The sequence below is a fragment of the Bacillus sp. V5-8f genome (assembly GCF_002863565.1).
In the GTDB taxonomy this organism is placed as follows: Bacteria; Bacillota; Bacilli; order Bacillales; family DSM-1321; genus Peribacillus.
Window position 1 is genome coordinate 115344 of sequence record NZ_PGUW01000001.1, and the last position, 57671, is coordinate 173014.

47 protein-coding genes, 4 pseudogenes and 3 riboswitches (1 of these 54 only partly in view) are annotated in these 57671 nt (G+C 41.2%); of the genes and pseudogenes, 20 read left to right on the top strand and 31 right to left on the bottom strand.

The features are described from left to right. Positions 1-2376: the 3' portion of a YhgE/Pip domain-containing protein gene (locus CUU64_RS00445; RefSeq protein WP_180954410.1), read on the top strand. Its footprint begins 96 nt before the window's first position; the window shows 2376 of its 2472 coding nt (coding positions 97-2472); its start codon lies off the left edge, out of view; its stop codon occupies positions 2374-2376. 93 nt (positions 2377-2469) lie between these two features. Here the strand turns inward: CUU64_RS00445 and CUU64_RS00450 are convergent, their stop codons facing one another. Beyond that, on the bottom strand, positions 2470-3591 hold the full coding sequence (locus CUU64_RS00450) for a S1C family serine protease (protein WP_101631309.1): 1122 nt from the start codon (positions 3589-3591) through the stop codon (positions 2470-2472). A gap of 168 nt (positions 3592-3759) precedes the next feature. Continuing rightward, positions 3760-5499, bottom strand: coding sequence for a phospho-sugar mutase (locus CUU64_RS00455; RefSeq protein ID WP_101631310.1), 1740 nt, complete (start codon positions 5497-5499; stop codon positions 3760-3762). A gap of 545 nt (positions 5500-6044) precedes the next feature. On the opposite strand from CUU64_RS00455, the gene CUU64_RS00460 reads away from it, so the two are divergent. Continuing rightward, a complete protein-coding gene (locus tag CUU64_RS00460; RefSeq protein WP_101631311.1) occupies positions 6045-6785 on the top strand; it encodes a polysaccharide deacetylase family protein in 741 nt (246 codons plus the stop codon). Between the two features lie 96 nt (positions 6786-6881). Here CUU64_RS00460 and CUU64_RS00465 read toward each other — a convergent pair whose 3' ends face one another. Continuing rightward, positions 6882-7430, bottom strand: a complete 549-nt coding sequence (locus CUU64_RS00465) for a transposase (protein ID WP_101631312.1) — start codon at positions 7428-7430, stop codon at positions 6882-6884. A gap of 532 nt (positions 7431-7962) precedes the next feature. Between CUU64_RS00465 and CUU64_RS00470 the strand changes: the two genes are divergently transcribed. Further along, entirely contained in the window at positions 7963-9204 is a 1242-nt protein-coding gene (locus CUU64_RS00470) for a sensor histidine kinase (RefSeq protein WP_101631313.1), read from the top strand. A 123-nt stretch (positions 9205-9327) separates the two neighbouring features. On the opposite strand, the gene CUU64_RS00475 is transcribed toward CUU64_RS00470, so the two are convergent. After that, positions 9328-9657, bottom strand: a complete 330-nt coding sequence (locus CUU64_RS00475) for a DnaD domain protein (protein WP_101631314.1) — start codon at positions 9655-9657, stop codon at positions 9328-9330. Positions 9658-10111: 454 nt separating this feature from the next. Then, positions 10112-10196: riboswitch (cyclic di-GMP riboswitch) on the bottom strand. Positions 10197-10326: 130 nt separating this feature from the next. On the opposite strand from CUU64_RS00475, the gene CUU64_RS22995 reads away from it, so the two are divergent. Further along, a complete protein-coding gene (locus CUU64_RS22995) occupies positions 10327-11070 on the top strand; it encodes an acyltransferase family protein (protein ID WP_257985362.1) in 744 nt (247 codons plus the stop codon). A gap of 152 nt (positions 11071-11222) precedes the next feature. Further along, positions 11223-11933 carry an N-acetylmuramoyl-L-alanine amidase family protein gene (locus CUU64_RS00485; protein WP_257985338.1) on the top strand — a complete coding sequence of 237 codons (711 nt, stop codon included), beginning with the start codon at positions 11223-11225 and terminating at the stop codon, positions 11931-11933. 87 nt (positions 11934-12020) lie between these two features. Here the strand turns inward: CUU64_RS00485 and CUU64_RS00490 are convergent, their stop codons facing one another. The 9 genes and pseudogenes from CUU64_RS00490 to CUU64_RS00525 all read right to left on the bottom strand — a co-directional run bounded on the left by CUU64_RS00490 (position 12021) and on the right by CUU64_RS00525 (position 23531). Then, the gene (locus CUU64_RS00490; RefSeq protein ID WP_101631316.1) at positions 12021-12437 is read right to left on the bottom strand and encodes a YkvA family protein; all 417 of its coding nucleotides are present in this window, start codon (positions 12435-12437) and stop codon (positions 12021-12023) included. A 182-nt stretch (positions 12438-12619) separates the two neighbouring features. Further along, positions 12620-16105, bottom strand: a complete 3486-nt coding sequence (locus tag CUU64_RS00495; RefSeq protein ID WP_180954411.1) for a S8 family serine peptidase — start codon at positions 16103-16105, stop codon at positions 12620-12622. 270 nt (positions 16106-16375) lie between these two features. Continuing rightward, positions 16376-16699, bottom strand: coding sequence for a hypothetical protein (locus tag CUU64_RS00500; RefSeq protein WP_101631318.1), 324 nt, complete (start codon positions 16697-16699; stop codon positions 16376-16378). A 51-nt stretch (positions 16700-16750) separates the two neighbouring features. Then, the gene (locus tag CUU64_RS00505; protein WP_101631319.1) at positions 16751-16984 is read right to left on the bottom strand and encodes a hypothetical protein; all 234 of its coding nucleotides are present in this window, start codon (positions 16982-16984) and stop codon (positions 16751-16753) included. 152 nt (positions 16985-17136) lie between these two features. Continuing rightward, positions 17137-17220, bottom strand: a riboswitch (cyclic di-GMP riboswitch). Positions 17221-17561: 341 nt separating this feature from the next. Continuing rightward, positions 17562-18866 (bottom strand): acetamidase/formamidase family protein, encoded by a 1305-nt coding sequence (locus tag CUU64_RS00510; protein WP_101631320.1) that lies wholly within the window; start codon positions 18864-18866, stop codon positions 17562-17564. Between the two features lie 253 nt (positions 18867-19119). Continuing rightward, positions 19120-19959, bottom strand: coding sequence for a hypothetical protein (locus CUU64_RS21635; protein WP_142383581.1), 840 nt, complete (start codon positions 19957-19959; stop codon positions 19120-19122). Positions 19960-19985: 26 nt separating this feature from the next. Next, positions 19986-20072: riboswitch (cyclic di-GMP riboswitch) on the bottom strand. A 242-nt stretch (positions 20073-20314) separates the two neighbouring features. After that, on the bottom strand, positions 20315-21262 hold the full coding sequence (locus CUU64_RS23000) for a methyl-accepting chemotaxis protein (RefSeq protein ID WP_374702690.1): 948 nt from the start codon (positions 21260-21262) through the stop codon (positions 20315-20317). After that, a pseudogene (locus CUU64_RS23005) lies at positions 21254-22285 on the bottom strand (HAMP domain-containing protein); the annotation flags it as partial. The gene CUU64_RS23000 and the pseudogene CUU64_RS23005, both read right to left, overlap by 9 nt. Before the next feature lie 973 nt (positions 22286-23258). Then, on the bottom strand, positions 23259-23531 hold the full coding sequence (locus tag CUU64_RS00525) for a hypothetical protein (RefSeq protein ID WP_101631323.1): 273 nt from the start codon (positions 23529-23531) through the stop codon (positions 23259-23261). Positions 23532-23829: 298 nt separating this feature from the next. Between CUU64_RS00525 and CUU64_RS00530 the strand changes: the two genes are divergently transcribed. Then, on the top strand, positions 23830-25611 hold the full coding sequence (locus tag CUU64_RS00530; RefSeq protein WP_180954412.1) for a M14 family zinc carboxypeptidase: 1782 nt from the start codon (positions 23830-23832) through the stop codon (positions 25609-25611). Between the two features lie 51 nt (positions 25612-25662). Here CUU64_RS00530 and CUU64_RS00535 read toward each other — a convergent pair whose 3' ends face one another. After that, entirely contained in the window at positions 25663-27765 is a 2103-nt protein-coding gene (locus CUU64_RS00535) for an Ig-like domain-containing protein (RefSeq protein ID WP_101631324.1), read from the bottom strand. 209 nt (positions 27766-27974) lie between these two features. On the opposite strand from CUU64_RS00535, the gene CUU64_RS00540 reads away from it, so the two are divergent. Next, entirely contained in the window at positions 27975-28652 is a 678-nt protein-coding gene (locus CUU64_RS00540) for a lysozyme family protein (RefSeq protein WP_101631325.1), read from the top strand. Positions 28653-29236: 584 nt separating this feature from the next. Here CUU64_RS00540 and CUU64_RS00545 read toward each other — a convergent pair. From CUU64_RS00545 to CUU64_RS00570, 5 genes are all read right to left on the bottom strand, one after another. Continuing rightward, positions 29237-29551, bottom strand: coding sequence for a helix-turn-helix domain-containing protein (locus CUU64_RS00545; RefSeq protein WP_101631326.1), 315 nt, complete (start codon positions 29549-29551; stop codon positions 29237-29239). 417 nt (positions 29552-29968) lie between these two features. Further along, complete coding sequence (locus CUU64_RS00555; RefSeq protein WP_101631328.1) at positions 29969-30919, bottom strand: LCP family protein; 951 nt, start codon at positions 30917-30919, stop codon at positions 29969-29971. A gap of 105 nt (positions 30920-31024) precedes the next feature. Then, positions 31025-32155 (bottom strand): GerAB/ArcD/ProY family transporter, encoded by a 1131-nt coding sequence (locus tag CUU64_RS00560; protein ID WP_101631329.1) that lies wholly within the window; start codon positions 32153-32155, stop codon positions 31025-31027. Between the two features lie 236 nt (positions 32156-32391). Then, positions 32392-33609: a Ger(x)C family spore germination protein gene (locus CUU64_RS00565; protein WP_101631330.1), complete on the bottom strand. Its 1218-nt coding sequence runs from the start codon at positions 33607-33609 to the stop codon at positions 32392-32394. Then, positions 33599-35236 carry a spore germination protein gene (locus tag CUU64_RS00570; RefSeq protein WP_101631331.1) on the bottom strand — a complete coding sequence of 546 codons (1638 nt, stop codon included), beginning with the start codon at positions 35234-35236 and terminating at the stop codon, positions 33599-33601. Before CUU64_RS00570 ends, CUU64_RS00565 begins: the two co-directional genes overlap by 11 nt. Positions 35237-35363: 127 nt before the next feature. Here CUU64_RS00570 and CUU64_RS00575 point away from each other — a divergent pair, with 127 nt between their 5' ends. Both CUU64_RS00575 and CUU64_RS00580 read left to right on the top strand, forming a co-directional pair. After that, positions 35364-35585 (top strand): YczF family membrane protein, encoded by a 222-nt coding sequence (locus CUU64_RS00575; RefSeq protein WP_101631332.1) that lies wholly within the window; start codon positions 35364-35366, stop codon positions 35583-35585. A gap of 415 nt (positions 35586-36000) precedes the next feature. Further along, positions 36001-36936, top strand: a complete 936-nt coding sequence (locus CUU64_RS00580; protein ID WP_101631333.1) for a VanW family protein — start codon at positions 36001-36003, stop codon at positions 36934-36936. Positions 36937-36998: 62 nt separating this feature from the next. On the opposite strand, the gene CUU64_RS00585 is transcribed toward CUU64_RS00580, so the two are convergent. Beyond that, the gene (locus CUU64_RS00585) at positions 36999-37211 is read right to left on the bottom strand and encodes a hypothetical protein (RefSeq protein ID WP_101631334.1); all 213 of its coding nucleotides are present in this window, start codon (positions 37209-37211) and stop codon (positions 36999-37001) included. 239 nt (positions 37212-37450) lie between these two features. Between CUU64_RS00585 and CUU64_RS00590 the strand changes: the two genes are divergently transcribed. The 6 genes and pseudogenes from CUU64_RS00590 (at position 37451) to CUU64_RS23025 (ending at position 40660) form a co-directional block, all read left to right on the top strand. Next, positions 37451-38137, top strand: a complete 687-nt coding sequence (locus CUU64_RS00590; protein WP_101631335.1) for a LysM peptidoglycan-binding and 3D domain-containing protein — start codon at positions 37451-37453, stop codon at positions 38135-38137. Positions 38138-38191: 54 nt separating this feature from the next. Next, positions 38192-38404, top strand: coding sequence for a hypothetical protein (locus CUU64_RS00595; protein ID WP_101631336.1), 213 nt, complete (start codon positions 38192-38194; stop codon positions 38402-38404). Positions 38405-38767: 363 nt separating this feature from the next. Next, positions 38768-39127 (top strand): annotated as a pseudogene (locus CUU64_RS23010) (peptidoglycan-binding domain-containing protein); the annotation flags it as partial. Positions 39128-39259: 132 nt separating this feature from the next. Continuing rightward, positions 39260-39347, top strand: a pseudogene (locus CUU64_RS23015) (NlpC/P60 family protein); the annotation flags it as partial. Then, positions 39341-39598, top strand: a pseudogene (locus CUU64_RS23020) (C40 family peptidase); the annotation flags it as partial. The pseudogenes CUU64_RS23015 and CUU64_RS23020, both read left to right, overlap by 7 nt. A 639-nt stretch (positions 39599-40237) precedes the next feature. After that, on the top strand, positions 40238-40660 hold the full coding sequence (locus CUU64_RS23025) for a methyl-accepting chemotaxis protein (protein WP_374702691.1): 423 nt from the start codon (positions 40238-40240) through the stop codon (positions 40658-40660). Positions 40661-40795: 135 nt separating this feature from the next. Here CUU64_RS23025 and CUU64_RS00610 read toward each other — a convergent pair whose 3' ends face one another. The 5 genes from CUU64_RS00610 to CUU64_RS21785 form a co-directional block, all read right to left on the bottom strand. Further along, positions 40796-41290 carry a sigma-70 family RNA polymerase sigma factor gene (locus CUU64_RS00610; protein WP_101631338.1) on the bottom strand — a complete coding sequence of 165 codons (495 nt, stop codon included), beginning with the start codon at positions 41288-41290 and terminating at the stop codon, positions 40796-40798. Positions 41291-41534: 244 nt separating this feature from the next. Continuing rightward, on the bottom strand, positions 41535-43544 hold the full coding sequence (locus CUU64_RS00615; protein ID WP_101631339.1) for a penicillin-binding transpeptidase domain-containing protein: 2010 nt from the start codon (positions 43542-43544) through the stop codon (positions 41535-41537). A gap of 381 nt (positions 43545-43925) precedes the next feature. Continuing rightward, the gene (locus CUU64_RS00620) at positions 43926-44825 is read right to left on the bottom strand and encodes an NAD-dependent epimerase/dehydratase family protein (protein ID WP_257985363.1); all 900 of its coding nucleotides are present in this window, start codon (positions 44823-44825) and stop codon (positions 43926-43928) included. A 135-nt stretch (positions 44826-44960) separates the two neighbouring features. Continuing rightward, positions 44961-45137: a hypothetical protein gene (locus CUU64_RS21780; RefSeq protein WP_180954413.1), complete on the bottom strand. Its 177-nt coding sequence runs from the start codon at positions 45135-45137 to the stop codon at positions 44961-44963. A gap of 146 nt (positions 45138-45283) precedes the next feature. Continuing rightward, entirely contained in the window at positions 45284-45451 is a 168-nt protein-coding gene (locus tag CUU64_RS21785) for a hypothetical protein (RefSeq protein ID WP_180954414.1), read from the bottom strand. 989 nt (positions 45452-46440) lie between these two features. Between CUU64_RS21785 and CUU64_RS00630 the strand changes: the two genes are divergently transcribed. From CUU64_RS00630 to CUU64_RS00645, 4 genes are all read left to right on the top strand, one after another. Then, on the top strand, positions 46441-47754 hold the full coding sequence (locus tag CUU64_RS00630) for an MFS transporter (protein ID WP_101631342.1): 1314 nt from the start codon (positions 46441-46443) through the stop codon (positions 47752-47754). Positions 47755-48008: 254 nt separating this feature from the next. Next, a complete protein-coding gene (locus CUU64_RS00635) occupies positions 48009-48446 on the top strand; it encodes a YndM family protein (protein WP_101631343.1) in 438 nt (145 codons plus the stop codon). A 280-nt stretch (positions 48447-48726) separates the two neighbouring features. Beyond that, positions 48727-49887: an MFS transporter gene (locus CUU64_RS00640; protein ID WP_101631344.1), complete on the top strand. Its 1161-nt coding sequence runs from the start codon at positions 48727-48729 to the stop codon at positions 49885-49887. A gap of 522 nt (positions 49888-50409) precedes the next feature. Further along, a complete protein-coding gene (locus CUU64_RS00645) occupies positions 50410-50721 on the top strand; it encodes a phospholipase (RefSeq protein WP_101631345.1) in 312 nt (103 codons plus the stop codon). Positions 50722-50841: 120 nt separating this feature from the next. On the opposite strand, the gene CUU64_RS00650 is transcribed toward CUU64_RS00645, so the two are convergent. Further along, entirely contained in the window at positions 50842-51279 is a 438-nt protein-coding gene (locus CUU64_RS00650) for a DUF421 domain-containing protein (protein ID WP_101631346.1), read from the bottom strand. 161 nt (positions 51280-51440) lie between these two features. Then, positions 51441-51995, bottom strand: a complete 555-nt coding sequence (gene lepB / locus CUU64_RS00655; RefSeq protein WP_101631347.1) for a signal peptidase I — start codon at positions 51993-51995, stop codon at positions 51441-51443. Between the two features lie 158 nt (positions 51996-52153). Here lepB and CUU64_RS00660 point away from each other — a divergent pair, with 158 nt between their 5' ends. After that, positions 52154-53029 carry a metal-dependent hydrolase gene (locus CUU64_RS00660; RefSeq protein WP_101631348.1) on the top strand — a complete coding sequence of 292 codons (876 nt, stop codon included), beginning with the start codon at positions 52154-52156 and terminating at the stop codon, positions 53027-53029. Between the two features lie 221 nt (positions 53030-53250). Here CUU64_RS00660 and CUU64_RS00665 read toward each other — a convergent pair whose 3' ends face one another. From CUU64_RS00665 to CUU64_RS00680, 4 genes are all read right to left on the bottom strand, one after another. Then, positions 53251-53775 (bottom strand): GDYXXLXY domain-containing protein, encoded by a 525-nt coding sequence (locus CUU64_RS00665; protein ID WP_101631349.1) that lies wholly within the window; start codon positions 53773-53775, stop codon positions 53251-53253. Then, positions 53756-54811: a DUF2157 domain-containing protein gene (locus CUU64_RS00670; RefSeq protein ID WP_101631350.1), complete on the bottom strand. Its 1056-nt coding sequence runs from the start codon at positions 54809-54811 to the stop codon at positions 53756-53758. Before CUU64_RS00670 ends, CUU64_RS00665 begins: the two co-directional genes overlap by 20 nt. 334 nt (positions 54812-55145) lie before the next feature. Continuing rightward, positions 55146-55700 carry a manganese catalase family protein gene (locus tag CUU64_RS00675; protein ID WP_101631351.1) on the bottom strand — a complete coding sequence of 185 codons (555 nt, stop codon included), beginning with the start codon at positions 55698-55700 and terminating at the stop codon, positions 55146-55148. A 141-nt stretch (positions 55701-55841) separates the two neighbouring features. Beyond that, positions 55842-57299 carry a hypothetical protein gene (locus tag CUU64_RS00680; protein WP_101631352.1) on the bottom strand — a complete coding sequence of 486 codons (1458 nt, stop codon included), beginning with the start codon at positions 57297-57299 and terminating at the stop codon, positions 55842-55844. Positions 57300-57671: the final 372 nt, after the last annotated feature.

Sequence of the window (57671 nt, forward strand, 5' to 3'; positions counted from 1 at the left end):
GGAATCATCCTTACAGCCAACTGGGGTCCGTACGACAACCTTAAGAGTCTGCCTGTAGCCGTGCTTAATAAGGATACCGGTGCGATGTCGGGCGATAAGGTAATCAACGTCGGGGAAGATTTAGTGGCCGATTTGAAAAAAAGCAATACCTTGGGATGGGAGTTTGTTGATTCTAAACAGGCCGAAAGAGGATTAAAAGATCTCGATTATTACATGGTAATCGAAATTCCTGAAGATTTCTCGAAAAAAGTGACAACCGTGTTGGATGAAAATCCTCAAAAGCCCCAATTGAAATTCATCCAAAATGAAGGCTTGCATTTTATGGCGGCCCAGGTCACAAATAATGCCACTGAGAGAATTAAAAATCAGTTGGCGGACAAGATTACCGAAACCTATACAAAGACTTTGTTTGATAGCATGGGTGAGATTTCAACCGGGTTCAAGGAAGGTGCAGACGGAGCAACCCAAATCAATGAAGGATCCGCGAAGCTTCATGATGGTACAGGCAAGATTGTATCGTCATTGAACGAAAAAGCTCCTGATATCAACAGGCTTGCTGATGGAGCGAAAGAATTAAAAGCGGGTACAAACACGATGCACACTTCCCTTGCCAGCAAGCAAGGCGACATTGCAAAGCTCGCTGATGGAGCCAGCCAGGTACATTCCGGAACCAATACGCTACTGCAAAACCTGCAGCAAAAACAAGGCGACATTACAAAGCTTGCGAATGGCACAGGATTACTTTTGAAGTCGTTGCAAGGAAGTTCCGGAAATATCAGCAAATTGGCTGATGGTGCCAAGCAAATCGATGACGGTGCTAACCAACTGGCTGTTGGCAGTGCGAGCCTCGAAGCAGGAGCTGCTAAAATCCTCGCTGGGTTGAAAACTGCTGAAGCAGGAAGCAACCAACTGGATGGAGGTATGGCGAAACTAGAACCTGGCACGAAAGCGGTAGCTGATGGTACCTCAGCTGTTGACGCAGGGTCACAGCGCTTAGCGGTCGGTACGCAACAGGTAGCTGATGGAATTGAACAGCTGAGCAAGCATCCTGTCCTGGGACCTATTCTAATGGCAGATCCTAACTTCCAAAAACTTCGTGAAGGAAGTAAAGCGGTTGCAGCCGGGGCAGGCGACATGGCCCAGAAAACTCCTGCATTAAGCGCTGGAGCCAAGAGTGTGGCCGATGGAATCTCTGGACAAGTAGCGCCTGGAGTGAAAGCGCTTGCAGGTGGACTTGACCAATTAGTTGCCGGCCAGACCGAACTTACGGCTGGTGCCCAAAAATTAAATGCCGGTGCACAGCAACTAGCTTCCGGTACGGGAGCTCTCGCTGCCGGCAATGCCACAGTGAATTCTTCCTGGGGTACATTGACTAATTCTGTTGCGCAAATTAGCAGCGGAAACCAAGCGGTAGATGCCGGCTGGAAAACAATGACGGCAGGTGTCTCAAAACTGGAAGACGGTGCAGGACAGGTTGCAGCCGGTAACCAAACGGTTAAAACCGGATGGGGTGAGCTAACCACAGGCGCAGGCAAAATTAATAACGGCATGACACAGGTTAGCGACGGTACTCAAAGCGTAAAAACCGGATGGGGTACTTTAACGAACGGTGTAACACAGGTAGATAATGGCATAGCCAAAGTAGAAGATGGTAGTAAGGAACTGGCAACAGGCCTTGCAGGCGGAGCTGAAAAAACCGGTGCAATCAAAACTGGCGACAACAACATTTCTCAGTTTGCAGCCCCTGTTGAATTAGCCGGTGAAACGATCAACAAGTTCCCGAAATACCGTTATGCTAACGCTCCATACATCTTGTCATTAGCCTTGTTTGTCGGCGTTCTGCTGATGTCCTTGTTATTTGACTTGAAGAAGCCGGCAATAACAGCGGTTTCACCTTTTAGATGGTACCTTGGCAAATTTGGCAACATGGCTGGTTTAGCAGTAGCCCAGGCTCTGATTGTCTCTGTGTTTGCCTCCTTTTTCCTAAAATCGAATGCGGCAAACGGTTTCAGCTTAATATGGTTCTCTGTTCTTGTAAGCTTAACATTCTTAACGATTGTATTCTTCCTAGTATTATTGGCAGGCAATATCGGCCGCTTTATAGCGTTCACATTCCTTGTACTTCAGCTATCAACAACAGGCTCTGCCCTGCCGATACACATGCTGCCGGATAACTTACAAGCGCTAAGCAAGATTTTGCCAATGACCTACTCAATCGGCGGCTACAAATCGATTATTACGTTAAACCACTACGGAGCATTCTGGGCAAATATCAGCGCACTTTTTGTGTTCCTTGCTGTGTTTGCGGTATTATCCTTAGTGATCATTTTCTTCCGTTCAAATAAGCGGATCGAACAAAATGAAGCAGTGGCTTAGCCAATAAAGCAAGGAAACGGCATCAGTTTGTAAACTGGTGCCGTCTTTTTGTTGCTTCATAATTAAATCGGATAATTAGATTTATAAAACCAATCAATACTCTGAAGGTTCAGATTCAACTTCTCCTTCATATGGCACTTCAGTTTCTTCCTCTTCTACCATTTCGCCTTCCTGATAATCATCCTCAGGAACCTCATCAGTATTTTCTTCTACCGCAGGTTCTTCGGGATAAGTCTCTTCGGTTTCTTGCTCATAATATTCTTCATCAGGATAAGTACTGCTGTCTTCTTCAGGAGTATATTCTTCGTAGCTGGATTCAGATTCGTCATAAGCCTCTTCTTCTGTATAGCCCTGATCGGACTCCCAGCTGTCTTCGTATTCAGAGTAAGCTTCGTCCGGAATCTCCCATAAATCATAGTCATTATAGAAATCCTCGTATTCCTGAACTTCCTCCCATTGCATTGGATTAGCAATCCATGTATCAATAAACTGTTTCACCTGCTGAATCGGAATCGAAAACCCGAGTGCCTCCTGATTAATATAGGAAGCGCTGTTTATCGCGAGCACTTCTCCTGTTTCTTTGTGGATTAATGGCCCGCCGCTGCTCCCCGGCCAAATAGGAGCCGTCGTTTGATAGACATCTTCATATGTAAAAGGAGGAATCTGTAAGTCCCGGTTAAGGCCGCTGATAATTCCTGTTGAAACAGAATCCTTCAACCCATTCGGGCTTCCAAAGGTAATCACTTCCTCGCCTTTCACTGCCTGGCTTGTAGCCATTGACAGCGGTTCGTGTCCCTCTAAATCCGGTACGTGAATAACGGCTACATCTGTATCATCCCCAATGCCGATTACGGTACCATAAAGTACTTCATCATTAACGGTTCGAACCTCGACATCCTTGTAACCGGTAACAACATGCGCATTCGTTACGATATGACCCTTATTGTCATAAAGAAATGCCGACCCTAACGCAGAATCGGTAGCTACCTGAAATACTTTACTCTCGGAAAACTGGATGATTTCTTTTAAGGTTTTTTCCTTCTTGACCGGTGCTGCTTGTTTCTCTTTTTCTACTACCTGTACAGTTTTTACTTCTTTTACAACGGTTTGAGGTCCGGCCGCTGGTGCCGCTTCCTCCCTGGTGCCGCAACCCGATAATAAAAACATAATTCCTGTTGCAACGAACAAAGATTTGGTTCTCCATACCGCTTTCATAGTATATTATCCCCCTGCTATATTCCTATATTTTCCTCTCCAGTAATATCGGCAGGATTTTTCTTGTTTCAAGCATGTTAAAGCTTCAGTTGGAATCCCTACAAATTTTCGCACTAAAAAACCGCTGGAAATCCAGCGGCTAAATATCGAGGGAACCTTGCCCCACAGTTATTTCACTTGCATAACTTCATCAATCTTCTCCATAAATTCATCGGTAACGGTTGCCAGTTTTTCACGGGCTTCTTCCATTGTGCTACCTTGGACACCGAAATAAAATTTGATTTTTGGTTCTGTACCTGATGGGCGAAGGCACACCCATGTGCCGTCGTCCAGGAAGTATTTCAACACATTTGATTTTGGCAGTTCAATCGTTTCTTCTTCTTTCCATGCGACCGTATATTTCGTGCTGTTCTGATAGTCCTCCCGTATAACTACCTTTTGCGATGCAAGCTCTGAAGGCGGATTTTCCCTAAATTCGTTCAGGATCCCTTGGATTTGCTTGCTTCCTTCTATTCCTTTTAGTGTAAGCGACCGCAAGCCTTCTAAGTAAAAACCATACTTTTCAAACACGCTAAGGAGTCCTTGGTGTAATGTCTTGCCTTGTTTTTTATAGTAGGCGCAAACTTCCACTGCAAGCAGGGCGGCCTGGATGGCATCCTTATCCCTGGCAAAATCCTTGATCAAATAGCCATAACTCTCCTCGTATCCAAAAACGAACGAATGGCTTCCTGTACGTTCATATTCATTTATTTTTTCCGCTATGAATTTAAAGCCTGTTAATACATCAATTGTTTCCAGGCCATACTGGCTGGCAATCGTACGTCCGATCTCTGATGTCACGATCGTTTTTAGGACTGCACCTTTTGAGGGAATTGTCCCCTTTTCCTTTTTTTGCGTTAAAAGGTAGTCGAGAAACAATGCTCCCGTTTGGTTTCCAGTTAAAACCACATACTCGCCAGCTTCATCCTTTACTGCGATTCCTAGACGGTCTGCATCGGGGTCGGTGGCAATGAGAATATCTGCTGAAACTTCTTTACCTAACTTTATTGCCAATTCAAATGCCGCATGCTCTTCCGGATTAGGAGATGTTACGGTAGAAAAATTTGCATCAGGCAATTCTTGTTCTTTTACAATATGTACGTTGTTATAACCGAGATCCCGAAGGCCTCTACGGACTGATTTATTGGATGTACCATGAAGCGGTGAGAATACGATTGTTACATCGACTTCCTGGGAGAGGCCTGGATTCTCTGATACAGTCAGTAAGTTTCGGTTATATTCTTCGTCGATTTCCGGGCCAATCACTTCGATTAATCCTTTATTCTTTAAAACTGCCTCTTCTTCCACTTCCAGAAGCAGTTCATTTTCAATGGAATTTACATATTCAATTACTTTATCAGCAGCATCGAGTGGCAGTTGCCCACCGTCATGACCATACACTTTATAGCCATTATACTCAGGCGGATTATGGCTGGCAGTTATCACGATTCCGGAAAAAGCGTTTAGGTACCTTACCGCAAACGATAACTCAGGTGTCGGCCGAAGCTCGTCGAACACGTATACCTTAATGCCTTTGGTCGCGAGCGTTTTTGCCGCTTCCATTGCGAACTCCGGAGATTTATGGCGAGAATCATACGCAATCACGACACCGCACTTTTTTGCCTCTTCTCCGGATGCATTAATATAGTCTGCAAGCCCTGCTGATGCTTTTCGGACTGTGTAGATATTCATCCGGTTGGTGCCGACGCCGATTTCCCCACGCATGCCCCCCGTCCCGAATTCTAAATTTCTATAAAAAGCATCCTCAAGCTTACTTTCCTCTCCACCTAGTTCGTCGAGAAGCAAACGCAGCTCCCTGTCTAAATTTTGATAATTATTCCATGTTGAATATGTATCTGTCCAGCTCAACTAATTCGCCCCTTTCCCTCATTATGCAAAAACAAATCTTAAGAAATATATTAGGTTTAACTCCTTATATAACTTCTTTTTCCAGTAGCTCTTTTCCTTCTGCCACTTTTTCCATTTTTTGATTTTTGTTTATAAGCACTTTTCTGCGCTTCCCTACAGTTGAGTTTCGTCAACTAATGGTCTTCTTTTTAATGATGAGGCCGCTTAAGATTGACATCATGAATATTCCCAGCAGTCCTAACCTACTACCTTGATCCATAAATAGTTCTATAGAGCTCGTGTTTTCATAAAATTTGGTTACATCTTACCTTATTATACAAGTATTGTTATGAATTGGAGATATCATTAGGAAAAATAAAATAGTAAAATAGTAATAATAAATGGTAAAATTTTCTTGAAATCATGAAACTTTTTGGTTATTTGAGCGTCACATAGATATAAAAGGAAATTTGTTTCTTCGCTAGCCGTTCGTGTTATCAGGAGGGGTTTTTAGACATATAGTCAGGTAGATTAAAAAAATTATAGGGAAAAAGGGGAAATCCATTATGTTGGCGAGAATTTCAAGCATGAGAAGATTATTGTTTATGCTGATTGCCTTCTTTGTTTTGAGTTTAAGTTTTTTAGGCACAAACCGTTCCATTGCGCAGGCGGCATCCCAACCAGTCGCACCTCCCAAACCGCCTAAGGTAGTATATCTCACTTTTGACGACGGGCCTTCGGTATTTACTCATCAATTACTCGATATTTTGGCAAAGAAAAAGGTGAAGGCAACCTTTTTTATGATAGATGGCAACATGAAGAACTATCCAGGGGTGACCAGGCGAATGGTGAAAGAAGGTAATTATCCAGGGCTCCATAGTGTGAGTCATGACTCACGGAGATTATATAAAACAAATTCTACAAACTTTGCCAATGAAATGGTGACAACCCAGACAACGCTGAAGAGAATTACTGGTTTTTCTAGCCTCATAACCCGCGCTCCATATGGAAGCGGATACATGACCAAGGCGATGAGGGATTATACGGTTAAGAAAGGGTTTAAGATGTGGGATTGGACGATTGACTCCAGGGATTGGGCTCTCGCCAAGAATCCACAGCAAATTTTAGTCAATGTGAAGAAGAAATCGGGTAAACCGCAAGAAGTCATTCTATTGCATGAAAGAAGGCAAACGGTTCAGATGCTGCCCGCCATTATTGATCAGTACAAAAAAGAAGGCTACGAATTTCGAATATACGACCCAAAACACCACATCGTTGTGAACTTTGCAAATGACAAAAGGCTGTGATTGGGGTCAGTCCCCCACCGCTTTAACGCTGTAAAACATAGAGAGATACCCCTTATCGTGTTAACACGATAAACCAGGATTCTATCCGTCACCGCCTTAGCGCTGTGATACTTCGGGGATCTTCCCCCGTACATATTCTCTATATAGCTTTGGATCATCAAAGCATGAGAAAATCTTTTCAGTCGTCACTAAAGTGTTTGGCTGGCCGGATTCATAAACTGTATAACTGCTCCATGGATAATCCCCCGGATTCTTAACCAAACCGGCCTCAACTGGATTCAAGTGGATATACCTGCTTACATCCAGAAAGTACTTTCGTGAATCGATTAATTCTGACCCGTACCGGCCTTGAAAGACATGACCATCGAGTTCATGGCGTTTATTGAAATATATTGCATACCGGAAGTTTAGCATTTTCATGATTTCCTTAGGATGGGTTTCGATGGTTTCGAGTTGAAGATGAGTGTGGTTGGTCATTAAACAATAGGCGTGGAGAATATAAGGATGGGCTGAACGGGTTTCTTCTAGTAACTCGAGGTATTTCATTTTATCCTTATCATCAAGGAAAATGGACGAACGGCGGTTTCCCCTGTTGGTAATATGATACATCGCACCGGGGAACCATACCCTGGGCTTTCTTGCCAAAATAACAACATCCCTTCTTAGATAAATTTTTCTTCCACACTAAATATTCGATCCTATCATGCTTTCTCCTTCTTGAAATCATAAAAAACGACAAATTTATCTAGGGGGTCAGTCCCCCATCCCATTAAAGCTTTAAAGGGGTGGGGGACTGACCCCCTAAAGAGGATTTTTTATGTCGAATCTTGAATAAATAGTAATAGGGAATATGTATTATACTTCCAAGACATCATGGTTTCATCATGGTTTCATCGCGGTAGTATTACTGGATAAGGTCCGAATCGTTTTATCCTAGAAGGAATACTCAATAAGACCTTCGCCCACACACAGGACAAGTCTATAGCTAGTCATATGGTAGAGAATTTTACCTCAATAAAGTCGGACCTACCGACCTGGATTATCATGCTAGGTTGTTCGTACCTGAGCGAAGGTATTTGCGAAGCTAGTATCCAAACCCTAAAAAATAAATATAAAAATATAACACGTGGTTTAGTACGGTAAAGTAGTGGGGGACTGACCCCGAGGAGGTGGCAAAATGGATATAGCCAAGCATTTTTTGTTTAATTTCGCATTACTATTTATTTTATTGTTTGTGTGCTTGGTATGGTCGGAGAGGTCTAGAACTAAGCGGATTTCCAGAGCGAATGCCACTTTTTACTTCGTATCCTCTTTATTGGTTTGTTTTTCTTTTTCATATGAAGTCAGCGATGGATTTCGCCTGGATTTACGGAATATTCCTGTGGTGATCGGCGGCCTTTACATGGGTATAGGCCCGATGCTTTCCATTGTAGCTATCATGACGCGTTGTCTTTTTGGCATTGGGGTTGGTTTTCTGCCAAATTTATTGTTGTATGGATTTTTGCTTGTTTTTTTGTGGAAGATTCATCCTTGGTTTTGGAAGCAGACACCAAAAAATAGAATCCTGTGTGCTGTAATCTTAACTACAATTATTAGTTTTACATCACTCATATGTATTTCATTGGTTAGCCCATCTTATTTAAGAGGGGATATTTGGATCGCCTATATGGTAATTCCACCGTTTGGGGTAGGCCTGATCGCATATTGTATTGAATTTGTAAGAAAACACCTTCTTATCCACCAGCATCTTGTAAAAACGAAAAAGTTAGAAGCGGTTGAACAAATGGGAGCAGCCATTTCGCATGAAATCAGGAATCCTTTGACAGCTGCACTGGGATTTGTGCAATTGCTTCAAGAAGAGGACTTGGATGTAAAGAAACGGAACCTATATCTCTCACTTGTAAAAGGGGAACTGGAGTCTGCAGAACGGGTCATTCAAGATTATTTAACCTTCTCGAAACCTTCCTTGCATACACTGGAAAAATTAAATGTTTCAGAAGAACTTGCCCACGTCCTTACTATTTTACAGCCATTGACCAATCAGAATTCTGTTCTTGTTAACACAAAGTTTTCATCAACTGGCTATATTAAGGGCGACCGGCAAAAATTTCATCAATGCTTCTTGAACATTATTAAAAATGCAATTGAATCCATGCCAAGCGGTGGGTGTTTATATATTGAAACAGCAGCAAATTCTACTCTTGTGACCATTCATATTAAAGATTCAGGAGTCGGCATGACCAGGGAACAAATCGAGCGGTTGGGTGAACCTTATTATTCCACGAAGGAAGCTAAAGGCACTGGGCTTGGTATGATGGTGGTCTTTAGCATTGTTAAGGCAATGAAAGGAACAATACAGATAGAAAGTGAACCTGAAAAAGGAACGGTATTTCAAATTTCATTCCCCATACATAATTAAAATGGGGTCAGTCCCCCACTGCTTTAACGCAATGCTTTACTTTTAGTAACCAATGTTAAAGCCCTTCTGATTTTAGAAGGGCTTGAAACTTACACTTTTTAAACAGCACCAAAACATCCTCGCTTAACTCTCTACACCATAGATTTGTAAGTATTTATGTTTAATTTGATCGTCCACCAGACACATTGCTTTCTTTGTTGTTTGAACCTTCTGTTTGGCCCAGGATGCCCCTACCTCTAGAACATGTTGTCTTTCCAGTTTCCCGTGCAACTCTGCCACATATTGTAGCAATACATTGATAACGGAATCAGATAGCCCCTTATTCTGAAGAGGTTTGATGACTTCCATTTCCCAAACGCTAACTTCTTTTCCCACAAATTGACGCCGTAGCATTTCTTCTGGTGTTGTTTCTCTAAACATCTTTTCTAACAAGGTTATAGTCAAATGGTCCATATACGGTCTCCTTTAGCACAGAGTGCAATGTTGCAGTAAATAATAAAATGGTAGGCAACGGTAAGGAATAAGTTTCAGAAACGAATTTCCAAAAGTGAAGAAGCCCTTCTCTTATAGAAGGGCGTATTTAGATACATTCAGTTTTATTACTTCCCCTTTTGCATTAACAAGATATCTAACTTTGTTTCTATTCTATTTAAAGTTTCCTCTAGGTTTACTAGTCGCTTGGATTCTGATTTACTAGGTTTCTTATCTAACTCGTGCAGTAGAGCCTGTCGCTGAACCAAATCTCGGTAAAACTTACTATTGTCCTTTAAACTCATATTATAAATCCCTCTTTTCTTTCCACTTCTGACCCATTCACTAGGTAACAATGAATACTCGTGGTTTTGTATAAAACAGGCGGCAAAGAATGGGATTTAATTTTCAAATGAAACAACTCCTTTGAAAACAACCCGGAAGTCCAGCCATCATAGCGATAAGCTTTAGATCTGTGACTTTGCGTCCCTATCTTTCAATTAGGTTTGCCCTTTACTGATTGTGTAAGGCGTTAAGTGAGTAAATTGTTATGGGAATATTTTACCATATTTACCAACATGTAAATAGTTAATTTTTACATTTTTTTGTTCGAATGGACAAATTCTTAGTCTGAGAGGACAAAAGAGGGATATAGAATGGAGAGTTTTCAGTTTTAACACAATTCACATTAGGCCATTATGGTTTGTTGAAGCGCTCCTTATTTTTACGATTCTTTATGGGTTGGGCCGTGCGCTTGTTCTAAAAAAGTTCTCAAAGCGTAAATTTCCTTTTCCTACTACAAAAATTTTGATAGTTATGTCCATCCTTTTGGGCTTCACAGCTTTTTTTGTGAGATTGTTTTATCCTGTAGGCACAGGTCCCTTGGGGCTACAGTTTGGCTACTTCCCTTCTTATATATTTCTGTTTGTGTCGGGATTTATGGCTTTTCATCATGGATGGCTAGAGTATATCTCCGTGATGCCAGTAAAAAAATGGCTTCTGATTGCTATTTTAACAATCCCTATGCTGCCGATTGGACTAATTTTAACCGGAGCCCTTGAAGGGAACATGGCCTTTGAAGGTGGACTTACTCTCCAGGCTTTTATCTATGCGATGTGGGAACCATTCGTTGCATTTGGTCTGAATATCACATTACTAAGCTGGTTTAATGATAAACTCAATCGGCCTTATCGCTTTGAAATCCACATGTCCCAAGCTGCTTATACCGTTTACATCATCCATCCTGCAATAATAGTAGGCCTAAGCTTATATTTTCATTTATTCTCTATTCATCCGTTCATTAAATTTCTCATGGTGCGCTCTTTAGGAACGGTCTGTTGTTTTATTACAGCCCTGATTATTATTAGGCTTCCATATGCTAAAAGGGTTCTATAATAAGCTAATCCGGTAATCAACACTACTAAACTATTGGGATTATGAAAATTATTTTACCAGGATTCCCCTAAAATATTCTCATATATGTCGATAATAGTAATAAGACTTTCTAGTCTCTTAAAGATACATTTCTATTATATCGGGAGGACATCGTGAGAAAATTTTTCATAGTACTATTAATAGCCATAGCATCATACGGTATGTTGGGAACAAGCGGAAATAAAACAGAGGCCGCACAAAAAGTAGTTTGTATTGATCCTGGACATCAAGGGAAGCAAAATTCCCAAAAGGAGCCTATTGCTCCTGGTTCAAAAACGATGAAAATGAAAACTACATCCGGAACGCAAGGGGTTGCAACAAGAAAACCGGAATATGTACTAAACCTGGAAGTTGCCCTAAAGCTACGGGATGCCTTACAGAAAAAAGGATATAAAGTGTATATGACCCGTACCACACATAATGTAAACATTAGTAATATCCAAAGAGCCAACTATTGCGATAATAAAAAAGCAAACTTAACCATTCGTATCCATGCTGATGGAAGTACAAACCGAAAAGCTGAAGGGATACAGGTTTTATACCCTTCCGCAAAGGTAACACAAAAAATAAATGCTACTAGCAAGCAAGCCGCCGTATACGTACTAACTGAAACAATAAAAACGACGAAAGCAAAAAAATCGGCAGGGGACGGTCTAACTCCACGGACTGACCTCACTGGCTTTAACTGGTCTAAGACGCCGACCGTTCTGGTAGAGCTTGGGTTCATGTCGAACCCAACAGAAGACAGAAAAATGGCAACAAGCGCCTATCAGGCAAAACTTGTTCAAGGCATGGCCAATGGGATTAGCAAATATCTTAAATAGAATTCAGAAGCAAAATATCTATAGCTTTTTCAGGGGTCAGTCCCCCAGTGCTGTAACGCGTTACAGCGGCGGGGGACTGACCCCCGCTTAAATTTTTTTATCTATGTCAGTTGTGTCTACCTGGTTGCCGAACCATTCTTCTAATTTGTGCCTTGCTTTGTTTTTTATATCGTCATCTATATACATGGCAACTTGAATTAGCGCAAGCCCCAGTGCCCCCAAGTCATCTGTATAGCCTATTCCTATAGCAAAGTCAGGAATTAAATCGGTTGGGAGAATAAAGTATCCTAACGCGCCAACAATCACTGCTTTTGTTTTTGTAGGCACTTCCGGTTTTTGAAGTGTGTAGTATAAAAGCAATACTGAATAAACAACCGAGGATCCGGCTTTAATCGCATACTTTTTCAGTTTAGCCCAAAACTTTGAATCAGAATAATGCTTGCCCGCTTCGTTCGCTTGCTCATTCGATTCTTGATCAAATCCTTGTTCGTTTTGATTCTCCATCAAAATCCTCCTTTTCGACACCGTGCTCTGCATCCATTTTAATAGACCTTGTCCAGGAATGTAAAATTTGAGCAAGGATCCATTCGCTAAAATAAAACAGCCCTAATTCCAAAATTGGAATTAGGGCGCTATTCATGCACACATTAGGGGGACTCATCCCGAAGTGTTTGGCGTTTAAGTAGTCAGTTTCCGCTGACTGTTAACTGATATGGTTTGATAGTTGCGTTACCGTTTGTGTCCCTCACCTTGATATGGTAGGTACCCTTTTTAAGGGTTTTAAAGAGAGTTTCCGTATCTCCCTGCATGTAATTGTCCACTTTACTTAACTGCTTTCCACTTTGATAGAGGAAGAGGACCATATCAGCTTCATTGCCTGATGACAGGTCAATTCGCAGCTTAGTGTCTTTTTTCAAGGTGAACGTGTACCAATCTTCATCACCTAATGATTTGCCTGCGTTTAAGTATCCTGTAGCGCGTTGCGTACTAGAATTCACCGCTTTTAATGCGATTGGTTTGGACGGTTTGTTATTTTTCACAACGGATCCGGAATCCTCATCCACGGTTCTCGCGGCGGCGACAGTAAAGTGATATGGGTTAAGGCTTACATATTGACCACCATCTATGCTTCCTAGTATCACAATAAAATAGCCCTTCCCTTGCACAGCCTTAAAGGAACCGTATGTGTTTCCGCTTTCCGCACCATTTTGGAAGATAGTATAACTGTCAAAGTCCGCTTGATCATATATCTGGTTGTTATTAACATCCTCTATTGCCACGATAGAACCGTATACAGGAGCAAACAATTCCGACGGCAGCTGGTTCACCAGCCTGCTGTCCGGTTTACCGCGCTCAAAGAGCGTAGTATAGAGCCCGCTTTTTCCTGCCTTAAAGTAAAAAGAATCTAAATCATTAGGAGCTGCAAAGTTTCCTGTGATTCTTGCCCCATCAGTGATTGGCTTTGCCTGATCTTTGAAAATATCATTTTCTTCATATTGGTCTGATTGATCCGCGAACACATAATTTGAACTGATTTGATATGGTTGGAAGGAAAAATCGTTTTCAAATACGTTCGGGTTAACCGCCATAAAGTAGGTTTCATCCTGCTTTAGGGTAGTATAGAATGATTCGGTTAGCGCTCCCCAGCCACTCCAATTGATGTTGGCCCCAGCTGATTGAAGCACTGGTACCGTCCGGCCGTCTTCCAACTTTTCGCTCGTAAGTTGCGCAATTTCAAGTAGGAAACCCTGTCCATTGGACTTTGGAATCTCGAATTTGTAGATGCCTGTTTTCTCAGGAGTAAACTTGAATAAATCGAAATCCTCCTGGCCCTGCAAATGTCCCTCTGCTTTTTCACCTACTGGATAAGGACGTGCATTTTCCTGATAGTTATTAATCATTTGTTCCAGTTGTTTATAATAATCTTCTTCCGTGGTGACATCTTCTGTTTCTTCCTTGCCTTCTTGAGGGAACACATCCTCATCGTCCGGGACGATCTTGGAGTCCACTGTTATCGTATAAGGTACAATGGCCGACTCGGGTTCACTCTTACCGGATGAAAACATCAAGAAATCATTAAAGAACATGATTTCATCTTGGTATTCGGGTTTATTGGAAACCTTAACTATATATTTCACCTGTGGCTCAGCCTTGAAGAATAAGGATTCTCCATCACTTATGCCTCCCCTGTTACTTACCGCTTCTGCAGGGGCCTCGCTGCTTTCCAGTACTTCTTTTAATAGATTGCGTTTTTCTTCCTCTGAAAGCTGTGGCTGTCCTTTTTCCTGAGGAGGAACAATTTGATCCTCTCGATAGACGATAATCGAACTATCAACACCTGGAACACCGGTTAAATTGAAATGATAGAGTTTTGCTTCATTGGTTTTAAAGGTAAAAAAGTCGTTATCAACCTTGTCCCCGCTTGCAAATGTATGCTCACTGTTTGAATAAGGTACTGCTGAGACGTCCTGCATTTTATCAATTGTGGATGTATCTTCGGGAAGAGCTGTCTGTTTTATGACCTGAAGTGAATAGGAATCTCTTTTTTCTGAAGAACTATCATAGTTTCCATTCACATCCTTGACACCGATTGCAATCGTGCCATCAGATGGGGCCTTCATAAGCTTCCCTTCTGTACCTCCATTGCGTACGCTATTTACTTCTATTTGTTGCTTCTCTTTTTCAGAGAAAAACTGGATCATAAGTTTATGGTCATATTCCCCTGCGCTTTTCAGCACCGATTGAATATATTCGCCTTCTTTCACGTTAAACTTAATCCAGTGCTGTTCAAACGGTTTGGTAAATGACTGATTGATTTCAACCGGCTGGGAGGTTGGAACAACTGTTGCTTTTTCAAGTATTTCTTTTTCTGTCCAATCTTCCTTAACGAAGGCCGGGATTTTTTTAATATCAAAGGATAATGCAGCAACTGGATTCACTAGGCCGTTGCCAAACTTCGTGTCATAACCTGATGAGCCTAAATCACTAGCCGTTTTTTCCAGGATATATTCAACCTGCACTGGAGTAAGGGCCGGGTGTTTAGCCAACAACAGGGAGGCAACGCCCGCTACAACCGGTGAAGCCATTGAGGTACCGCTAAAAGATGTAAAAGTAGATTTTTTCTCATAATCATAGACAGTAGAATAAATCTCCTCTCCAGGGGCCGCAATATCAACCGTAGGACCAAAACTTGAATAAGAAGAGAGTTTTTTCTGGTTGTTGATCGAGCTTACGCTAATTACCCCTTCAAAGGACGCCGGATAACTTGGCATATCCATAGCGATATTACCTGCTGCCGCAACGATTGTGATACCTTTCGAAACCGCCTTTTGGACAGCTTCTTCCAAGATTGGAGATGCCGCCATGGATCCAAGGCTCATATTTATAACTTTAGCGCCTTTTTCCATAGCCTCATAGATTGCTTGAGCTATTGTGTAATCATTTGTAAAATAAGATCTCCCGAAAACATCGATCGATAGCAGTTCGGCATTGGGATTCACTCCGTATCCGCCAATGCCATTATTTTTTTCAGCGGCGATGATTCCGGCGACATGGGTGCCGTGCTCATCAGACAGCCCGGGGTTAATGGGATTTAAAACATTGTAGCTGGAGATTACTTTCTTACTCAATTCAGGGTGATTACGATCAATGCCTCCATCGATCACCGCTACCTTCACTTTCTTATTCCCGGCGAGCGCCTGTGCCTTACCGGTGTTCAGCATGGAATGATAATACTGCTTGTCCGCTTTTGGATCGACGTCGCCAAGCTTTTGATACAATGCGGAAGGGCTGGCTGAAACAACTTTGGAATTTTTCGAGTACAATGTTAGCGCCTTCTCCTGGGCTTTCTTATTTTTTACTTTAACGATTACATATTGAAGGCTTGGGAGTAGCTTTACGACTGTTGCACCGGCTAGTTTATGTTCATTTGGTGTTAATGGCTTTTTGTACTTGATTAGGATTGTATCTTCGCTGTATGTTGGTTTCTGTTCATTGGCACCGGGCTTTTCCACCAGGCCAAATGGGTTTGCATTCTGGATGCCGGATTTTTGGACCCCGGAGAACGTAGTCCCGGTTTGTGAAATGGCTTTTGCTTGATTAATAGGAATACCAGGCAGCAATAATCCTGTACATACTGCAAGCATGGCCGCTTTCTTTGCAAATCGCTTCATATATTTCCCCCTCGCGATGCCGTAAACAAGAAACCCAGGTAGGCAGCGGCCGATGGTTTTAGATGGCCAAGTGACTGCGATGCACCTGTGTGACTTCTTCATTAGATCGCTCGCTATTTTTGTAAAAACTATGAAAATACTTCATATATTTTAGGGTTTAAATCTGGAAGTTAAACCAAGTTTTTACAAATTAATAATAGCACTTTGCAAAAGGTATTTCTTTGTATTCTTTTCGACAAAAACCATTCGGAACATAGGTATACTATCACTTTAAAAGGTAGAGGATTGATTCCGAGGCTTTTTCAACTGGTTCTGCAAGTTTTCCCGGGCTTTTTCGTAATCCATATGTAGTCCCGTTAAAAGCTCCAGATTAAAATCATACTTTGCCAGTTTTCGCATCATGAAAAATACGGTTGGTTTTTCATGTTTAATAATCGTCATAATTTCGATGGTTGGGAGATAGGATGAGGAGGGCTTCTGTCGTAAAAATAACCTAAGGAAACTGACAAAATAAGAAGCCGAATCAGCATTATCCGGATAGTCGACTAGCATCTTATTGAACTTTTTTAGTAAAGCTTCTTGTTCGTTTGGCAAATCCAGGTCTCCTTGCTTTGTATATTATTTGTTTTTAATGCTTGGGAAACATCAGCAGGCATCATTCAATTTCGTAGATGAATCAGCATTGTCCACAACGTTTTGATAGGCCACAGACAGGTTCTGTAGACATTCAACACGGATTTTTTCATCGCAAACAAAATCATGTTTTAATTCTTTTTGAAATTTCGAATAAATATCTGACAAAAACTCGTCTTTTTTCGCATCAGTATTTTCAGCTAAATGGCGCATTTCACTCACAAAATATTCTACAGTTCCAAACATACTATCACCCTTCTCTGGGGTCAGTCCCCCATTGCGTTAACACGTTACCGCATCGGGGGACTGACCCCGTAATTTATATTTTCGTATAAAAAAAGGCCATTCTACAGAAATAGAATAGCCAAAAATAAACCCACCTATTGAATAGTTGAACTTTTGGCAACCCGGCTGTCATGGCATAATGCTTTAGACCCGTGGCTTTGCGTCCCTATCTTTCAATAGGTTTGCCTTTTTCATAATCATTACTATAATTATAAATATTTTTTACCATTTATTCAACAATTTTCATCCTTTTTCGCGGTTATATATGAGCTTAATTTCCCATGTTAATACAGCATCCTTGCTGGGAGGAAAAACTATTATTTTCTTGTTAATCAATCGTTTGATTAAATTTATAATTCCAGTCCTAGCGCTTGTTGTCCCTACTTTTTATTTATTTAATTAATCGTTTAATTAATTTCTGTCTATTTGTCGCGCTTCACCTAGTGCAGTTGTCTAAAACACAAATGAGGGTCAGTCCCCCAGCGCTTTACCACTGTACCGCGCCGGGGGACTGACCCCACCTTCCTTTTTGCTTGCATTACTCCATAGAGTTTATATATTGATCTCTTACAATGTGAGTAATACCAATCTTATTAAGATAATTCACCGGGCATAGGAATGTTATTGTTGCTACTCCCGGGTGTCTGCCAATTTCAATAGAGCCGGTAATAGTGGCTCGGTTCATGACTTCTGGAACGGAAATGCCAAGAACATCTGCCGCTCTTTTTAAACCGTTTTCTGTTGCGTCATTTAAGTTGGCTCCAGTACCGATAAATGAAATAGGGAGTGACTCCTCTAGCTTTTTGACGTCCCATTGTTGCGCTACACCTCTAGCTATTTCTTTTTCCTTTTTCGTAATGGGCTTTGCAAGGTAAGGAAGGTCTTCTTCGACAGGCAATAGAATTGGTCCATCAATATTTAGCCCTTTAATGACCTTCACCTGCAGATTTACGATACCTGCTACATCAGCCGTATGCCCTGCTATTTCACCATCACCTTGCATGGCGTGCATGTCACCAAGGTAAATGCCGCCACCCGGCACTTTTACAGGACAAATAAGAACAGCGCCTTCCCGTACCCGATTAATATCCATATGACCGTCAGTTCGATCCTCTAATTGTTCCTTTGTTAGTTTGTATTCATGCGGGGCTCCTAACAAGAATTGGCCAAAGTCCCCTGCATTGTGAGAGTCAGGAAACGGTCTGGAAGGCGTTGTTCCAAGCTGTCCTAAAAACGGACGCAATCTCGCAACCGTTCCTACTAAGTCATGTGGTGCAATAGTTACGATAGGGTTCTGTATGGATTGTTCGGGTGTAGCCATGTATGAACGACCTTCTTTTGCAATTTCCTCAGCCGCTTCTTTGTGTAAGGTAACCCCTACATTGCGATTTGAATCAAAAGCTATCGTGTATCCATTCGTAAATACAAAAGGAACTACATCTATGCCGCATTCTGCACATCGAATCGATTCCTTGCCTATTCCTTCAATAATAGTCTCAGGATTGATGGTACCGCACTCGGGACATTTTCCTGCAACAAACGGATCACCTAAATATCTTCCATCAACCGGTTCATCATTTCCAGATGCAGTCGCAGCAGAAGTAACTCTAATAGATTTGATTTTAATGGCAATCGCATCGCCCACTTCCGCTCCTTCTACAAATACAGGTTTGGTTACCTCGTGGCCCCCGCGAATTGCAGGTGTAATCATCGGTCCCCAGCAACCAGGAGCAGTATTAGCTACAATATGCCCGCCATCCTTTACAGGTCCCAGCATTTCATTGTTAGGATCTAAAATACCATTCGTGAACTCATTGACAAATACAGTTTGTTTCGCACTCATCTTTCTTCCCCCAACCCTTCTCTTTAAAATAGATTTTCTAGCTAATAACAGTATAGGATACTATGTTTGCGCTTTCAAAAGAACTGTTCTTAAGAAATTAATAAGTTTCTTAATCTGTATTACTATGTTTCTTTCTATACAAATGAAGGTCAGTTCCCCGACCCGCTTTAGTACTTCACCGCACCGGGGGACTGACCCCCCAAATGAAAAAAGCCAGCATATAATAATATAATAATATATGCTAGCTCCTTACTTATTCCTGATCGTGGTCATCCTCATCATCATGGTCTTCATCATCAGATTCTTCTACTTGGTTTTTACCGGAATCCGCTTTGTCTTCTTCTTCTTTTTTGTCCTCAACTTTTACTTCTTTGTCAATTTCCACATGTTTGCCGCTTAAGTATTTAACTTTCGCATCAATTTTATATGTGTTGTCCAATTTGAAGAAAGCCTGGACCTTAGAGATGATATCTTCCTTTGTTAACGTAGAGGAAGCCTGCAGATCTTTCACCAAGGACTCTACCATTTCTTTAGTGACTGTACCTGTTTTATCTTTGACCTGTACGAATGTTTTATTTTTAAGGAGTTTATATTGAATTTGAATACTTTTCTTATGGGAAGTTTTCACATCTACCTTAAATTCTCTTATTTTTTGAGAAAGTTTAACCCCATCTTTGCCCTGCACTTCAGAGCCATCTTTAATTTTATCATTGTCGCTATCAGAGTTGTCAGGCTTTAATCCCAAATCAAGCTCAGCTCCGTTAGTAATTCCATCCTTGTCTGTATCTTCGTCACCATCAACAATTTTATCTTTATCTGTATCAGCTGAAGTAGGATTTAAATTTAACTTATACTCGATCACGTTGATGAGGCCGTCTTTGTCATTATCTTTATTTGCTATATCTTTGCCTGAACTGAGCTTATATTTTACTTCCCATTGATCAGCTATTCCATTTTTATTTTTGTCTGTTACCTTGGGTTTTTGCTCTTTCTTTGACTTGTCATTGCCTTTAGCATCAGCGTTGGACACTCCCTGTGATAGTAGAAGAGTTAATGCAAGTCCTCCAGCAAGTAATTTCTTCGTGTTTTTCATAGCAATCTTCTCCTTATTGATATAGTTTCGGCAGCTGGCTGGCATAGCAATATCATGCGTTAGCCCCTAAAGCTTTGCGTAACCACGTTTCCATAGCTTTGCCTTTTCGTTGTATATCTTTCAAAGCCTTACAACGATTACATTAAATATAATAGATTTTGAATCAATAGTAATAGGTAATTTAGCTTATTTTTGTTAATTATAAAATATTAGTCATTCATATACTGCATGTGAATGGATCTCAAGGATACTCTAAAATTCTTATAGAATTACATCAATCACTTTGTTTATTCATACTTCAGGACCGTATAGAACGTAACACTTTAACACACTAACGCACTGGGGGACTGACCCCCTAAACTTTAAATCTGCCAACTGCCTGATGGAGTTCATCGGCCATATTGGATAGGGCATTTGCAGAGGCCGAGATTTCTTCCATTGATGCAAGTTGTTCCTGGGTTGCGGCAGAGACGTTTTGAGTGCCGGCGGCGGCTGCTTCTGCCACTTGGGAGATTCCCATGACCGACTCAACGACCTGTTCAGTCCCCGCTGTAATTTTGTGGACAGCTGATGAGATTTGCTCGATTTTCGTCCCCATATCGTTTATGGATTGTTGAATCTGGCTAAATGAATCGCCTGCTAAATCGACTATCCCAATCCCTTCATTCACTTCGTTTGTAGCATGTGCCATTGATTCAATTGTCTTGCTTGTTTCCTCCTGAATGCTGGCGATTAATTGAGCAATTTGCTGTGAGGAGTGGGAGGATTGTTCGGCCAGTTTCCTTACTTCCTCAGCTACTACCGCAAATCCTTTCCCATGTTCGCCTGCTCTTGCAGCCTCAATTGCTGCATTCAGTGCCAAAAGGTTCGTTTGAGATGCAATGCTTGTAATCACTTCAATGATTTGGTTAATTTCATTTGAACGGTCTCCTAGCATTTTGATGGAGGCTGAAAGATTGGCAAATGTGTTATTGATTGTGTTCATTTGATTGACGGCCAATTTGATGCTTCGTTCTCCTTCAGCCGCTTTTTCAGAAGTATCAATGGATGCTACATTTACACTATCGGCATTTTCTGAAATACGCTGTACCTCCTGTGCCAATTCAGCAATTCGGATCGAGCTTTCCTCTACACTTTCCATTTGTTTGTCTGTCCCTACTGCGACCTCTTGAATGGTTAACGCAATTTGTTCTGTTGCCTTGCTCGTTTGTTCTGCATTTGCTGTCAATTCCTCAGCAGAGGCTGCAACTTGTTCCGTATTGGTTCCAATTTGATCAATCAGTTCTCGCAGGTTTTTGGACATTTTGTTGAAACTTTTGCCGAGTTGACCCAGTTCATCATTAACGTGAACTTGTATTTCCTCCGTCAAATCTCCTTGTCCAATTTTTTCTGATGCAGTGACCAAAGAGCGCAGAGGTTTTGTAATAGAAGCAATGATAAAGAAAATAAGTACGAAGCCGACAATCAATGAAATACTCAACACAAGGATTGTTTTATTAGAAATCGGCTGGGCCGCTTTTGTTATTTCATCATTATAAAGAGTTCCTACAACCTTCCACCCGGTTAATTCATTAGTGGCAAAAACCATTTTTTTGTCTTGGTTGTCTATGGTGTATTCGAAACTACCCGTTTTTGATTGGTAAATCTTACCTACAAAATCTCCTTCTAATGGGTCTGTTGGTTTTGTTGTGGGATGAACAATGACTTTTTTATCTTTATCAGCAAGGAATGCAAATCCTTCTTTTCCGATATGTGCTTTATTTACAATTGCAGAGATGGTCTCAAGCTTTACTTCTGCTGCTAAAACGCCAGATCCGTCCTTCAACACTTTCGCAACCCCAAATACAAAGTCCCCTGTCGTTTTAGACTCAAATGGGCTTGTGATGACAACTTTACCATTTTGTTTCATGGCCTCCTGGTACCAGGGCCTTTCACGCGGGTCATATCCTTTAGGCATTTCTTTTGCTGGTGCATTAATAAACATTCCATCCTTACTTCCTACATAAATCGTCGAAACTTCTGGATGTTTGGATAGAAAAGGTGTAAGGATGCCTTGTTGCAAAACAGGATTCGAGCCTGTATAGTCCGCTGTGGTTATTTCTTCAGACAAATAAGCAATATTCCTGATTTCCGGTTCGATGAATCGGTCAAGAGTTGAATTTAATAGTTTTGCGGACTCGGAAGCAGACATCGTAATCTGGTTCTCAACAGTTTCTTTTGCAGTTGAATACGATGTCCATCCGATAATTATGCCTGGAACTAACAGGACTAAGGCGAATGAAATGATCAGCCTGTTCCTGATTGATAAATTGAAAATTTTCTTCATGGCTGGGTCCCCTTTTATCTGTTTCTATTAATATCGGAAAATTAAGAAATATATTTATTGAATTTATTTCAAAAGGGTTGCCACACTATAGATCGATAAAAAATACCCAATTGTTTATGAATGGGCACTATTCTCTTCAAACTCGTTGAAAAATTAAGATTCCTATTTTCTCCTTGCTTCTTTTGATAGGTCTTTTTTCCGTAACCCACAGGACCCTTCCCTGCAAATGTATGTGACTGCTCGTTCATCCATTTCCCTTCTTAGGACAAGCTTTCCTCATGCATCCATTTGTTTAGGACAATTCAGGCGTAGCCCCATTCCGCCGCAATACTGATCTTTATTATGGAATGGAGATAAACTTACGGAAACTCTGCGGCTAAATCTGAGGTTGTCCATATCCAAGTAGTAAATGGATCAGAAATGATATTCGATTGAGCATAATCCGCATGGATTCAATCAATGATTTACTCCAAAGACGAAATACATACCCTCCTCTATGTTAATTAAAGGATCAGAAAAAAAACAAACAAACCAAATGTTACAATTTTCTTACATTGGAAAAGTAACTGGTTTACATTCGATTCACCGGTGCTATAATAAGACAGTAGACTTCTAAAATTAAATCTGGTTCACAAGATGTCTTGTCCGTTCGGCATTTGTTCTCATAAATTTAACTCGCGATTCATATCGCTGTTGTTATAGTAGAACACTTGTCTCCCAATTTTCTTGTGGACTAATTTGGCGAAGAAAATGCTCCAACATTTTTTTCGCATTGAAAAAGGGAATTGCCTGGCGGGGCATTTCCCTTTTCTTTGATTATTCAACTATCAGCAGCCGCTTTCCTATGCAAATACCCATCATCTTTTCGTTCGTTGGGTCGAAGGATTTGGTTTCCGGATCCTCCAAAAACCGGAAATCAAGCATATGGAAAACGTTTGCTTACCACATAGTCTTCAGGCTAATCAACAGCCTTTTAAAGAAACGGCGAAAACGATCCCACCAGTGTGTAGAAAAAATTTGAGTCAATCTTACCCATGCAGGTCAGGACAATGAAAATTACCGTCAGGACAAGCACAAATGTGGCTCTTGCAAAGTTCAGTACACTTTGGCTTAGCAAATGCGCATTGTTCATGTCCTTTTTTTTTCGTGCTGACTTTTTAGGTTTGCGTTCTGTTAACGATGATTTGTTTCGCGGGGCTTTAGCAACAGTGGACGTTGTAGACTTAAAATTAAATCGTAGTCTCATCTGTCTGTCCCTCCGCTTGTCCAAATTTTTTCGAACGAAAAGACGGAGTATTTAACCCAACTACTACCATTATTTTACCATTCCATCACTATATTAGAATAAGCCATTCGTCCCTAATAATAAGGAAAATTCAGAAAATTTATTTTTCCACCACCACTTTTTATTTTAGTTTCCCACTCTATCATTTTTTCCTGGTTTACTAGCTAATTAGATTTTAAAAATAGGAAATTCAGTCTATTAATTTTTAATAGAGTATTGTAGAATGTTGTAGAAATAGATTGGAAAAGGTGGGAAAATTTTGAAAAGGTTTAAAATAGGAATCATTGCTTTTTTGTTTTTTATGCTGATGGGTTTCCTTTATACAGATAGAGCTTCAGCCCAGTCTTATATCGTGAATCCTAATAAAACATATACATACTCGCAAATGATGTCGGACATTACAAAACTAAAAAATGCTTATCCTGATCTGATTACTGTAAGGGTCATCGGCAAATCGGAGTACGGCCGCAACTTATATGCCGTATCTTTAGGGAAAGGGCCATCGACTGTGTTCATCAACGGCTCTCACCATGCACGTGAATGGATGACAACCAATGTCAATATGAATATGATTGATAAATATGCGTATGCCTACACAAAAAATCAGAAAATTAATAGCTACGACGTTAGAAAAATCCTAACCAATACCACAGTCTGGTTTGTCCCAATGGTTAACCCTGATGGCGTCACTCTCCAGCAATCCGGATTAAAAGCTTTCCCGGCAAGTGCACACGCAGGTTTAAAAAGGATGAACGGTGGCAGCACTAACTTTACAAGATGGAAGGCGAACGGAAAAGGTGTCGACTTAAACCGTCAGTATAATGTTAACTGGAAAAACCTAGGCGGAGCAAAATCGCCAAGCTATAAAAATTTTAACGGCACGGCCCCACATTCAGCTGCAGAGACAAAAGCGCTCTTAGCATTTGTTACATCAATCTCGCCAGAAATCGCGATCTCATACCATAGCAGCGGCCAGCTTATATTCTGGAATTACCATCAGACAGGAACCCGTTACACGGCAGATTATGCCATGGCTAAAGCGTTAAGCCGCATGACTGGTTACTCCTTGCAACCTGGCAAAAGTACAGGCGGTGGATTCAGCGATTGGTTCTCGCGAGTACAAAAAAAGCGGGCATATACATTAGAAATTGCCCCTTACGCAGGTGAAACAAATGTTCCGCTGAGCAGGATGTCGAGTGTTTGGCGACAAAATGCTGCGGTTGGTTTATTAACCGCCCAGGAAGGCGGGAAAATTTACGACACTCGTAAGCTAGGCGAAAGCCAGGCATTGGAGAAAAAGATCAAAGCTTACGATGCAACAGCAAAGAAACTGCAAACCTATTATGAAGGTAAAGTCAAGACCGTGAACCATTTAGTGATCGAAACTGCGCACCAGGATTTATATAATAAGGTGAGCAATGAAGTTAAGAAAAATGAAGCAGCCATGACTAAGCTGCCAAGCAAATACCGTTCACGCCCGACAACTGCATTGACAACAGCCAAGTTACATAGAGACCGCTCTATTGCTTTCATCAATGCCGTAAAAGAAGGCGACAAGCTTAATGCAAGCAATAAGACACTTACAGGCTATTTTGCACGCGGAACTCTAAATGAAGCCACAGTAGCTCACTACCAGAACTTCGTAAAAACCATTCCTGCCGTTACTAGCAAGGTAGCGAAGATGTATGGAACTTCGGTTAAGAACTTAGCTACGGCCAAATATCTTAACCCTGCCAATCTGTCCAGGGATAATTTCAAGTTTGAAATTTCAAGGTATCAGCTGATTGTCCAAATGGAACAGCAATTGACAGCGAAACAATTTGAGGCAGTGAAAGCGAATTTGGCTGAGTATGATAAGCTTACTGTTGAGTCAGCAGCATTTAAGGAATCAAAAGGTTTAAAACCATACAGTGCAACCGAATCTATGTTAGCATCCAAAAAGGACGCAATTGCACTTGAGCTTTCAAAACAACAGGCTGAGCAACCAAACCAGCAGCCTGAAAATTCGCCAGTGGAAACAACTAATCCTATTACTAAATAAGCAGTAAAAAAGCGAAGACATTGGCATAATGTCTTCGCTTTTTATTATCGTTTATTTAACTACAGCCGTTACGACCTTTTTATTTTTCGCCGAATCTGATGCATTTATCGTCAGTTTCGTCACCTTTTTCTGAGCTTTGATAGCGACTTTATAATAGCCTTTGGAATCCGCATAAGCTTTTCCTAATAGGATAGAACCACTCTTCACTTCTACGAGGGCTCTTGCCTCGGTTTTCCCGTTTACGGTTTTGGTATTTCCATAGAGCGGGGATACTGACAAGGTGTTCGGCGGCGTTTTATCCTTCACGAACAATTCAGTAAAGCCGCCTTGATTGCCAGCGGGATCAACTGCACATACAGCTATATACGTACTTGCCTTTTGGGTTTTCACTTTTACCGAGAAATTCCCGGTTGGTCCTGCCAGGGTACCATTATTCACCCAATCGTCCCCCACTTGGACCCAAACGTACGAACCTGGTTCAGCGTTTCCGCTTACAACGGTATCATTATCATCCACAGACACGACTGTTGGCTTAGCTGGTGGAGTTTCATCCACTACAGTTACCGTTGCACTTCTGCTTCCATTTCCTGTGTTCTCTTCAGCAGTAACCGTCAGCTTCGTCCCGCCCTTTTGCTTGGGAATCTTAATCGTAAAGTCCCCAGCAGAATTAGCAAGACCACTTCCAATTGTTCCACTGCTTGTCTTAATGGAAATTTTAGCATTTGCTACTGTTTTACCTTTTAGGAATGTATCCTTATCACTTACCTTATTAACAGAAAGAGACATTGGCACTGGTGAAGTAACAGGTCGGCTCGCATTGGAGCTAAAAAAGGTATACGAAATATTGGAACCTTTATCCACCGGATCGCTTGGCACCGACCCAACCTGCTTTACAATGGAGCCTCCCCCAAATAACAGAGGGTTGGATGCGCCGTTGTAGATTCTTGGCTTGATCTCATCAAATGCAGGATTCCCTTTAAAGCCAAACAGCCCCTTGTCTTCCTTTAACAACAAAGCCCCCCTGAAGCTGGTCATAAATTGTCCAAAATCCATGGATGGGTCAATATATTTTTTTACTACCTGTTCGACTGCACGGTAATCATTATCCTGGTTTTCTATGATTTCTTTAAAAATGCTGTTCCCTTGACCGATTTGTACATTTAAATATTGTCCGAACAAATAAGATAAGGCGTAGTTGGACAAAATATCCCCATCATAATCCCAGTACAGTATGGAATGGCCGTTTTTATTCGATTCAGATTGATTATAATAGTCGATTCGGTCGGCTAATGCCTCACCTGTATACATTTGTTCAGCAGCCATCGACAAAGCTTCATCCAGCCATACATCCATGCTTTCTCCACTATTCTCTATCAACACATTTCGGTTAAAATTCACCATATGCTGAAATTCATGTACCAGTGTTGTATAAGCCTTTGTAACATCTTTGTAAGCATTCAAGCCCATTAACGGATAAGTATCGATGTAAAAAACCTCTGACTGATTTGAATTACTTACATCAAATAAGTCTCTCGCATAAAAATACCCGGCATAGAAGCCGCCTGTTCCATTAAATCCATCCTGAATGTCGTAGCATAAAATATCTACTTTTCCATTGCTGTCGACATCGGATTCAACTCCGAAATTTTCTGTGACCATCTCATGGATTTTTGTATCAAATTCCTGTCCCAATTGTTCTGCTTGTTCTTTCGTAATCTGCTTGTTATGGACCCAGACATTTGTTTTTGAACCGCTATAATTCAATTCTGCTGTGAGTGAATAATCGCGTTCTGTTCTGAAATCTGTCACCCAAAAAAGCTTAGTGCTGCCCACTTTATAAACAGGCTTAATGGACGCCCGCTTTATACTCTTTTTTAACGCCGGTGTGATTGTATAAGGACGGTTCAAATCCATTTTATACGCTTGCGGCTTCAAACTTTTGTTCATGGTTATCTCTTTATTGTAAGGAGTAAGATTCCCTATATCCTGAACGTTGTCTGCCACTACAGACTCATTGCTAATCAATAGATAGTTTTGCGAACCGCTGCTTTCTACCACTCTCACATTCTTCGTCGCTTGTCCCTCACCATAAGCATCAACCGGAAAACTAACCAACACGGAGACCATTGCCAACACCAAGATACGCTTAAGCATTCCTACTTAGACTCCCCCCGATTTAAATCTATTGACCTATCTTTTTTATCGCCAGAAAGAGTAAATAATTAAGGGGGTCTACGTAAGGGGGTCAGTCCCCCACTGCTGTAAAGCTTTAACGCAGCGGGGGACTGACCCCTTCTTTTTAATGTCATAAAACTCTCTATTGATTTATAATGTCATAGAAGAAATCGACCAGGAGAAACTCTATGAAAAAACGGAAGCGGAAGAAAAAATCTAATAAGACCCTTTTTATGCTGCTAATCTGCCTTTTTGCTTTTATAGCCTTGTTGCAGGTTGTCGAGATTCCGATTCAACAGGACTCATCTTCCATCTCAAAAAGGGAATTCGGCGATCCTTTTGCAGATGCCAAGAAGTATACTTCTCTAATTAACAGCGAATTAGCAAAGTATCATCTTGAAGAATACACCATGGTTCTTGTGGCCTTAATGCAGCAGGAAAGCCGCGGTCTAGGCGGGGATCCAATGCAGGCTTCCGAATCAGCGGGGCTTGCTCCAAATTCTATCAAGGATCCGAAGCTAAGCATTCAGCAAGGAGTCAAACATTTTCATAAGGCAGTGGCTTACGGAAAACGCAAAAATGTGGACTTTCCGACAGTTATCCAGGCCTACAACATGGGTATTGGGTATATAGATTATACCGCCCAGCATGGAGGGAAACATACTGAGGAGTTGGCCAAGAAATACTCCATGCTCCAAGTAAACAAAAAACCGAATACCTATAATTGCGGGGGGAACAAAAGCAATTTCCGTTACCCTTACTGCTACGGAGATTTCACATACAGCACGAAGGTGGCAAAAAATATAGAATCGCTTTCTGACAGTGTTCCTGCTAACGCTGGGACTTCAACCTATGAATCTTTCTAATCTATTTGGGCACATAATAAATGCGGAAACATTGCTGATTGCAGGAGGTGTGAGATTTAACTCCACCTCTGATGCGGTTTTCGCCTTTCTCATCAATGTGATTTATGGCATAAACAGGCCGCATGCATTTCTAGTCAGTATGGCCCTCACATCAATCCTCTGATAATGAAAATTAAAATCCAATGGACTTTACATAAACTCCATGATTCGCCAGCACCATATGTAACGCTAAATATATGTTCAACCAGGTGGCATTTACTTTATGAAGGTCACTTTGCTTGCCTGCTCTTTGAATTTTATCCTTCATGCCCTCAATGAAAGACACTTTGCTTGCGTGATATTATGATTTTGTCCTTCATATCCCCGATGAAAGACATTTTTCTTGCCTGATCTTTCGAATTTGTCCTTTATATCCCCGAGCGTCCATCTTAATGAAAAACAGCAGGCTTTTATGATGATTTTAAACAAAAAAATAAACAGAAACTCATTTAATCAATCGTTTGATTAAATGGCTATGCTGATTATTTTAGTTCTAATCTTCTATTTATTAATAGCACGAAAGTACAATCCACAATGAAATGGATTTAACCGGTCTTTTTGATATTGGTGATAAAGTGAATAAGCATCTTTACATCTTCAGGCTGCAGCTGCTGTTCCTCAAACAAATTAATGACAGTTTTCCACTTGTTCAGCAGTTGATTTTCCGTAGTGAAGTAATTTGAAAAATCCATTTCCAATGCTTCCTCAATTGCTTTTAAATGCTTTTCACTGGGCGGCGTAAAACCGGTCTCGATTTTACAAATAAAGGTACTGGACACCCCAAGCTTCTCAGAAAGCTGATTCTGGGTCATGTTCAGTTCCTTTCTTCTTCGTTTAATGACATCACCAATAATCCTCATTTCTATCCCAGCCTTTTTTATATTTATTTATATTTACGTAATTATACATGATAATCGCAGTGAATATTTACTTAACTTTGAAATTTTTGTTTTTTCTTACATTAATTTTAAACATCATTCCGTAAACGGCAATATATTTTTTCAGTAAAACATTTTTTAAAGAAATTAAAAAGCGAAGAAAACCAAAACGCATATAAACAAACCTATAAAATGAAGCGAGCTTATTCCACCTAATGTTATTTAAAGATAACAAAATATTGATAACCATCTGTTGTTTCTTGATAAGCACCCTTTTTTCCTCTATTGTAATGCAGTAAGGACGACTGATTCTTACCGCTTTAACCAATACTGCGAAGAGGGACTCCCCCCGCTTTAACGCGTTATCGTAGCGGGGGACTGACCCCATCATTCGCCCCTTCATTTTAAGAATTCTTTTAAGGCGGTTCGATTTTTTTCTATGTCCAATTCAAGGACGCTTCCTGCATGTTGGTATCTCCTGTTTTCAAACGAGTGATCTACAGGGATTCTAAATGTTATGATTTCATTATTGTTTCGATTAAGGAAGTAAGGAGAGATGATCGATAGCATGGTGGTTTTCTTCATATTAGTAGAGATATATGGCTGGATCGTGCCGAGCATTCCTGGAATCTTGACTACCCCTTGAACAGTTAGGACTTCATCCGCTATGCTTTTTATCACTGCCTGCTGGCGTTCTACCCTGCCAAAATCGCTTTGGGCGTCCTTCCTGAATCTTACGTATGCCAGCAACTCTTGGCCATGGAGCTTCTGTCTTCCCGGGTTGAAGGTAATGCCAGTACCTCCATACATACTCTGAGGTACGTCAACGGTAATGCCTTCTGGAAAAGCGGTATCCACCATTGCAGCAAAACCATCAAAGTCGATAAGAGCATAGTATTGTAAATTAACATCGAAATTTTCTTTAATTGATTTTCTTAACAATTCCGTTCCGCCTATCGCATAGGCTGCGTTGATTTTATTTTTTCTGTGCCCTGGTATTGTTACATAAGAATCGCGCATAATCGAAACCAATTTTGACTCTTTCGTGTCAGGGTCATATTGGGCGATCATAATCGTATCTGTCCTTGAAGCTCTTCCGTCTCTTGAGTCCACACCGAGCAGCAATATATTTACCTTTCCGAATTCATCCTCCACTCCATTGAATTCAAATTCCTCATTGTTGAGGTTGGCCTCATCCTGGGCATTTTCCATTCCCTTTTTATACTCATAATAAAAATATGCTGCCATGCCTAAAAAAATTAAAAGCAACACCCAAAACAACAGAAAGAAAACCCTTCTCTTTCCCTTTCTCCGATTACGTATTCTTGTACTCCGTTCAGAATTCTCCATAAAGATACGCACCTTTACAATTTGTAATAACTCCTTTAATTTAACAAACGGCAAATCGGATTACAATTTTTGTAAATTTATCCTTCAAGAATATCCTCCACCGCTTTAACGGTTTACAGCACTGGGGGTCTGACCCCGTGTTTTACTGATTTTTCTCCTTTTCATGAAGGCGATAATTAGCAGGAGCAGCGGGATGATTATTTGAAATGGAAGATGTAATAGTAATGGTACAATTCTTAGTCCTTCCTGCACGTGTTCCGGAAAGTTACTTGCGATTGAAACGGATAGAAATAAGATGACAATGCCAATGGGATAAGCGAGCTGCGATGATTGTTTCACGTTAAATACGTTAGCAGTGCCTATTACGGCTGCATAGAAATAGATGCTTATTTTGAAGAAAATACCTATAATGGAGCCAAGCATGTAGTAAACATCCAGTCTTTCTAAAAAATTGGCGATCTGGATGGACTGTATCGTCGATAGAAGAGGAAAAGGAGAGCGCAAAACAAGGTCAACCCCAAGAACACTGATGTTAACAACCGTTACAATCGTCAGAGCGGCCCCACTCAAGACCAGAGCCAATAAACCGGCGGACTTTGCCTTCTTTGGGTTGTTCAAGTAAGGAAAAATCATAGCAAATACAACTACTTCGCCAAACGGTACATACAATGTCTCAGTTAATGCCACTCTCACTACTGGTTTAAAACCTTCTTCTAATATAGGCTTTAAATGATTAAGGTCGATTAATCCGGAAAAAATAATCAACAAAAGTCCGGTGTTCGAGAGCAATAAAATCATGGCAAAGAGCAACTCGCCCGTTCTCGCTAACACTTCGATTCCTTTGCGTACCGTATATACAACTACTAGCATCAATAAAGCATTAGCGAGAAACAATGGTGTTTCCATATAAGCAAATGACAAGAGCATCTCTCCGAAGTCCCTCAATACCCTTGCCGTAAGATATGAAAAGTAGAGGATATAAAGAAGGGACAGTACCCGGCCTAAAACCTTCCCGACTATTTTTTCCACGTATCCTGTCGGCAGCATGTTTGGATAGTACTGATATAGCCCGTAATAGATAAAAAAGGGAACAATCCCAACTATCATCCCAAGTAAAACGGCAAGCCAAGCGTCCTGTTTTGCTCCTACTGCAAGAGGAATCACAATGGCGCTGCCAAGCTGGAATAAAAACATTAGAACAAACAACTGGTATGTACTGATTTTTGCCTGCTCCACAAATCGTCACCTCCCTTTTGTTGGATAAGTCCACCTACGGTTAAATTTTTTCTTCATGGTAGGCTGACCTCTTATTTTGATTATCGCTTACCGTTTCGGGGGACGAACTCCCTATGTTTCATTTAAAGCGTCACCGTGCTGAGGGTCAGACCCCCACCCCAGCACTTTAGTGCATTACCGCGTTGGGGGACTGACCCCCATCGCGATAGAGAATTACCGTGCTGAAGGAATTGGCCTTAACTTGACCCCAAGTGGTAGGGTTTGTTTCTTAGGCCGGTGCGGCGTATATGAGCGTCCACTTTAATCTGTGCTCTTATTCGGGGAAAGTGATTGTCATCCCAATTGTTTTCTAGCTGTCTCCATGCTTTATGGTTGGATCGGTGCAGCGCCTCACCAAATCCAAAAATATCCGACTTATTTTTCTGAGCACTGGCAATTGCTTTATGTATCTCTGTTTCGATTTCTTTTTCCAATGCCTTTTCTATTTTTAACAATTCACGCGAATTGGCTAGATTGACAGGTACCTTTGTCTCGCCAATATCCCCTTCCGCCCTAACATTAATGGAAATGTCGGGCTGGCCGTTTTTCATACTGGCAGAGACCTTTGTTTTTTGGCGAACCATCTTATAAACAATTGCTTCCTTCTTATTGCCCCAGTCTACACTTATACCTGTTGCTTTCAATTTATCAAGAATCCATAATGTCCCCCTTGCATGTTCCCCTTGAAGCCAATCAACCAATTTGTCGTCTTTAAAGACGGCAATGCCATCCGCTTGGAGGACTGCATCCAGGGCGGTTTGTTGAATATTTTCCATCTTTTTACCCTGTCTGGCATTGCCAACCATGCGAAATCCAGTAACCACGGGTTCTTTTCCGGAAGATACTAGATCCTTCAACAATTCCTGGACGTTCATATTCACATGCTCGCCCCATCTTTTTTCTGTTAATTCCATCGTTTTAATCACTTTATTTGACGGAATCTTATCGACAGCCGTTAATGTTTTTACGATTTCTGCAGCGCTTGACTCACGGGCAATGACAACACGTGCTGTTGACCGGAACTCAGGATCGCGGTCAAGGGCATCCATCATATCTGACAGGCCTTCTTTTTTTGCCAGCTCATCACTGATGACTACCAGATTGGTATGGGCATAGTACAGCCGACGTGATATCTTGGTGGATGCACGGCGGCTTACTTCAACCAAATTGTCGCCAGTCGAAGAATAAACGGATACCGCTGGTCCTTGTCCGCCTCCTCCTCCACCCTGCATGCCTCCTGCTACATTTCCAGGGTTAATGATCTGAAAAGTTCCTACATACCTGCCCTTTTCATTTTTATCAATGCCAAGGGCTGAAACTAATGAGATATCGGTTAACTCTTTCTTGCTCCAGCATCCGGACACAAAACTGATACAGGCCAGCATCAAGAAAACAAATGCCCATTTACGAATCATTTCTGTCACCTTTTCCAGTGTTACTGGTCATAATTCCATTATTTTCAGGGGATTGAGGTCTCGTGTGCTCCCCTTGGCGTATATTGTTTTGCTTGCTGATCAATTTAGCTCTTGTACCCAAGTCCAGCCACGGAAGGCGAACAACCGTATCAGCTACGTTAACTGGGATAAATGGGGCTAGCGGTGCCATATACGGAACACCAAGAGAACGTAAACTGCATAGATGGGCAAGCATCATAATGAACGCCAGAATGATCCCATAAAAGCCGAATGAGGCAGCGCTTAACATAAACAAAAATCGTATCAAACGTGCTGAAATTGCCATTGAAAAGGAAGGAGTTGCAAAACTGGCAATCGCGGTGATCGATACGACAATAACCATGGCGGGTGACACAATCCCCGCCTGTACTGCGGCCTGCCCGATAACAAGGGCGCCAACAATGGAAACCGCAGAACCAACAGCCCTTGGTAAACGTATACCGGCTTCCCGCAAAATTTCAAATGTTATTTCCATAATTAGTGCTTCGACAATGGCTGGGAAAGGCACTGCCTCCCGCTGCGCTGCAAGTGCAATTATCAGCTGGGTTGGAACCATCTCCTGGTGAAAGGTCGTGACCGCAACATATGCAGCGGGGGCAATCAGGGAGATGATAAAGGTTGAGATCCGCAATAACCGCAATGCGGTAGCGATATCAAAGCGGTAATAATAATCGTCGGCCGTTTGAAAAAACTGAACGAATACAGCGGGCGCCAGCAGCACAAACGGAGTTCCATCTATAAAAATAGCAATCCTCCCTTCAAGGAGGTTTCCCGCAACCACATCTGGCCTTTCTGTGTTATAAATAGTAGGAAAAAAAGTAAACGTCTGGTCCTCAATAAGCTGTTCAATATATCCCGATTCAAGGATGCTGTCGATTTCTATTTTTCTCAAACGGCTTCGTACTTCCTCAACAATTTCCTTTTTAGCTATGCCATTGATATACATGATGGCAACATCTGTTTTCGTGACTTTCCCTATTTTCATGGATTCCATCCACAAGTTTGGATTCTTAATGATACGACGTACTAAAGCTGTATTTGTCCCGAGCGATTCTACAAAACCTGCCCTTGAACCACGAACTGAAACCTGGGTGCCTGGTTCTTCAATGGCACGTTTCTCCCCGCCTTCTGTCTTTACACTGAGAGCTTTGTCCAATCCATCGATAAGAATAATTGTTTCTCCCGACATCAAAGACAATAATAACTGGTTCCATTCCGATACCGATTTCACTTTACTGAGGGCAACCAAATCATCAGTAATGACTTCCGTCACATTTTCCAGCGTCAATTTTTCTTGTAAAAAATGATCCTTCATCAATGACTCAACTAAAAAATCATGGATAAATTGTTCATTGACAACACCATCAACATAAACAATGGCCGTTTTCAATTCAGAATTTAGCCCGATTCTTAAACGCCGGGTAACAATATCCGTGCTGTTTCCTGTTCTCTCTTTAATGGTGTCCAGGTTAACAGGCAATGAAAAATCGATTAACTCGGGCTTTTTTTCTGCGGACTGTTTTTGATTATTGGTTTTTTGAGTATTTCCGTTTTTCCTTACCTTCTTACCTCTAAAAAATGAAGGCATAACACAGTACCCTTCCTACTTTTATCTGTATTCTTTCCAGCGTCCAAACGATATATTCAATTTTTACCACTATACGCATATAAAGGATTTCAGCAAGAAAAACTAACTATGGAGAGTGGTGGAAAAAATGAAAATTCTATTAATTGCTATTTTAATGCTCGGACTATTAATGGCTCTTTCTCTAGCTCTTGATATTCTTATGGGATTTGAAATAAGGCACGCCTGGCATAATGCTGTTAATCCTTTTCAAGTTATGGAAAGTGCTGAGTTAGGTGTACTTTATTTGTTGATTTTCCTATCCATTATCGTAACGCTGCTTCCCTACTATCAAAAAAAGAGAAAGAAATAAACCTTCAAATATAACTTATTAACTATGCCACGAATTCAGCTAGTACGTTTGCCTGCTTTCTCAAGTTAAAAAAGTAGTCAAATGAAGGGGGAAATTGTAAAATTATTACTGTAAAAACACTAATTAACATAAAATAATGATGGGCAATTTATCCCTTTGATTGTAAAATATAACCACGATACTCAAAAAAATCCGTATAGATTACACGCTGTTTAAGAAAACAGTTTTTTTATTAAGTTTATTTCAGTTTCGTTAAAAAATCAGTGCATAAAGTGGACCAATATCATATAATTGGAAATATCGAGTGCACAATGTGATGGTAGCTTGTGAACCGGGTAAAAGAGATAAGTAGTTTCTTAGAAAAAAAGTTATGCAGACTGGGTTTGGGGAAATTTGACGTACGGGTGTGGAGAGCATGAAAAAAGGAATATTATTGTTAATGTCTGGTGCAGTTGCTGGCGGTTTAGTTTTATTGGGCAGTATCGGGGGAACAGCTACTGGTTCTGCGGAAGATGGACATCATGGAATCAAGCATTATAAAAAAGAACTTTCGCTCTCGGCAAAACAATTTACCGAGCCAGAACTTGCCTTGATCGATTCTAGAAATGGCAAAGAGCTGCAAAAAATAAAGGCATCTTCTCTTAAAACAGCAGAGGATGCGGAAAAGATAGCTGAAGAATTTGAGGCGAAGTATGACCGCCCTATGATACCTGCCAAATTGGTAGGCGGCAGTCAACTGAAACCGGGGCAGTCCCGGATTGTTGTAAATTCTGAGGCGCTTACGAAAGAACTTGAATCCGTGAACGCCTTCCAGAGGTCAGTCGAAGTACCGATTAGTGAAGAGGTACCTAATATTTCGGCGGAAGCTGCTGCAGATGTAGATCAAGCTGTCTTGGGCAGATTTACCACAACGTTTAATTCTTCAGTTGCTGGAAGAACCACAAATATACGGCTTTCGGCAAATGAGATCAACAACATTGTTTTGGGTCCTGGAGACAGGTTTTACTTCAATCTGGTAGTTGGTGAACGAACTGCTGCAAAAGGGTATCAAAAGGCTAAGGAAATTGTAAACAAGGAATTTGTTGAAGGCATTGGCGGGGGTATTTGCCAGACTTCTACTACACTTTATAATGCCGTGGAAAAGGCTGGTCTTGGTATTATCGAGCTTCATCACCATTCAAAGACTGTTGGTTACGTCCCTAAAGATCGGGATGCTACGGTTTCATGGGGCGGAAAAGACTTCAAGTTCCAGAATACAAAAAATCACCCTGTAATTATTAAGGCTATGGTACAAGGCGGCAGCATTACTGTTGAAATAAGGGCAGCTGCTAAGCATGTTCCCAATCATTAAAAAAGGCGGAATTTCCGTCTTTTTTTATTGCTGTAATTAAATTATGCCATGTAAAGCGAGTCTCACTCATCCTCGCCACATTCCCCTTCCATCACCCGTACATAACGCAAATGAGATCTACCATTGTTCTCCTCTGTACTTACTAAATCTTTTACTTGTAATAAATTATGTAAAATCTCCTGTTTAACCTCTTCTGGCTTAACACTTTGCTTCTTCTGTATTTCCACGAATTTAATTTCCGAATCATACGTATAGCATACACGAAATTCTTTCACTACGGATAATCCCCTTTCTAAGGTTCTAAAGTTGGAAGACCCTAATAGAAAATATATAAATCTATTAAGGTAAGAAAGCAAATTTTTTTGAGAGAACACTGTTTTTTAAAAAAGCCGTGTAATCATCCTGTCACGGTGATGTTACTTTCGCAATTGAAATATTACCTGGCTGTTCAATATGTCGTCATTTTTCGTGCTATGATGAGAAGCATTACGGCGAGACAAGGAGGATTTACACGATGAAAAAAATATTTTCATTATTCGCGATGGCTCTTCTATTGGGCTTCACCGGTAATACTACATATGCACAAACGGTTACCGTACAAAAAGGTGATACCCTTTGGGGAATATCAAATGCCCATAAGGTTTCAGTAGAGCAACTAAAAAACTGGAATCAATTAAGCTCAGATCTTATTTATCCTGATCAACACATAACAGTTTCACCAGAAACAAAACAATACATAGTAAAACAGGGTGATACACTTTTCAAAATTGCACATAAAAATGGTGTGACAGTTAAAAACATAAAAGATTGGAATCACTTGCAGACGGACGCCATTTTCCCGGGCCAAAAATTAGCATTTAACTCTACAGAAGGATCTAAAGAGTCTCTGGAACGTCAACAGCAAACGATTGGCAAAACGATCACTGTAAGGGCAACGGCATACACAGCCTACTGTGAGGGTTGCTCTGGAATTACTAAAACTGGAGTTGACCTAAGGAATAATCCTGGTGAAAAGGTAATTGCGGTCGACCCGAATGTGATCCCGCTTGGTTCCAAAGTTCATGTTGAAGGTTATGGCTATGCTACGGCGGCTGACATTGGGGGCGCCATTAAAGGGAACGAAATAGATATCTTCTACCCTGAACAGCAAACAGCAGTGAACTATGGTGTAAAGAACATAAAAGTTACTATCATTAACTAGTGGTTTGAATGGTTCCAGCATGAATATTCTCTCTCCTGGAGGGTACCTAATTCTATGGAAAACGAAATTAATGAAACGATTAAATACATACTGGACCGATTTATCGAAGGAAAAGTTGAGCCCGGACAAATACTCGCTTTATCGAGGACAATGAAGGACGCTTTCGGAGTTGAATCGGAAGAAGCAGCAGAGAAAATGGCGAAAGACTATCTAGCAGAAAATGGCTACCTATATAATGGGAATCATTTCACTTCTACTAACCTTTAAATTTGCGGGACTCTTCTATAATACAACTGAAAAAAAAGGCCATCCCTAATTATGGGGCACTGGCCTTTTTTTTGCTTTAATCAAACGTTTGATTAATTTCTCCTATCTACTCTTTTAATATAATCAGAACATTTAGTATCATTTCATTCTGACGTCAATTTGTATTAGTTTTTAATATTGCTGTTACTTAACTAAAACGGAATTGTCATTTTAGGATGGTAGTATTTGGGGTATATAAAAGAGTTGGGGGAAATACAAAACGTGAAAAAATTAGTAACATCCGTAGTGATGGCAGGTACCTTACTTGTCAGCAGTCCGTTGGTCAGCAGCGCAGCCTTGGGAGATCAAACGTTGAAAAGTGGCATGACTCACAGTGATGTTAAGCAATTGCAAGAGGTTCTTAAGAAAAAGGGTTACTTTAAGAACAGTAGAACAACGACTTATTTTGGAACAGTTACTAAGAGTGCTGTTGTGAATTTTCAAAAGAAAAACCGTCTATCACCTGATGGGATCGTCGGAAAAAATACATTAAAAGCATTAGGATTTGCGAAAGGTTCTTCTACAGTGAATAGCAGTTCCTTTGGCAAAAGAACCCTAAAAAGCGGTATGACACATAGCGATGTAAAACAATTACAAGAAATCCTTAAGAAAAAAGGATTCTTTAAAGGTAGCAGAACAACTGCTTATTTTGGCTCTATAACCAAAAGTGCCGTCATCAACTTCCAAAAAAGGCATGGCCTGACGCCTGATGGAATCGTGGGCAAAAATACATTCAGAGCATTAGGGAGTTCAACGACTGCTGGCAGTTCAGTGGTCAAAGCAGCATATACTTCGCCGTCAACAACAAGCGTAGTTACAACTGCCAAAAAGTATATGGGTGTTCCATATGTTTGGGGCGGCAGTACGCCAAGCGGGTTTGATTGCAGCGGTTTCATCAAATATGTTTTTGAGAAGAGCGCCAATATCAGTCTGCCTAGAACAGTAGCAGAAATTTATAAAAAGGGAGTACGTGTCTCCACTCCACAGGTTGGCGATCTCGTATTCTTCGAAACCTATAAACCAGGTGCTTCCCATGCCGGCATATATATCGGCAACAGGCAGTTTATCCATGCCTCCTCTTCAAACGGAGTAAGTATTAGTTCTATGGACAACAGCTACTGGTCTCCTCGGTATCTTGGAGCAAAAAGAATATAATTATTGAAAGACAGATCAGCTTATGATCTGTCTTTTTTTGCATTTAATGCATTTGCAAGCGGCTCCCGTGCAAAGTCAGGACATAAGAAAGAATATATTAGCTAAATCAGGCCGGGGTGCCTCCCCCGCTAATCTATTATTACCGAATCCAAATTTCCATATATTCAAAATATTATTAATTTAGTCGATACTACTTAAAGAAAGTTTTTGCTTAAACTATGAACTTAAAGGGAGCTGCTTATTTTGGAAAAGAAGTTAGAACAGCTGTTGGCTAATTTGGAGATCATCCAAAGCATATTTCCTGAGGATTGCTGTCTTGTCATTGCGGATACGGAAAAGGTAATCGGGTATTTGCCTGGAAAAACGATTGATATAAAGATTCCTGTGGGTGCTCCCCTCGACGCCTTCAAAGGGACGTTAACCTATGAAGCTTACGAAACTGGTAAGATGCTTAAGGAAGAAAGAGATGCACAGCGTTTTGGCGTTGCCTATATATCAACGGCTTCACCGATCAAAGAAAATGGGAAAACTATAGGAGTCATCAGCTCAATTGTTTCAAACCACAAACTGGATATACTTCGAACTGGAGCTGAAGAATTAACAGCTGTAAGTGAACAATTGTCAGCAACTTCTGAACAGATGACCAAAGTGGCGGACGTTGTTGCAAAAGACCTCCAGGATCTCGCAGAAGAATCGTTGCTACTGAAGGATGAAATCAAGCATATCGAACGCATCTTAGCCATGATAAAAGATACTGCTGTTCGATCACGCATTTTAGGTTTAAATGCTTCCATAGAAGCAGCACGTTCTGGAGAACATGGACGAGGCTTTGCCGTTGTGGCAAATGAGATAAAAAAAATGGCAGACACCAGCAAGGAATCCGTAGAAACGGTTGAACCCCAGGTAAAAGAAATGATGCAAAACCTAGAAAAAATCATCTCCACTCTAGCAAGCATTTCTTCGAATTCAGAGGAACAGTCTGCCATGATCGAAGAATTCCATTCCTCTTTTGAACATATTGTAAATACGGCTTCTGAATTGAGCAATAAGGCCACTGTTTAGTCAAATTGCTTTTTCGCCACTTTTCATTTAATCAATCGTTTGATTAAATTAGCTTGGATATAGAAATTGCACCAAGGAAACAACGAATTCCCGGTGCAATCCAACAGGAAGAACCCTAGATCATGAAAATAGCAGTCAATCCCAGAATAACTCAGGATTCTTCCTTAGCTTTTTCAAGGCAGACTGACGCCATGATTTTACCGCTGCTACACTTACTCCTAATTTACTTGCAATTTCAGGCAGTGATTTTCCTTCTTGAAAGGTAAGCAGCAGCCAGTCAGCCTGATGTTTGGTTAACCCATCGCAATATGTTTGCAGATTTTCCAATTGTAAGGGTTCATCCAACGTTATCATTCTGTTAATAACATCCCCCGTTTCCAAATCAAGTGGTGTATGCCGTGTTTCAAACCCATGTTCCTTTCTAAGCTCATTCAAAATCTTTCCCTTTACCGTTGAATAAGCATATGTAAAAAACTTCCCCATTTCAGGATTAAATTTAGCCTCTGCCTCCCATAATCCGATCAGCCCAATCTGAAAAAATTCCTCCTTGTTTTTGTAGATACCCAACGTTCTGATGATGCTATGAATCATTGGCGTATACTGCTCTGCAAGCTTCGAAAACTCATCCATTCACTTTGCACCTTGGGAAAAGCGCGCTTTTCATTTATTCCCGGGTGCCTAAAATGTAGCTGAATTTTCCGATTGCAGCGAAAGTGAGAAATGAGCATTTGGAAGCGGAAATTTTATTTTTGATATCACATCATGTGTAAAAATCGCTTTTTTAGATGTAAAAACATACTTTTTAAACCAATTCAAACGAAGAAATCAAAAAAATAGAACCTGGGAGGCTCCCCCAGGTCCAACTATAACAACCTTATTTCAAATAACTTTTTAAAACCGGCTTCATCTTCTCCACCACATACTTAGAACCGCCCTTGCCTTTGACGTCTTCCATCATCCAGGCCATCAGAAGCCGTGGGCTCTCTGTATTGTAAGTGACGAACCATCCATTTTCCTTCCCGTTCTGCCCTTTCGCACTCTTTAATTCCGCTGTTCCTGTTTTACCAGCGAGCGGGATACCCAGTTTGCTTGCCGAGTGCGGCGTTCCCTTAGGGTCTGAGATGACCTGTTTTAGCATATTTGTTACCTGCTTAGCATGTTCGGGTGAGACCGCTTTTTCCTTCCAAACTTTCTTTTCTGAGCTGTCGCCCATTATTAACGAAGGAGCAAGTACATTTCCTTCATTCAAGAAGGCCGTGTAGGAGACGGCAGCGTGGAGGGTGCTCATAAGTGTTTGCCCTTGTCCGTAACCACTGTCCGCCAGGCGGCCTTCACTGTCTAGATTGCCTATTTTAGATGTTTTGATTGGGTAGTCATAAGGCATTTTTTCTTCATAGCCAAATGCTTTTAGCCCGTTTGAAAATTTTCCTTTCCCTAGCTCAAGTGCCCTCTGTGCAAAATAGATATTATCAGAGTATATGAGCGCACCTGTCATATCAATTGGTTTTCCCGGGTCGCTTACCCGTGTGATGGAATGATCCTTCCACCCCTTCTTACTCCATTGTTTTCCGGAAATGTTTAATGTCTTCTTAGGATCGATTCCGTTTTTCAGTGAAATCGCTGCTGTCAGTGGCTTCATCGTAGAACCTGGAGCATAAACGGAGGTAAAACGATTTAGCAGCGGTTTGCGTGGATCATTTTCAAGCGCTTTTCGTTCTTGGCTTGAAATGCCAAGTACAAACTTATTTGGGTCAAATGACGGGCTGCTTACAAGCGCGAGCGTTTCACCGGTTAACGGATGGATTGCCGCGGCCGATCCGGTATCACTTTTGTATTGGTTGAAAATGGCCTTCTGTAACTCGGCGTCGATGGTCAAAGTGACCGTTTCTCCTTCTTTAGCTGGAGTTCCAGCGACAACCGTATCCTGTCCATTTTCTCCTTTGATAAAAATCTTCGCCCCAGCCTGTCCTTTGAGACGCTCCTCCAGTATTTGCTCGAGGCCTCGTTTCCCAATTTCATCATTGGCAGTGTAGCCTTTTCCTTTCAGTTTCTCCAATTCTTCTGCAGACACTGGTCCTATATAACCGATCAGATGGGCGGTTACTTCCTTATAAGGATACACACGTTCCTCAACTTCATTGATCGCAACGCCTGGAATGGAGCCAAGCTTTTCAAGCAGAGCAGTTTGCGCTGACTCTACCTTTTTGATCGGCACACTCATATTTGGCTGTACCCACGGCTGATCCAGCAGCTTGTTTATTTCTTCCCCACTCATATTCAACAAGCTTGATACCTGTAAGATAATGGATGCTTCTTTTCCTGCCATTTGTTCTGGAACAAGCGATACTTCAGCAACGGTTCCGTTCATCGCCAGACCGCGTTCATTCCGGTCGACAATTTCTCCTCTAATTGCAGGTTGTGTTGAAATTCCAATTTTATCGTTTTCCTTCATTCCGGCGAAGATATGGCCCGGATTCCATTTGATGTACCAGTTTGTTTGATCGTCACGTTCTTCTTTTATAAGTGTTGCTTTCTGGTCAAATTGGACAGGTCCGGCCAACGTATCCATTTTTACCGAAAACGGCAGGCTCACCTGTTTCTTGTCATCGTGGTCCTTTGGTTCTTCTGGTTTATTATAGGTGACCTTTAGATTTTCAGTTTCGATATCTTTATAGATTTTTTCATAGCGGCCTGCGAAGTCTTTCTTACTGATTTTTTTCTTAACATCTGTGGAAAGATAATCGTACATCTGGTCGAACTTCTGCTCGTTCCAGAGCTTCGTATACGCGGCGAGGCGGTCCTCAGGCACAGGTTCTTTCTCACACCCGGCTAGCACAAGCAGTCCGGCCAATAAAATACTAAAAAGCAATAGCGGCTTTTTCATATTTCCCCTCCTCTTGTATTCTATTATTTTACCACGAAACAAGTGGCAAGATTGTAATAGGGCTATCAGAATAAGCCTTTTGGCTCTCTTTCCCATTATAAACAGCACAGGTAGAAAATGAAAATTTCTAGACCAACAAAGCATATGGAAACCGGAAGTTTCAGATCGCCATTTCGGTTTACCAAGTTTATCCTCCACATCTTACTTATTATATAGTTAAATGGAACTATTAATTGGATGGTCCAATTTGGCTAACGCAGATATTCGCGCCGCCTCCATTTCCTCATGGCAACACCAGACTAAATTTACCTAAAAGAGTTCCTTTCACTTTACACAAAAAAAGCCAACAGATTCACTGTCGACCTTCATTGATTCTTATCTTTATATGGATTTTTTGGATAAAGCAAGTTGATCCTCCGGTAGCGGCTTGGTGGAACCATCACTTTTTAGAACGTTGCGCCATGTATAACGTGGTTCATAACCAAGGATCTTCTTAGCCTTATCTATTGCCATCAGGGTTTCATGTCCTTCTATGTTCTTCTTTAAAGTTACTTTCGGAAAAAATCTATCTACCAAATCCTTGCTAGGCTCAGGAAAAATAGTATCTGGGGCCGTTATATGGAATATTTCAAAGCCCAAATTATTTTTTTCAATTGCAAGCAGACAGGCCCGTGCGGCATCCCTGACATCACAATAAGCCCAAGCATTTTTCTTTTGGATTTCCCTCTGTCCTTCTTCACTCCAATGCATAATCGGAATTTTTTCATATTCATCAGGTTCATATATGTTGGCAAAGCGAAGTGCCACTACTTGTGTATTAGCTAGTTGGTTAAACATTTGTGAGAGGATTTCCGTCAACCGCTTTGCCATGGCATAGGACGACTTGACGATAGTTGGATGTTCCTCGTCTACTGGCAGGTAGCTAAGCTGTGCCGGATCAAAAGGATATCCTAAAACGGTCTCACTAGAGGCCCACACAAGCTTCGGAATTTTCAAATCCTTACAAGCTTCAAGGACATTAAAATTCACAAGCATATTATTCTCAAAAATAGCCTGCGATGTATTTCTCACATCTGTTGGAATATTCCCAAGGTGGACAACTGCGTCACAACCAGCGAAGAGCTGACATACTTGCCCATAGTCACGCAATTCAGCCTGAATGAATTTTTTCGAAGCAGATTCTTCCCTCAACTTTCTGTCTGACGCGATTACCTGATGACCAGCTTCCATGATCGTTCTTACAGTCCATCGGCCAATTTTACCAGCTGCACCTGTTACCACTACTTTCAAAATTCCCGCTCCTTTTCATGTTTACCGTTTTAGAAAACATAAAAAATCCTATGTTACAAGAGCAATATCACTTTAAATCCACACCTACTGAAACAATCATTAAAGTCAGCCTATGTCGTAAGAACTTTATTCGTATGCGGTATCGCGTAACCCATCTGCTGGTACGTACCGAGGGTCATCTTTTCCAATTGCATTTTCATTCGAGGTTATTTCTACCTGTGCAGCGACATCTGGATTGCCAAGACCTGCTGCATCGGGATTTGCACCGCCTGCTTTTTGAACCTTGTTTTTTCCGTTTTCCATGTTTGATCACCTCCCGATTTTTAATGTAACCTGCTACTGCATTTTTTATAAATGTAGGACATTAAATTTGAGTAGGGCCCCCTACTTGATAAAACGAAAAAAAGGCCAACATATTACTGATGTTGACCTGAGCATCTATTGTACTTTTAAACAGTTTTGGTTTTATTTGAATTGATAAATCTTTTCATTTTTTCTGCATCGGAAATAGATTCATCATTCTTGTTTTGTTCTTCTGTCTCAGCAGCAGCAGCTATACGCTCCTGCGCGTCAGCAATCCTTGTGAGTTGTTTGACAATTTCTTTTTCCTTTGACATGGTACTATCTCCTTAACTTCCTTATTGCATAACAATTTACAGAGTTAACGTCTTTTCTTTTTACCCACTTTTTTTGAAAATGAAACCTCATCGGGGGGTCAGTCCCCCATTGCGCTAATGCGTTAAATCATTGGGGGACTGACCCCTGAATCTTATATGATTCTAGTATTCCTGTTCAACAGGCCAGACTGGTTTCCATTGTGAAAGTGATTCACGGGATGAGTGCAGCTCCCGCAACGAATGAATTCATCTCGATATCTTACACCTCTTAATCGATCTTCATGCAGCCTCAAAAAATCCTCGAGATCAAGAAATTGCCTAGTGATAATCTGGTTCGATCTACAACTCCTGCATCGCCTAAAGCGCTTATTAAAACCACTAATTTGGTGTCCATCACCAAGTCTTTTAAACTGGTCTTCATCAACGGCACATGCTTCATAGTCCCGACTTCTTCCAACATTAAACTTATTAAACTGATTCTCCGATAAGGATTTACACGGGCTTGTGTCCCTAAGGATAAAACATTTTGAACACATCTTTCTTCCCCCTAATTGTACCTTGTCCTACATACTACGCGGGTTGGAGGAAGACTGAAACGGCTAAATGTTTATGTCCGATAATGATTCGTTCGCGAGAGATATATTCCAATAGGGGATATTTTCTTGTCTGATTCTCGGATTTTGTCTTTTATACCATTGATGAAGGATATTTCCCTTGACTATTCTCAGAGATTGTCTTTCATATCCAAACCTTACATTATCCTAGAATATGAACAAAAATTGGATAAAAAAGTTAACACTGCATCAATATACTTATTGATTATTTAGAAATTTCCCTATATTTTAGTATATGAGGATAATAAATAGAAAATAATGGAGAACTTTTTTATTTTTTTCAAAGAAAGGGGTCTGTTTATTATCTCACAACAAGAATGTTGGCGTTTCCAACGAATAGCGTTAACATCGGAACTACATAAGGAGGTTTTCTCAATGTCTCAATCCATTGATCGCGCTAATTCTCGGCGTATCACAGCAAACATCTTCAAAGGTTCGGTTGGAAATTTAATCGAATGGTATGACTGGTACGTTTATTCTGCCTTCGCCGTGTATTTCTCAGCTGAATTCTTCCCTCAGGGAGACCCGACCAGCCAATTGCTGAATACGGCTGCAATATTTGCAGTGGGCTTCCTGATGCGCCCTTTAGGCAGTATGCTGATGGGTCGCTACGCCGACCGCCATGGCCGCCGTGCCGCGCTGACGCTTTCCATCACCATCATGGCCGCTGGTTCTTTGATTATTGCCTGTACACCAGGTTATGAAAGCATTGGTATAGCAGCACCGATCATTCTTGTTCTCGCACGCCTGCTTCAAGGGTTGTCGCTTGGCGGGGAGTACGGTACCTCGGCTACATACCTGTCTGAGATGGCTAGCAGCGGCCGTCGTGGCTTTTATTCTAGCTTCCAGTATGTCACACTTGTTGCCGGACAAATGGTAGCCCTCGGCGTCCAGATCATTCTCCAGCAAATACTCAGCGAATCCGAAATGCATTCATGGGGATGGCGCATTCCTTTCGTTATAGGAGCACTGGGAGCGTTAGCCGTTTTATGGCTGCGACGTACGATGGATGAATCAGAACAGTTCGAAAAAATGGGTTCAAAAAGCCGGAAAAATGCTGGAACCGTGCGCACTCTTATGCAACATCCGAAGGCGGTGCTTACGGTGGTCGGACTGACACTGGGTGGAACCGTTGCGTTCTATACTTACACGACGTATTTGCAGAAATTTATGGTAAATACCGTAGGCCTTGAAAAGGAAACTGTTAGCTGGATCAATTTTATCGCTCTTTTGATATTCGTTGTGCTTCAACCACTCGCCGGTTCACTGTCAGACAAAATTGGCCGCCGTCCATTATTGATGGGCTTCGGTGTCCTTGGGACGTTGCTAACGGTGCCATTGTTCATGCTTTTGGAAAAAACAGATAGTGCTATTGTCGCTTTCTTGCTGATGATGGGCGGACTTATTATTGTAACCGGGTATACTTCCATCAATGCGATTGTAAAAGCGGAACTCTTCCCGACTGAGATCCGTGCCCTCGGTGTGGGACTACCGTACGCTCTTACGGTTGCAATATTCGGTGGGACCGCGGAATTTATCGCTTTATGGCTGAAAAACATAGGACATGAATCGCTCTTCTACTTCTACGTTGCTGGATGTATCGCCGTGAGCTTACTCGTATACTGGCGTATGGCTGAATCGTCGAAGGTTTCCCGAATCGAAGCAGAAGTAAATACCAAATCGTTCTAACTATCTGGAATGTGATTAAAAAGCGTCCTAATACAATATTATTTTATTAAAAAGGAATGCTCTGTTTTTCAGGGCATTCTTTCTTTATGTATTTAGATATAAGCAATGGCATGTTGAAAAGCTTGGAAGATCATTGAATCCCATTTCCCACATGAATCGGGCTATAAAATATTATCCCATCCAAATATAAGGTATACACTATGTATGAATTTCCTTTTTTTGCATCAAACTATGTGGAAAAAGGAGGTTGAAATATGAAGAATATGACTGTTTTAATTGTTAAGTTTATTGCATGTGTTGTCGCGTTCGCGATTGCCCTGGATTTATTTTTTGATGCGGATTTTGCTGATATTCTTTCATTTAGTTTAATTGTTACCATTGTATCCTATGTAATAGGAGACCGGATGATTTTGCCCCGCCTTGGAAACAGGAACGCCCTTATCGCGGATTTTTTCCTGGCATACATAATGGTCTGGATTTTTGGCAACGTCCTTCTTCATAGCTATGAACAGATTGCCTGGGGAAGCATTATTTCTGCTAGCATTATCACCGGTGCCGAAGTCTTTGTTCATCGCTCCTTGCGAAGTGAAACCACTGCAGGCTCACCTGGGCGGCAGCAATCCGGCTATAACCGCAATCTTGCTTATGGCACAGAAATTGCAGAGGAACAGGATCCGCGGGAGAAGAAATAAAACCATTGGATTTTAGAATAAATCAATCACCTTAATGCGATTCCATTCAACAGGAATCGCTTTTTTGCGGCCCAAGTCCCCCTTTCAAAGTGAATGAAGGAAAGGTTTTTATATCAAAAAAATTTTTCTCTTTCATAAATAAAATTACGACTCTTAATTATTCAATAAATCTAACAATAATTTACTAACCCAGTAGAAATGATTTAAAAGAAAAAGTTTGGGGAATATAGTAATAAAGCAATAGAGCAATAAAATCTTAGATTCATAGGAAGTGGCATAAATGAGAAATAAAACAGTTTTATCGGCTTTATTGATGATGTCCTTTACGATGTATTTGCTAGGCGGGCTGTCTAGTACAAAAGGACTCATACTGGATGAAGTAAAAAAGGATATAGGGCTTGATTTAAATGAGTTTGGGCTCGTCGTTTTTATTTTCCAGTGGGGCTTTACAATAGCTGGTGTAGTAGCTGGTTATCTGGTTGACAAAAAGGGATTAAAAATCATGACAATTGCCGGGTCGATCATCATGGCTGCAGGGCTTTTTGGAACCGGTTCTGCACATACGACCGTGTTTTTCCTTGGATTTTATTTGATTGTCGGCTTCGGCCTTGGTTCGATGACTGTCGCATCCAACGCAATTGTTCCTGCTGTATTTCCGAAGAAGCAAGGAATGATGTTTAATTTAACAATGGGCGTTTACGGCTTGGGAATGTTTACGACACCACTCATTTTACGATGGATGTTTTCTTCCGGCGTTTCCTGGAGAGCTTTTTATATTGGAGTCGCATTATTGTTAATTGGTTTCATCGTATATATTCTTTTTACAGAGGTACCTGTGGGAAAAGCAGAGCGTGCTAGCTTATCAGCGTTTAAAGAAATGATTAAGAATTCTCAGTTTGTCTTCATTATGCTGTTTTTGGTGTTCTATGTGGCATCAGAGGTATCCTTCATGAACTTCTTCCCAACCTTTTTGAAGACATTGGAATTAGGAGGAGCGACTACAGCGGAAAAGTCAACAATGGTCGCGACAATTCTTTCCGTATTTTCACTTCTATTTACGCTTGGACGTTTGGCTGGTGGATGGATTACACAAAAAATAGGAGAAAAAAAGACGCTATTAATCTTTTCACTGTTTGCCTTGGTTATTGTAACAATCAGTAAATTTTTAGCAAACGAATGGGTGTATTTATTTGCTGCTGCCGGTTTGTTCTTTTCCGTGCTGTTTCCAACAGCAACTGCCATCGGAAGCAAGCTATCCAAAACAAGCGGATCTGCACTGGGCCTTGTCTATGTGGCATCGGGAATAGGCGGTGCGTTTGCCGGCTGGATTGTTGGTGCCGTCTCTGAAAAATATGGTCCGTCTACTGGTTTTAACCTTCCTATTATCTTTCTGGCCATACTCCTGCTTATTTCATTCCTCATTAAGGATGACCGTTCGTAAACATGGATTGAATAGAAGGACATTTTGCTGGCCAGATTCTCAAAGTTTGTCTTTCACAGCTCCAATGAACGAAATTTTGCTGGCCAGATTCTAAGAGTTTGTCTTTCATAGCCCCGATGAAAGTTTATACAGCATATACAAAACCGGGGGATATACCCCCGGAAATTACTTACAAAAATGATACTGGTATGGTGGATGCTAAATAAATCTAGTTTTCCTCAAGAACTGAAATCTACCTGTAAGGGTAAGGCACTGCTTATTATATACAATAGATCTATAAGATTCTTATATAGCCGCATTTAGTCTTTTCTTCCTTAAAAATGACTCCGCCCACAACATACTGCCCCAATTTTTCAATCATCCTATTCTCAAACAGCTTTTTAGACAAGCTCGTCCAGAACTCTTTGAAAAATACATGATCGCACAATAAATTTAATAGCTTCTGATAGGACTTTAGCCATTTCCTTCCTTGCTCTCTTTACATATAAATAAAGTAGATCATGAAATAGGAGAGTTGATACCATGCCAAGAAGACAAGAAAGAGGGTCGCCTAGATGCATTTTTCCTGGATACAGGTATTGCGGGCCTGCTTGCAGTGGTCCGGGTGCACCAACCAATCCAGTTGATAACTGCTGCCGCAGGCATGACCGTTGCCTTGAGCAAGGGGTGTCGCCATGCCGCTGTGATACTGAGTTTATCAATTGCCTGCGTGCTTATATGAATCCTCATACTTTGATGGGCAGGCAGGCCGCTCTGATGTATAGGGTCATGCAGGTGAGAAGAAGATGGACCTGCGGCCGTTCTCAATTAAAAGAAAACAGAAAGCCAAGCTGAATATGTATCTTTCGAAGGTAAAAGTTCTAGCCCCCATCTACTATCTTTATAAACCTTTCTGTTCACCCAAATGGCAGATTAAAGGTTAAAAGCCCTTCTGACACTACACTATAGAAGGGTTTACATATCAATTACACTAATAGAACCGCTCGTTTCTAATAGGGCATAGTGTACATCCTTTAGCGAGAAAATACCCTTTTCGCGCAGCATGGCGCGAAGTTGTTCCACCTCGATATGATTTTTTTCCAACTCTTTATGATTGAGCCGGCCATCCACAATAAGTTCGGATGGTTCGCCTTTCAAAGGTTTTTTTAGACTTCTGGACAAGAACTTCAATAATATAGATAAGGACACCCACATTGCTAATCCAAATAGCATATGCAGGATGGATATTTTTTTACTGAAAAGTGATTCTTCAACAATTCCTCCAAGCAACATGGTATATATCAAATCAAAAGGTGTGATGGCAGACATTTCTTTCTTTCCCAACAGTCGCATGACAATAATTAGTGCGGCCAATCCGATGATAAGCTTTAATGCGATAGTCCCATATAACATATCTGGCCTCCCCCCTAATTGATTGATTGTTTGTTTTCTATTCCCTTTAATCCAGCGCTACACTCCAAAAATTTTTCCCATACGAGAAAGCCTCAAATTATAAAAAAATAACCCACCGATTCATTTAGAATCAAGTGAGTCATTTAGAAAATTCACATTGCCTAGTTGAAATTAACGGCAAGGTGGTTCAGGGGATAGAATTGAAATTTCGCTTCTCCAACCACTGAATCCATTGGGATAAAGCCAAAAATCCTGCTATCATTGCTGTATGGGCGATTATCCCCCATTACGAAGAGCTTTCCTGCTGGAACTTTATATTCGCCGGTGTAATTTTTTAATGTAAAGTCTTCCGTTAAATTTGTCTCATGGGGAATTTTTGCTTTATTTTCCCTCAGGTACGGCTCTTCAAATTTCTTGCCGTTGATATACAAAATATCATTTTTCACTTTAATTGTATCTCCAGGCAGGCCAATCACGCGTTTAATATATTTTTCATCGGAATCCGGGGCATCAAAGACAATGATGTCAAAATGCTGGATTTTACTTATTTTACTTACGATCAGGCGATTATCATTTTGAAAGGTTGGCATCATCGATTCCCCTTGAACTTTTACTGGGGTAAATAGAAATGTATGACAGATAAAAGCAAACCCAACTGCACATACCAATGCTTTTAACCAAGATATGACTTCTCTATTGAATTCTGAACTGGTCACCCTGCATTTCCCCTCGTTATTTGATAAGAAAATTATACCATAATATGGCTCTCCAATTGAATTCTCGTGTTTGGAGGATGCACTGAAATTGCCCGCTTTTAAGCTTTTATGTAAAAATAAACATACACATTTTTATAAGTTGGAAAGCTGGTGGTTGTTTGGATTCTATTACACATACCTTGTTTGGACTTGGTATCTATAAAGCTGTAAATAAAGAAGAGATGGGAAAGAAAGAAAAATATGCACTTCTTTTTACCACCATTGGTGCGAGCCAGATTCCGGACATTGATGTAATTTCGCAGCTCTGGGATACCGCTGGGCAGTATCAAATGTGGCATAGAGGCATTACCCATTCTGTTTTGCTTGTCCCAATTTGGGCCTTCTTATTTTATTTAATCAACCGGTTTATTTTTGGAATCAAAGGGTTCCGTTCTTTTTTTCTATCACTTTTGGCCGTCTTCATCCATGATACGAGTGACGTGTTTAATGCATGGGGAACCGGCTATCTTGAACCGTTCTCATCCGCCCGGCTGACGTTCGGTACAATTTCCATTGTGGATTTTGTGATTTGGTTTATTTTTTTGATGGCATTTATTGTTTCAAAAATACGCCCGGCGATAAAGGATTTTTCGGTGTTCCGTTTCAGCTGGGTCATCATCGCACTCCATGTAGTAATACAATCCGTTCAAGGCTATATTTTATATCAACAATATAAGCCGGCCTATGAACAAGTAGCCTTGTCGGCGCGAATGCTGCCGTGGCATTATACGGTAATCGGCAAAAATGAAGGAACAATTGATATTATCAACGACTCTTTGTTAACAGAGGGAAGGTTTGTAGACAGGCTTAAGTCAGATGATGATGCCAACCTTGATACCTTATTTGCAAAAAATCCGGAAGCCCGCACATTGTATGAATGGTCCCCTTTTGTGGTCATTGTGGATAACGATAAAAGGCTGGGCGTGTATGATCCTAGGTTTTACAGGAATGGACAGTCGTTTCTTTTTGAATATATTGAGAAGACTCAGAAATAGTGCATAATCTGAAAGTGAGATGCCAGTTTAGCAAAAACGTCAGGCTTTTAAGAGAAGCCTGACGTTTTTGATTAGGAAATGGCAGCGGTGGTTTGGGCCAAGTGATAGCCCGCCTTACGTATAACTACATGAGCCAGGCAAAGCTGATACCGCCTTTTCATATATGATTGCACCACATTGTTTCGATTGAATTTCGTTGTGATTTCGCTGGACCTTAAGAGTTATTCAATTGAGGTGGGTACGGCAAATCCATTCCTGACCTTCATATGGACAAGGATATCACCTGTCATTGCCCGTTTTTCCCACTCCTCGCCATGATTTTCTGGGACGTAATACCGGTCCCAAGGAAGGGGAATGTTGTACGTATCAGCTTCTTCATTGTGCCATATATTTGTGAATTCGGCCTTCAGGTAGAGGGAATCGGATGGTTTTTCGAATGAAACCCTTGTTAAAGAACTTATGTTATTTTTCGGTTCAAGCCATAGATAAATAGCCTTATTAGCTGCTTCGGAATAATCCGCTGTTTTCACTTCTTCGTCAACTATTTTGGCCGGAGCTTCCGAGATGTCATAACTAAGGATAAGATAGTCACCATAAAACAAGTCGGTCGGATCCACAGGTGCGGTGGACAATATGATTTCTTCTCCAAAAAGTAGGGTTGTCACTGGTTTTACCGCAACAATGACTAGGCAAAGGAACGGAATGGCCAAGGCTGACCACAGCCATTTACGATCTTGCTTCATCATGATTCCCCACCCTTCTCCGCCGCTCAAACCATAAACCAAATAAGAGCAGTAAAATGCCGCCTATTAAGAAAAATAAAGATTTGTCGAGGAAATCATACGCCAAGTCTATATAAAATCGAAGGATCAAGCCACAAAGAAGCAATATGGCGAAGATTGAACCTTTATTTAACTGGTATAAAGTATAGAGGACAAAACAAACGGTCCATATTACCGACCATAATAAACTGGAATTCCAGGCATCGGGATGTGTAAGGATAAGCCCAAAAACTCCATATAAAATGCTGCCGGTAAACTTGGAACTCGTTTCGTACTGTTTAAAGGGGAAGTACGTTATACCAATGCCGATCAAGGTATAAAGAATATAAGGAAGCCAATACCAATCAAACCCAGGGAATAATTGGAGCAGATGCACAATGGTTTCTATACCCAATAGCACGGTTCCAATGAAAGCAGCTGTTGAGTGGTGCTCGCGGAGCCATGATACGATGAACAAAAAGCCGACTAAGACAAAGACTCCATCATTTCCGTCAAATAAGTTTGTTAGAGAATAATAATGCAGTAGGACCAGAGAAAAAAGGATTACCCATTTGTCTTGCAGATAAAAGGCAAGAGGGATAAGGCCTAATCCCCACAACAGGAAGGCGGTTCCTCCGCCAGTCATATGGAACATTTGCCCGATTAAAAACAAGTCTGCACCAAAAATAATTGCAAATACATAATACAAGCTGCGGGATATATGTGGAAACTTATTTTCCGTGTAATACCCCCCCGCAAACGCTAACAAAAATCCAAGCAAGAGCAGCATCAGTTTTACCGTCCGGCTCATTTCATCCCAGTTCCCCGCAACAAAACTCAAGATGCCCGCCCCAATCAGCACCGCTCCGGCAATCGTGATGCCTTGGAGAAAAGTAGGCCCCTTTTGTGAAGCCTCATACTGGGACAGTGCCTGCTCCTTATCTAGGATCCCCTTCGATTCCAGAAAAGAAAACTCATCCTCCAACAACCCAAACACCTTCTTCGAAACCTTTCTCTTCAAATCCCCACCCCCTTCTTAGGGGGTCAGTCCCCCAGCACTTTAACGCTTCACTGTCCTGGGGGACTGACCCCGTTTAACACCGTTTAACGTGTTTAACATGCATAATAACCTCTAACACAATTATACTATGGAAATTAGAGGAAAATAACAGAGTTATAAGTTTCTATATATTCCTGATATTTACCGATAGGCAGGTTGTTATTGAGTCACCAAAAACGTCCTGAATGTTGCTTTGTTTCAGCAAAGCACTGGCTAATTGCGCCACACTGGGACCCATTCAGTGGCTCTGTCTTCGGCTTTATAGACCTTCCCCTCGCTAGTTTTTAATGGACTCTTAACACATGCTAGGATTTGGAAGAGGTCCGGGTGGCGTATCATGTACATAGGGAGGTGCCGGGTTCAGGAATGGAGGTTCGCCGTAAGGTTGTGGTTGACGAACGTATTGGAACACGCCGCACCCATCCATGGACGGACCAGATGCCCAACGTCCCATACTGCTTTCGTCACCCCTGGACAGGTTGAAGAACGTGTAAGAGAATTCCCGCCTTTCTCTTTCTTGAGGAAAGGTTCCTGGAGCCACTTTCCCTTCTTTTGCTTCAATTTCTGCTATTGCTGCCATCTCTTGCTCCTTCATAGGGCTGCCATCCAGAAGGCGGGCTATTAACGTAGCGACAATTTCAACATGGGAAATTTCTTCTGTTCCGGTATCAAGCAATAAATCGCGGTATTTTTGTTCCGCGCGGCTATTCCACCCTTGAAATAGGTATTGCATCATAACCGTCATTTCGCCAAATTTTCCACCTAATATTTCCTGCAGCTTTCTTGCAAACGCAGGATCAGGGCGCATCGGTTTAGCTTGATATTGCAATTCCTTGATGTGAAAAAACATATTCAACACTTCTTTCCTTGAAACTGTGAATTTCACATGAACACATACTCATGTTATGAGGAAAGTATGGTTATTGCTTATTAAAGGGGTCAGTCCCCCGGCGCTGTGCTGCTGTGAAGCGCCGGGGGACTGACCCCCAAATTAAAATATTCGATTTTGGCGGCTGCGTTTTTCCTTGAGCCAATTTTTTAGTGAGATGATTCCTAGAATGGCTGAAATGATAATGCCGGAGAGCGCTACGAACAAGGAGATGAGTTCAAAGAAGCTGTAGTCTGGGATTTTTGCCCAGCCGATTTTACCTTTCCAATCTTCAATCACGAGGTTCATGCCGTAAATTCCGGAAATCACAGTGTAGATGGTGAGGATTTGGAGCAAATAATTATTCCTGTTTGTAGCCATTTGATCCTGGTTCTGATACAGGCTGGAGAGCGTTTTTTTTACGTCTTCATATAGCCGGTCCAGATCAAACACAGCTTTGACGATATGGAATATTTCTTTTCCCGACGTCGTACTATTCACTTCGGGGAAATGATACTTCGCAGAAAACTCCGTAATCATCACAATCAGCAATTCCGTCTGATCCTGGTCCTTTTCTATATCAATCTTCGAATGTTCATGCGTCAGCTTCAGCAGAACGATTTTATAGTAAAAACACAACAGAAGGCCGTAATAGTGCTGACCGAACATCTGGCTAACAAGCAGCTCTTCTAATTTATCCTTCGCACTTGTCACACAGAAAAAACTATATTCGCTCGCGACATAATATGTCTCATCAGCCCAGCGGTCATATACATTTTTTCTGTAGTACCTTTCTATATAATCAGGGTTGGTGGCCCCGACAAACGGCTTTCCGCCACGGTCATACCCATTTAATTGGCCCGCCCGGTGTAAATCGGCTTTAGAGACCTTGCTGCCTTCTGGCAAGGAGATATAACCGATCACATACATGCGCTCATCAATGAAAAACGGCAGGCTGCCAAAATAAGAAGAATCCGCTTTATGTTGGTCGATAAAATCCTTCATGACCGGCGTTAATTCATTGAAGATAAAATCCTTTACCTTGCTATAGGAAGCATTTCCACTAGCAATGGTGGTGTTTTCCTCGTCTTCTACAATTGGCTCCATTACTCTGAAAGTGTCAGCAAAATACAAGGCATCGGTATAACTTAGATCCTCGGGCAACGATACTCTTATATTCATAATGCCAATGTGGAACGGGCATAAGAAAATATCAAATGAATGAATCGTAAAGTCCGTATGTAAACTAGGAGACCGAAAAGTAGACGTTAGTTCCACACTTTTTGTAAAACGCCGAATTCCCTGCTTGTCCTCCATGTTGGAGGGAAATAAAATCGGTTCTATATTCGGAAGGAAGTACTTTTCAAGCATTCGGTGGTTAACCTTGACGCCACCATAGAACTTATCCTGCTGATCCATATTCTTCAGTTGAAAAAAAGTGAAATGGTCCTTTACTAAACGATCCACAAATTTCTTTGTTTTGTTTTCCTCCAACATAAAAGGAAAAATAAACTGGAGCGTTGACCGTTTAGCCCTAAGCCCTTCCGTCATTTGATGGTTCTTTTCTTGAAAATCTCCCATATTTAATTCCTCCGCGGCATGGGGATTGCCCCCGGTTAGGTCATCTTTACAATGGTACCCATTCGAAAGATGGTTCAAACGGCGACATACTGGGCTTTTCTGAGTAAAATGATATGGTTATTGATAGTAAATAAGATGCTATCAAAGGCTAGTATTTATTCTAAACATAAAAAATCCCGCAAGCATTCCGCCTGCGGGCTACGGCGGATGCATCCAAAAATGCTCCCGCCCAAATTGGGTACTAGAACTGAGGGTGTTCCCGAAGAGCAAGAAAAATTCGTTACTCTCCGACAAATTTGACTCATTACACTCCAAAAGTTATTAGGGAAGAGGAATACCCCTGCCAAATAACCGTTACTAATATTTAATCAT

Coding starts and splice junctions, on each gene's coding strand:
- CUU64_RS00450 (WP_101631309.1), bottom strand. CDS start 3,591: ATGAAAGCGGTATGGAGAACCAAATCTTTGTTCGTTGCAACAGGAATT.
- CUU64_RS00460 (WP_101631311.1), top strand. CDS start 6,045: ATGTTGGCGAGAATTTCAAGCATGAGAAGATTATTGTTTATGCTGATT.
- CUU64_RS00470 (WP_101631313.1), top strand. CDS start 7,963: ATGGATATAGCCAAGCATTTTTTGTTTAATTTCGCATTACTATTTATT.
- CUU64_RS00475 (WP_101631314.1), bottom strand. CDS start 9,657: ATGGACCATTTGACTATAACCTTGTTAGAAAAGATGTTTAGAGAAACA.
- CUU64_RS00490 (WP_101631316.1), bottom strand. CDS start 12,437: ATGGAGAATCAAAACGAACAAGGATTTGATCAAGAATCGAATGAGCAA.
- CUU64_RS00495 (WP_180954411.1), bottom strand. CDS start 16,105: ATGAAGCGATTTGCAAAGAAAGCGGCCATGCTTGCAGTATGTACAGGA.
- CUU64_RS00505 (WP_101631319.1), bottom strand. CDS start 16,984: ATGTTTGGAACTGTAGAATATTTTGTGAGTGAAATGCGCCATTTAGCT.
- CUU64_RS00510 (WP_101631320.1), bottom strand. CDS start 18,866: ATGAGTGCGAAACAAACTGTATTTGTCAATGAGTTCACGAATGGTATT.
- CUU64_RS21635 (WP_142383581.1), bottom strand. CDS start 19,959: ATGAAAAACACGAAGAAATTACTTGCTGGAGGACTTGCATTAACTCTT.
- CUU64_RS23000 (WP_374702690.1), bottom strand. CDS start 21,262: ATGTCCAAAAACCTGCGAGAACTGATTGATCAAATTGGAACCAATACG.
- CUU64_RS00525 (WP_101631323.1), bottom strand. CDS start 23,531: ATGAGACTACGATTTAATTTTAAGTCTACAACGTCCACTGTTGCTAAA.
- CUU64_RS00535 (WP_101631324.1), bottom strand. CDS start 27,765: ATGCTTAAGCGTATCTTGGTGTTGGCAATGGTCTCCGTGTTGGTTAGT.
- CUU64_RS00540 (WP_101631325.1), top strand. CDS start 27,975: ATGAAAAAACGGAAGCGGAAGAAAAAATCTAATAAGACCCTTTTTATG.
- CUU64_RS00545 (WP_101631326.1), bottom strand. CDS start 29,551: ATGAGGATTATTGGTGATGTCATTAAACGAAGAAGAAAGGAACTGAAC.
- CUU64_RS00555 (WP_101631328.1), bottom strand. CDS start 30,919: ATGGAGAATTCTGAACGGAGTACAAGAATACGTAATCGGAGAAAGGGA.
- CUU64_RS00565 (WP_101631330.1), bottom strand. CDS start 33,609: ATGATTCGTAAATGGGCATTTGTTTTCTTGATGCTGGCCTGTATCAGT.
- CUU64_RS00570 (WP_101631331.1), bottom strand. CDS start 35,236: ATGCCTTCATTTTTTAGAGGTAAGAAGGTAAGGAAAAACGGAAATACT.
- CUU64_RS00575 (WP_101631332.1), top strand. CDS start 35,364: ATGAAAATTCTATTAATTGCTATTTTAATGCTCGGACTATTAATGGCT.
- CUU64_RS00580 (WP_101631333.1), top strand. CDS start 36,001: ATGAAAAAAGGAATATTATTGTTAATGTCTGGTGCAGTTGCTGGCGGT.
- CUU64_RS00590 (WP_101631335.1), top strand. CDS start 37,451: ATGAAAAAAATATTTTCATTATTCGCGATGGCTCTTCTATTGGGCTTC.
- CUU64_RS00595 (WP_101631336.1), top strand. CDS start 38,192: ATGGAAAACGAAATTAATGAAACGATTAAATACATACTGGACCGATTT.
- CUU64_RS23025 (WP_374702691.1), top strand. CDS start 40,238: ATGACCAAAGTGGCGGACGTTGTTGCAAAAGACCTCCAGGATCTCGCA.
- CUU64_RS00610 (WP_101631338.1), bottom strand. CDS start 41,290: ATGGATGAGTTTTCGAAGCTTGCAGAGCAGTATACGCCAATGATTCAT.
- CUU64_RS00615 (WP_101631339.1), bottom strand. CDS start 43,544: ATGAAAAAGCCGCTATTGCTTTTTAGTATTTTATTGGCCGGACTGCTT.
- CUU64_RS21780 (WP_180954413.1), bottom strand. CDS start 45,137: ATGGAAAACGGAAAAAACAAGGTTCAAAAAGCAGGCGGTGCAAATCCC.
- CUU64_RS21785 (WP_180954414.1), bottom strand. CDS start 45,451: ATGTCAAAGGAAAAAGAAATTGTCAAACAACTCACAAGGATTGCTGAC.
- CUU64_RS00630 (WP_101631342.1), top strand. CDS start 46,441: ATGTCTCAATCCATTGATCGCGCTAATTCTCGGCGTATCACAGCAAAC.
- CUU64_RS00635 (WP_101631343.1), top strand. CDS start 48,009: ATGAAGAATATGACTGTTTTAATTGTTAAGTTTATTGCATGTGTTGTC.
- CUU64_RS00640 (WP_101631344.1), top strand. CDS start 48,727: ATGAGAAATAAAACAGTTTTATCGGCTTTATTGATGATGTCCTTTACG.
- CUU64_RS00645 (WP_101631345.1), top strand. CDS start 50,410: ATGCCAAGAAGACAAGAAAGAGGGTCGCCTAGATGCATTTTTCCTGGA.
- CUU64_RS00650 (WP_101631346.1), bottom strand. CDS start 51,279: ATGTTATATGGGACTATCGCATTAAAGCTTATCATCGGATTGGCCGCA.
- CUU64_RS00665 (WP_101631349.1), bottom strand. CDS start 53,775: ATGATGAAGCAAGATCGTAAATGGCTGTGGTCAGCCTTGGCCATTCCG.
- CUU64_RS00675 (WP_101631351.1), bottom strand. CDS start 55,700: ATGTTTTTTCACATCAAGGAATTGCAATATCAAGCTAAACCGATGCGC.
- CUU64_RS00680 (WP_101631352.1), bottom strand. CDS start 57,299: ATGGGAGATTTTCAAGAAAAGAACCATCAAATGACGGAAGGGCTTAGG.